Source organism: Brachybacterium avium, from assembly GCF_002216795.1.
Taxonomy (GTDB): Bacteria; Actinomycetota; Actinomycetes; order Actinomycetales; family Dermabacteraceae; genus Brachybacterium; species Brachybacterium avium.
In genome coordinates, this window is record NZ_CP022316.1 from 1,767,395 (window position 1) to 1,824,903 (window position 57,509).

46 protein-coding genes, 1 tRNA gene and 4 pseudogenes (1 of these 51 cut by a window edge) are annotated in these 57,509 nt (G+C 69.7%); 16 read left to right on the top strand and 35 right to left on the bottom strand.

The window, feature by feature from the left end; translation table 11 throughout:
- From CFK39_RS07980 to CFK39_RS17475, 4 genes and pseudogenes are all read right to left on the bottom strand, one after another.
- Nucleotides 1-36: the start of an alpha/beta hydrolase family protein gene (locus CFK39_RS07980; protein ID WP_089065027.1), read on the bottom strand. The gene continues 1,350 nt to the left of window position 1, outside the view; the window shows 36 of its 1,386 coding nt (coding positions 1-36); the start codon lies at nt 34-36; its stop codon lies off the left edge, out of view.
- The gene (locus CFK39_RS07985) at nt 36-821 is read right to left on the bottom strand and encodes a hypothetical protein (RefSeq protein WP_089065028.1); all 786 of its coding nucleotides are present in this window, start codon (nt 819-821) and stop codon (nt 36-38) included. The genes CFK39_RS07980 and CFK39_RS07985 overlap by 1 nt, the downstream gene beginning before the upstream one ends.
- A gap of 45 nt (nt 822-866) precedes the next feature.
- Nucleotides 867-1,565 (bottom strand): aminotransferase class IV, encoded by a 699-nt coding sequence (locus CFK39_RS17470; RefSeq protein ID WP_420836216.1) that lies wholly within the window; start codon nt 1,563-1,565, stop codon nt 867-869.
- A 66-nt stretch (nt 1,566-1,631) separates the two neighbouring features.
- Nucleotides 1,632-2,680, bottom strand: a pseudogene (locus CFK39_RS17475) (chorismate-binding protein); the annotation flags it as partial.
- 90 nt (nt 2,681-2,770) lie between these two features.
- Here CFK39_RS17475 and larC point away from each other — a divergent pair.
- Together larC and CFK39_RS08000 are read left to right on the top strand one after the other, a co-directional pair.
- Complete coding sequence (gene larC, locus CFK39_RS07995) at nt 2,771-4,180, top strand: nickel pincer cofactor biosynthesis protein LarC (RefSeq protein ID WP_089065029.1); 1,410 nt, start codon at nt 2,771-2,773, stop codon at nt 4,178-4,180.
- 43 nt (nt 4,181-4,223) lie between these two features.
- Nucleotides 4,224-4,610, top strand: coding sequence for a cupin domain-containing protein (locus tag CFK39_RS08000; protein WP_089065030.1), 387 nt, complete (start codon nt 4,224-4,226; stop codon nt 4,608-4,610).
- A 5-nt stretch (nt 4,611-4,615) separates the two neighbouring features.
- Here the strand turns inward: CFK39_RS08000 and ppsA are convergent.
- From ppsA to CFK39_RS08040, 8 genes and pseudogenes are all read right to left on the bottom strand, one after another.
- Nucleotides 4,616-7,004 (bottom strand): annotated as a pseudogene (ppsA, locus tag CFK39_RS08005) (phosphoenolpyruvate synthase).
- 25 nt (nt 7,005-7,029) lie between these two features.
- Nucleotides 7,030-7,959 (bottom strand): pyruvate, water dikinase regulatory protein, encoded by a 930-nt coding sequence (locus tag CFK39_RS08010; protein WP_089065031.1) that lies wholly within the window; start codon nt 7,957-7,959, stop codon nt 7,030-7,032.
- Between the two features lie 178 nt (nt 7,960-8,137).
- On the bottom strand, nt 8,138-9,520 hold the full coding sequence (locus tag CFK39_RS08015) for a hypothetical protein (protein ID WP_157697112.1): 1,383 nt from the start codon (nt 9,518-9,520) through the stop codon (nt 8,138-8,140).
- A 22-nt stretch (nt 9,521-9,542) separates the two neighbouring features.
- Nucleotides 9,543-10,148 (bottom strand): class I SAM-dependent methyltransferase, encoded by a 606-nt coding sequence (locus CFK39_RS08020; RefSeq protein WP_089065033.1) that lies wholly within the window; start codon nt 10,146-10,148, stop codon nt 9,543-9,545.
- Nucleotides 10,145-11,185 (bottom strand): hemolysin family protein, encoded by a 1,041-nt coding sequence (locus CFK39_RS08025; protein ID WP_089065034.1) that lies wholly within the window; start codon nt 11,183-11,185, stop codon nt 10,145-10,147. Before CFK39_RS08025 ends, CFK39_RS08020 begins: the two co-directional genes overlap by 4 nt.
- On the bottom strand, nt 11,182-12,549 hold the full coding sequence (locus CFK39_RS08030; RefSeq protein WP_089065035.1) for a hemolysin family protein: 1,368 nt from the start codon (nt 12,547-12,549) through the stop codon (nt 11,182-11,184). The genes CFK39_RS08025 and CFK39_RS08030 overlap by 4 nt, the downstream gene beginning before the upstream one ends.
- Nucleotides 12,550-12,731: 182 nt before the next feature.
- Nucleotides 12,732-14,612, bottom strand: a complete 1,881-nt coding sequence (locus CFK39_RS08035; RefSeq protein WP_089065036.1) for a hypothetical protein — start codon at nt 14,610-14,612, stop codon at nt 12,732-12,734.
- A 136-nt stretch (nt 14,613-14,748) separates the two neighbouring features.
- Nucleotides 14,749-15,417, bottom strand: coding sequence for an alpha/beta hydrolase (locus tag CFK39_RS08040; protein WP_089065037.1), 669 nt, complete (start codon nt 15,415-15,417; stop codon nt 14,749-14,751).
- Between the two features lie 424 nt (nt 15,418-15,841).
- Here CFK39_RS08040 and CFK39_RS08045 point away from each other — a divergent pair, with 424 nt between their 5' ends.
- On the top strand, nt 15,842-17,476 hold the full coding sequence (locus CFK39_RS08045; protein ID WP_089065038.1) for a glycoside hydrolase domain-containing protein: 1,635 nt from the start codon (nt 15,842-15,844) through the stop codon (nt 17,474-17,476).
- Between the two features lie 3 nt (nt 17,477-17,479).
- Here the strand turns inward: CFK39_RS08045 and CFK39_RS08050 are convergent, their stop codons facing one another.
- From CFK39_RS08050 to CFK39_RS08060, 3 genes are all read right to left on the bottom strand, one after another.
- Nucleotides 17,480-17,779 carry a hypothetical protein gene (locus tag CFK39_RS08050; RefSeq protein WP_157697113.1) on the bottom strand — a complete coding sequence of 100 codons (300 nt, stop codon included), beginning with the start codon at nt 17,777-17,779 and terminating at the stop codon, nt 17,480-17,482.
- 88 nt (nt 17,780-17,867) lie between these two features.
- Nucleotides 17,868-19,142: a mechanosensitive ion channel gene (locus CFK39_RS08055; protein ID WP_245822363.1), complete on the bottom strand. Its 1,275-nt coding sequence runs from the start codon at nt 19,140-19,142 to the stop codon at nt 17,868-17,870.
- Nucleotides 19,143-19,311: 169 nt separating this feature from the next.
- Nucleotides 19,312-20,736: a protein adenylyltransferase SelO gene (locus CFK39_RS08060; protein WP_089065039.1), complete on the bottom strand. Its 1,425-nt coding sequence runs from the start codon at nt 20,734-20,736 to the stop codon at nt 19,312-19,314.
- A gap of 128 nt (nt 20,737-20,864) precedes the next feature.
- On the opposite strand from CFK39_RS08060, the gene CFK39_RS08065 reads away from it, so the two are divergent.
- From CFK39_RS08065 to fdhA, 4 genes are all read left to right on the top strand, one after another.
- Nucleotides 20,865-21,989: an ROK family protein gene (locus CFK39_RS08065; RefSeq protein WP_089065040.1), complete on the top strand. Its 1,125-nt coding sequence runs from the start codon at nt 20,865-20,867 to the stop codon at nt 21,987-21,989.
- Nucleotides 21,990-22,419: 430 nt separating this feature from the next.
- On the top strand, nt 22,420-22,905 hold the full coding sequence (locus tag CFK39_RS16805; protein ID WP_338027658.1) for a sugar phosphate isomerase/epimerase family protein: 486 nt from the start codon (nt 22,420-22,422) through the stop codon (nt 22,903-22,905).
- Nucleotides 22,906-22,940: 35 nt separating this feature from the next.
- Nucleotides 22,941-24,002 carry a Gfo/Idh/MocA family protein gene (locus CFK39_RS08075; protein WP_089065041.1) on the top strand — a complete coding sequence of 354 codons (1,062 nt, stop codon included), beginning with the start codon at nt 22,941-22,943 and terminating at the stop codon, nt 24,000-24,002.
- A gap of 139 nt (nt 24,003-24,141) precedes the next feature.
- Entirely contained in the window at nt 24,142-25,368 is a 1,227-nt protein-coding gene (gene fdhA, locus CFK39_RS08080) for a formaldehyde dehydrogenase, glutathione-independent (RefSeq protein WP_089065042.1), read from the top strand.
- Between the two features lie 169 nt (nt 25,369-25,537).
- Here fdhA and CFK39_RS08085 read toward each other — a convergent pair whose 3' ends face one another.
- A complete protein-coding gene (locus CFK39_RS08085) occupies nt 25,538-27,232 on the bottom strand; it encodes an HNH endonuclease signature motif containing protein (protein ID WP_089066336.1) in 1,695 nt (564 codons plus the stop codon).
- 553 nt (nt 27,233-27,785) lie between these two features.
- Between CFK39_RS08085 and CFK39_RS16550 the strand changes: the two genes are divergently transcribed.
- Both CFK39_RS16550 and CFK39_RS08095 read left to right on the top strand, forming a co-directional pair.
- Nucleotides 27,786-28,154: a hypothetical protein gene (locus tag CFK39_RS16550; RefSeq protein ID WP_218192248.1), complete on the top strand. Its 369-nt coding sequence runs from the start codon at nt 27,786-27,788 to the stop codon at nt 28,152-28,154.
- Nucleotides 28,155-28,163: 9 nt separating this feature from the next.
- Complete coding sequence (locus CFK39_RS08095; protein ID WP_089065043.1) at nt 28,164-28,712, top strand: NYN domain-containing protein; 549 nt, start codon at nt 28,164-28,166, stop codon at nt 28,710-28,712.
- Between the two features lie 24 nt (nt 28,713-28,736).
- On the opposite strand, the gene CFK39_RS08100 is transcribed toward CFK39_RS08095, so the two are convergent.
- The 13 genes and pseudogenes from CFK39_RS08100 to CFK39_RS08160 all read right to left on the bottom strand — a co-directional run bounded on the left by CFK39_RS08100 (nt 28,737) and on the right by CFK39_RS08160 (nt 40,257).
- Complete coding sequence (locus CFK39_RS08100) at nt 28,737-29,852, bottom strand: magnesium and cobalt transport protein CorA (protein WP_245822364.1); 1,116 nt, start codon at nt 29,850-29,852, stop codon at nt 28,737-28,739.
- A gap of 63 nt (nt 29,853-29,915) precedes the next feature.
- A complete protein-coding gene (locus CFK39_RS08105; RefSeq protein ID WP_089065044.1) occupies nt 29,916-30,740 on the bottom strand; it encodes an alpha/beta hydrolase in 825 nt (274 codons plus the stop codon).
- Nucleotides 30,741-30,898: 158 nt separating this feature from the next.
- A tRNA-Leu gene (locus CFK39_RS08110) sits at nt 30,899-30,982 on the bottom strand.
- Nucleotides 30,983-31,103: 121 nt separating this feature from the next.
- On the bottom strand, nt 31,104-32,462 hold the full coding sequence (locus CFK39_RS08115) for an amino acid permease (protein ID WP_089066338.1): 1,359 nt from the start codon (nt 32,460-32,462) through the stop codon (nt 31,104-31,106).
- Nucleotides 32,463-32,602: 140 nt separating this feature from the next.
- On the bottom strand, nt 32,603-32,881 hold the full coding sequence (locus CFK39_RS08120; protein WP_089065045.1) for a ribosomal L7/L12 family protein: 279 nt from the start codon (nt 32,879-32,881) through the stop codon (nt 32,603-32,605).
- Nucleotides 32,882-32,962: 81 nt separating this feature from the next.
- A complete protein-coding gene (locus CFK39_RS08125; protein WP_089065046.1) occupies nt 32,963-33,484 on the bottom strand; it encodes a hypothetical protein in 522 nt (173 codons plus the stop codon).
- Nucleotides 33,485-33,906: 422 nt separating this feature from the next.
- Nucleotides 33,907-34,380 carry a 50S ribosomal protein L9 gene (gene rplI, locus CFK39_RS08130; RefSeq protein ID WP_089065047.1) on the bottom strand — a complete coding sequence of 158 codons (474 nt, stop codon included), beginning with the start codon at nt 34,378-34,380 and terminating at the stop codon, nt 33,907-33,909.
- A 17-nt stretch (nt 34,381-34,397) separates the two neighbouring features.
- Nucleotides 34,398-34,633: pseudogene (gene rpsR, locus CFK39_RS08135) on the bottom strand (30S ribosomal protein S18).
- 83 nt (nt 34,634-34,716) lie between these two features.
- Complete coding sequence (locus tag CFK39_RS08140; RefSeq protein ID WP_089065048.1) at nt 34,717-35,265, bottom strand: single-stranded DNA-binding protein; 549 nt, start codon at nt 35,263-35,265, stop codon at nt 34,717-34,719.
- 53 nt (nt 35,266-35,318) lie between these two features.
- The gene (gene rpsF / locus CFK39_RS08145; RefSeq protein WP_089065049.1) at nt 35,319-35,609 is read right to left on the bottom strand and encodes a 30S ribosomal protein S6; all 291 of its coding nucleotides are present in this window, start codon (nt 35,607-35,609) and stop codon (nt 35,319-35,321) included.
- 191 nt (nt 35,610-35,800) lie between these two features.
- Nucleotides 35,801-36,004: a hypothetical protein gene (locus CFK39_RS08150; protein WP_089065050.1), complete on the bottom strand. Its 204-nt coding sequence runs from the start codon at nt 36,002-36,004 to the stop codon at nt 35,801-35,803.
- Between the two features lie 42 nt (nt 36,005-36,046).
- Nucleotides 36,047-38,602: a transglycosylase domain-containing protein gene (locus CFK39_RS08155; RefSeq protein WP_089065051.1), complete on the bottom strand. Its 2,556-nt coding sequence runs from the start codon at nt 38,600-38,602 to the stop codon at nt 36,047-36,049.
- Nucleotides 38,603-38,842: 240 nt separating this feature from the next.
- A pseudogene (locus tag CFK39_RS08160) lies at nt 38,843-40,257 on the bottom strand (CCA tRNA nucleotidyltransferase).
- Between the two features lie 441 nt (nt 40,258-40,698).
- Between CFK39_RS08160 and CFK39_RS08165 the strand changes: the two are divergent.
- The 6 genes from CFK39_RS08165 (at nt 40,699) to CFK39_RS08190 (ending at nt 49,276) form a co-directional block, all read left to right on the top strand.
- Nucleotides 40,699-42,777, top strand: coding sequence for a DUF6049 family protein (locus tag CFK39_RS08165; RefSeq protein WP_177348993.1), 2,079 nt, complete (start codon nt 40,699-40,701; stop codon nt 42,775-42,777).
- Nucleotides 42,774-44,513, top strand: coding sequence for a murein biosynthesis integral membrane protein MurJ (murJ, locus tag CFK39_RS08170; protein WP_089065052.1), 1,740 nt, complete (start codon nt 42,774-42,776; stop codon nt 44,511-44,513). The genes CFK39_RS08165 and murJ overlap by 4 nt, the downstream gene beginning before the upstream one ends.
- A gap of 55 nt (nt 44,514-44,568) precedes the next feature.
- Nucleotides 44,569-47,112 (top strand): protein kinase family protein, encoded by a 2,544-nt coding sequence (locus CFK39_RS08175; protein ID WP_089065053.1) that lies wholly within the window; start codon nt 44,569-44,571, stop codon nt 47,110-47,112.
- Nucleotides 47,109-47,675, top strand: a complete 567-nt coding sequence (locus tag CFK39_RS08180) for a hypothetical protein (protein WP_089065054.1) — start codon at nt 47,109-47,111, stop codon at nt 47,673-47,675. Before CFK39_RS08175 ends, CFK39_RS08180 begins: the two co-directional genes overlap by 4 nt.
- 97 nt (nt 47,676-47,772) lie before the next feature.
- Nucleotides 47,773-48,834 carry a thioredoxin-disulfide reductase gene (gene trxB, locus CFK39_RS08185; protein WP_089065055.1) on the top strand — a complete coding sequence of 354 codons (1,062 nt, stop codon included), beginning with the start codon at nt 47,773-47,775 and terminating at the stop codon, nt 48,832-48,834.
- A gap of 85 nt (nt 48,835-48,919) precedes the next feature.
- A complete protein-coding gene (locus tag CFK39_RS08190; RefSeq protein WP_089065056.1) occupies nt 48,920-49,276 on the top strand; it encodes a hypothetical protein in 357 nt (118 codons plus the stop codon).
- A 2,647-nt stretch (nt 49,277-51,923) separates the two neighbouring features.
- Here the strand turns inward: CFK39_RS08190 and CFK39_RS16810 are convergent.
- The gene (locus CFK39_RS16810; RefSeq protein ID WP_245823007.1) at nt 51,924-52,937 is read right to left on the bottom strand and encodes a ParB/RepB/Spo0J family partition protein; all 1,014 of its coding nucleotides are present in this window, start codon (nt 52,935-52,937) and stop codon (nt 51,924-51,926) included.
- A 211-nt stretch (nt 52,938-53,148) separates the two neighbouring features.
- Here CFK39_RS16810 and CFK39_RS16815 point away from each other — a divergent pair, with 211 nt between their 5' ends.
- Nucleotides 53,149-53,652 carry a hypothetical protein gene (locus CFK39_RS16815; RefSeq protein ID WP_245823029.1) on the top strand — a complete coding sequence of 168 codons (504 nt, stop codon included), beginning with the start codon at nt 53,149-53,151 and terminating at the stop codon, nt 53,650-53,652.
- 279 nt (nt 53,653-53,931) lie between these two features.
- On the opposite strand, the gene CFK39_RS08200 is transcribed toward CFK39_RS16815, so the two are convergent.
- The 5 genes from CFK39_RS08200 to yidC all read right to left on the bottom strand — a co-directional run bounded on the left by CFK39_RS08200 (nt 53,932) and on the right by yidC (nt 57,462).
- Entirely contained in the window at nt 53,932-54,813 is an 882-nt protein-coding gene (locus CFK39_RS08200; RefSeq protein WP_089066340.1) for a ParA family protein, read from the bottom strand.
- 34 nt (nt 54,814-54,847) lie between these two features.
- A complete protein-coding gene (gene rsmG, locus CFK39_RS08205; protein ID WP_089065058.1) occupies nt 54,848-55,522 on the bottom strand; it encodes a 16S rRNA (guanine(527)-N(7))-methyltransferase RsmG in 675 nt (224 codons plus the stop codon).
- Between the two features lie 8 nt (nt 55,523-55,530).
- Nucleotides 55,531-56,292: a Jag family protein gene (locus tag CFK39_RS08210; RefSeq protein WP_089065059.1), complete on the bottom strand. Its 762-nt coding sequence runs from the start codon at nt 56,290-56,292 to the stop codon at nt 55,531-55,533.
- Nucleotides 56,293-56,359: 67 nt separating this feature from the next.
- Nucleotides 56,360-57,142 carry a YidC/Oxa1 family membrane protein insertase gene (locus tag CFK39_RS08215; protein WP_275094088.1) on the bottom strand — a complete coding sequence of 261 codons (783 nt, stop codon included), beginning with the start codon at nt 57,140-57,142 and terminating at the stop codon, nt 56,360-56,362.
- A complete protein-coding gene (gene yidC, locus CFK39_RS17170; protein ID WP_275094089.1) occupies nt 57,040-57,462 on the bottom strand; it encodes a membrane protein insertase YidC in 423 nt (140 codons plus the stop codon). Before yidC ends, CFK39_RS08215 begins: the two co-directional genes overlap by 103 nt.
- Nucleotides 57,463-57,509: the final 47 nt, after the last annotated feature.

Below are 57,509 nucleotides of genomic sequence, written 5' to 3' on the forward strand. Positions count from 1 at the left end.
CAGGACCTGCTCGGTGTCCATCCCATAGAAGGTCATCAGGCGGCGCTCCCGGCCGCGTGGGCGGTGGAATGGGCGGTGACATGGCCGATCGCCGCGATCACCTTCGCGCGCATCGCTGCGGTGAGGGAGCCGGGGTCGAGCTCGCGGGCCTCGGCGCCGTCCTCCCCGGGCACCAGCACCGCGAGCTGCTCGCCGTCCTGCCCATAGGCGTACCAGGAGCCGCCGCTGATGACGGTCTGCTCCGGGGTGGGGGAGGCGATGACGAGCATCTGCACCTCCGCGAGGGCGGGAGCGTCGGCCAGCCCGGCCGGGGCCGGGGCGGGATCGGCGGCGGTGAAGGCGGGGCGCTGCGGGACCAGCGCCTCGAAGGTCTCGCTGAGGTGCTCGATCGTGGTCAGGCCCAGGATCACGGCGTCCGCGCGGCGCCCGAGCTGCATCGTCTCCGCATCGGCGGTGACCTCGCGGGACTGGTCGATGATCGCCACCACGCGGCCGGCGATGCGGATCCGGGTGGTCCAGGCCCGGTCGCCGTCGACGCACACCAGCTCGATGCCGACGGGCGAGCTCAGCGCGGAGCGCAGGAAGTGCTGCCAGTGCGGGTCGATGACCAGACCGCCCTCCTTGCCCGGCGCATCGATCAGCAGGCCCACGAGCTCGAGCTCGACGATCTGCTCCTCGGTGATCTCAGCCGGCGGCTCCTGCTCGAGCGCGATGGCCCGCACCCAGGCCCAGGAAGGTTCAGAGATCCGCACCAGCCGCGCGTCCCCCGGCAACGAGGTGATCCGCGGGCGGTGCTCCATCGTCGTGTCATCGGCTGTCATGCGCGCCCTCCCCGTGTGCCCGTGGGCGCTGCGGTGCGGCCCTGGTCAGGAGCTTAGGTCGGGCGGTGGGTGAGAGGAATGGGGAGTAGTCCCCATGGTCGTGGCGGGCTCTGCCACCAGCACGGCGGGACGCCAGCCGCGGGCCGAGCTGAGCACCGCGAGCTCCTCAGCGCCTCGCACCTGCTGGGCCGTCAGCTGCTGCTCCACCAGCTCGTCCCGCTCGATCGCGAGCCGCCGCCCCACCCCGGCCAGGCAGCCGTCGGCCGACGGCGGCGTGCACCAGATGCCGTCGATCCGCGCCGCGAGGGTCGCGATGGTGGTCTCGACGGCCCGGCCGTGCTCGCCGAGCAGCACCACGTCGTCCGCGCCGGGATGGCGTTCGCGTGCCGCGGTGAAGTGCTCCCGCACGGTGGTCTTATGAGCGCTGAGCCCGCTCGGGAAGGACGTGCGCACGGTATCCAGCGCGAGCCGCACCGGCCCTTCCGCCGCCGCCAGCGGCCGCGAAGAGGCCTCGAGCGAGCCGTCCCCCCGCAGCGCCAGGCGCAGCAGCACAGCGTCGGCTCCGGCCTCTGCGACGGCGGCCAGCACAGCCGTCTCCACCTGCTCGCGGTCGACGGGGATCCCGAAGTGCGCCGCTGAGTCGAGCAGCCGCTGCAGATGCTCCTCGAGGTGCTGGGCGACGCCATCGAGGACTGCGAAGGTCTCCAGCAGGGCGAACGGCTCCCGCGCCCCCACCGGCAGCACCGCGGCCTTGACCAGCAGCTCCTCGTACTCCCCCGCAGCGGTGGAAGCCCAGGTGATCCCACCGCCCGCGCCGTAGACCGCGGAACCGTCGGCCCCGTCGATCACCACGGTGCGGATCCCGACACTGAAGTGCGCCCGCGGCTCCGGCCCGGGAGCGAGATACCCGATCGCGCCGCAGTAGACGCCGCGCGGGGAGTCCTCGAGCTCGGTGATCAGCTCCATGGTGGACAGCTTGGGGGCGCCGGTGATCGAGCCGCAGGGGAACAGCGCCTCGAACACGCCGGCGAGCTCGGCCCCGGAGCAGGCACGGCCTTCGATCCGGGAGGTCAACTGCCACAACGTCGGGTACTCCTCGGTGGACAGCAGCTCGGTGACCTGCACGCTTCCCGCCTCGCACACCCGCGCCAGGTCGTTGCGCAGCAGGTCCACGATCATCACGTTCTCGGCGCGGTCCTTCTCGCTCGCCCGCAGCGCCTCCCGGGCCGCGTGATCTTCCTCGGGGCTCCGGCCCGAGCGGCGGTGCCCTTCATCGGGGCGGTGCGCAGCCAGCCGTCCTCCCAGCCGAGGAAGGATTCCGGGCTCGCGCTGACCACGGTGTGCCGGCCCAGGTCCAGGAAGGCGTGATGCCCGCCGCGCTGGCGGTGGGCGAGCTCCCCATAGAGCCCGAAGGCATCGCCGCGGAAGGAGGCGCGCAAGCGCGTGGTGAGGTTGCACTGGTAGGTATCGCCCTCGGCGATCGCCGCCCGCACCGCCTCCACGCGCTGTGCGTGCTGCGCCGCAGACCAGTCCGGGATCCAGGGCGTGACCTCGAATCCCTCCCCCGTGGTCAGCGGCGGCGCCTGCTCGTCCGGGGCGTCGGCGATCCCGAACCACACCAGCGGCAGCCCCTCCTGCGGCGCCCGCACGCGAGCCGCCGGATCCAGCCCCACAGCGGCCTCATAGGCCACCATCCCGAAGGCCCAGGCACCGCCGGCGACCGCCTCCTGGACGGCGTCGAGCGCAGGCCGCACCTCCTCCGGGCGCCACGCGCTGATCACCCGCTCGGCCCGACCGAACTGCAGGCTGCGGCCCGCGACGATGTCGTCGAAGCGGGCGACGGGGGCGTGCGAGCTCATGAGGGCATGATGCCTGACGCAGGGCACCGCCCACGGCAACACCGGGCCAGGCCGCGACCGGCTGGCGCATCCCGCTCTACGATCGTGGGCATGGCTCCGACTTCCTCCGCCCCTGCCCGTCTCGCCTATATCGATGCGACCGCGGGCATCGCCGGTGACATGCTGCTGGCCGCTCTGATCGATGCCGGCGCCGATCTCGATGGGGTGCAGCGGGTGCTGGACGCCCTGGTCCCGGACTCGGTCCGCTTCACCCGTTCCTCCGTGGATCGCGGCGGGCAGCGGGCGGTGAAGATCGACGTGGACGTGCTGGTCGAGGACCCGCCGCACCGCACCTGGGCCTCGATCCGGCAGCTGCTGGAGTGTTCCCGCGGGAACGCCGAGGTCCCGGCCCGCACGATCGACCTCTCGCTCGCGGTGTTCGGCCGTCTCGCCGAGGCCGAGGGCGCGACCCACGGGGTCCCGGCCGACGAGGTCCACTTCCACGAGGTCGGCGCACTGGACTCCCTGGCCGACGTGATCGGGGCCTGCGAGGCCTGGCGCCAGCTCGGCATCACCGAAGGCGCCGGCAGCGTGATCGCCGTCGGCTCCGGTCGCATCCGCGCCGCCCACGGCGACATCCCGGTGCCGGTCCCGGCGGTGGCGCGCCTCGCGCTCGGCTGGCCGACGGTCGCCGGTGAGCTGCTGCCTCCCCGCGGCCACGCCCCCAGCCACGATCACGACCACGCCCACCCGCACCCGCACCCGCATCCCGTCGAAGCCCCGGACTCCGATGCGGCCCTTCCCGCCCACGCCCAGGGCGGGCCCCATGAGCACGGCGGCCGACGGGTCCCGGCGGGGGTCGCCCCCGGCATCGGGGAGCTCGCCACCCCCACCGGCGTCGCGCTGCTGCGCGGGCTGACGAGCACCTCCGGCCCGCAGCCCTCGCTGCTGACCGAGGCCCTGGGGGTCGGAGCCGGCACCAAGGACACCCCTGGCCGACCGAACGTGGTGCGCGTGCTGGTGGGCCGTTCCGGCGCAGCCTTCGCCGCCGATGCGCACGACACCCCGGCCGCGGCCCTCCAGCTCGAGGCGAACGTCGACGACCTCGATCCCCGGCTCTGGCCCGGCGTGGTCGATGCACTGCTCGAGCACGGGGCGCTCGACGCCTGGCTGACCCCGATCATCATGAAGCACGGCCGCCCGGCGGTGACGGTCCACGCCCTGGTCCGTGAGGGAGCGGAGACCGAGCTCTCCGCACTGCTGATGGACCGCACCGGCAGCCTCGGCGTGCGCCGGCATCGGGTGGAACGGGTGATCCGCACCCGCGAGTTCACCGAGATCGAGGTGCAGGGACAGCGGATCGCGGTGAAGATCGCCCGCGACGCCGGGGGCGCCGTGGTGCGGCGGGAGCCGGAGTTCCGGGACGTCGTCGCCGCCGCCCGGGTGCTCGGCGTCAGCGAGCGGGCGATGCTGGACCTCGCGAAGGAATCCGCGACGGGCCTGACGGAACCGGGCGACTGACGGATACTGGGCAGGGACGATCACCGCTCACCTGGAGGTTCCCATGGCTGCCCTGTTCGACGCGATCACCACGACCCTGGACCGGGCCCGCAAGTCGGAGCACGGTCGGCACGCCGAGCTGCTGGTCAACGACGGACCGCTGCGTCAGACCATCATCGCGCTGCTGCAGGGCATGCGGCTGTCCGAGCACAACTCCCCGCCCGCCGCGTCCATCCAGATGATCCGCGGCCGGGTGAAGGTCACCGGGCAGGAGACCGTGACCCTCGAGACCGGGACCATCGAGGAGCTGACCCATCACCGGCACTCGGTCGAGGCGCTCGACGACTCCGTGTTCCTGCTGACCACCGTCACCAACGTCCCCGGCGCCGAGAGCCACGACAGCCCCAGCACCCACACGAATGAGCTGCAGCGGGTGCACGAGGACGACTGACCCGCTCAGGAGACCTCTCCACCGCCCTGCGCGGCGAGCTTGAGCCAGGTGTCCACGACGGTGTCCGGGTTCAGGGACATCGAGGCGATGCCCTGGTCCAGCAGCCATTCGGCGAGGTCGGGGTGGTCGGAGGGGCCCTGCCCGCAGATGCCCACGTACTTCCCCGCCGCGCGGCAGGCCTCGATCGCGCGGGAGAGCATGAACTTCACCGCCGGGTCCCGCTCGTCGAAGGCGTCCGCGACCAGCGCCGAGTCACGGTCCAGGCCGAGGGTCAGCTGGGTCATGTCGTTCGAGCCGATCGAGAAGCCGTCGAAGTGCTCGAGGAACAGCTCCGGGGTGGCGGCGTTCGAGGGGATCTCGCACATCATGATGACCTGCAGGTCCTTCCCCCCCGGACCAGGCCGTGGGTGGCCATCAGCTCGATGACTCCCTTGCCCTCGGCGGGGGTGCGCACGAAGGGGATCATGAGCTTCACGTTGGTCAGGCCCATGTCCTCGCGCACGTAGCGCAGCGCCTCGCACTCCATCGCGAAGCACTCCGCGAAATCCTTCGAGAGGTAGCGGGAGGCGCCGCGGTACCCGATCATCGGGTTCTCCTCCTCGGGCTCGAACAGGGTCCCGGCCAGCAGGTTCGCGTACTCGTTGGACTTGAAGTCGCTCATCCGCACGATCACCGGCTCCGGCGCGAAAGCCGCCGCGATGGTGGCCACACCCTCGGCGACGCGCTGGACGAAGTACTCGCGCGGGGAGGCGTAGGCGGCGATCTTCTCGTGCACCTGCTGCGCGATCTCCGGCTGCTCATGCTCCAGCCGGTCCAGCTCCAGCAGGGCCCGGGGATGGATGCCGATCTGGCGGTTCACGATGAACTCGAGGCGCGCCAGGCCCACCCCGGCGTGCGGCAGCCGGGAGAAGCCGAAGGCCTGCTCGGGGTTGCCCACGTTCATCATGATCTTCGTGCGCAGCGGCGGCATCGAGTCGACCTCGGAGGAGGAGATGGTGAAGTCCAGCAGCCCCTCGTAGACGAAGCCGGTGTCGCCCTCTGCGGCGGAGACCGTGACCTCCTCGCCGTCGGCCAGCACCTCGGTGGCGGTGCCGGTGCCGACCACGGCCGGGATCCCCAGCTCACGGGCGATGATCGCCGCATGGCAGGTGCGACCACCCCGATTGGTGACGATCGCGCTCGCGCGCTTCATGATCGGCTCCCAGTCGGGGTCGGTCATGTCGGCGACCAGCACCTCTCCGGGCTGGAACTCGTGCATCCGCTCGATCGTGTCCAGCACCCGCACGGGCCCGGCACCGATCCGGGCGCCGATCGCCCGGCCCTCGGCGCGGACCGGCCCGCGGGAGGCCAGGATGTACTTCTCGACCGTGTTGCCGGAGCGGGACTGGACCGTCTCGGGGCGGGCCTGGAGGATGTACAGCCCGCCGTCGGCGCCGTCCAGGCCCCATTCGATGTCCATCGGCCGCCCGTAGTGCTCCTCGATGATCAGCGCCTGACGCGCGAGGTCCGTCACCTGCTGGTCGGTGAGGGAGAGGCGGGTGCGCTCGGCGGGGTCCACCTCGATGAACTCGGTGGTGCGGCCGACGGTCGCGTCGTCGGTGTAGACCATCTTGGTGGCCTTCTCGCCGACGGCTCGCTTGAGGATCGCGGGACGGTCCTCCCGCAGGCCCGGCTTGTAGACGTAGAACTCGTCGGGGTTGACCGCGCCCTGGACCACGCCCTCGCCCAGCCCGTAGGCGGAGGTGATGAACACGGCCTGGTCGAAGCCGGATTCGGTATCCATGGTGAACATGACCCCGGCCGAGCCGAGATCGGAGCGGACCATCTTCTGCACCCCGGCCGAGAGCGCCACCGCAGCATGCTCGAAGTCGTGGTGGACGCGGTAGGCGATCGCCCGGTCGTTGTACAGCGAGGCGAACACCTCGCGGATCGCGGTGAGCACCGCGTCGATGCCGCGCACGTTCAGGAAGGTCTCCTGCTGTCCGGCGAAGGAGGCGTCGGGCAGGTCCTCCGCAGTGGCCGAGGAGCGCACCGCGAAGGAGGCCGCCTCACCGCTGCCGGCGGCGAGCTGCTCGTAGGCGGTGCGGATGTCCGCCTCCAGCTGGGCGGGGAACGGCTGGGCGACGACCAGCTCGCGGATCTCGCGCCCGGCCTCGGCCAGCGCGATGGTGTCGTCGGTGTCCAGGCCCTGCAGCCGCTCCTCGATCCGCCGGGCGAGCCCGGTTCCGCCGAGGAACTCGCGATACGCCTCTGCGGTGGTGGCGAAGCCGTCGGGACATGGACCCCGAGCCGGGTCAGGTTCGAGACCATCTCGCCGAGGGAGGCGTTCTTGCCCCCCACCTGCTCAAGGTCCGACATGCCGAGCTCGGAGAACGGGCGGATGCTCTGCGTCATGGCGTGCTCCTTCAGTGGTGGGTGCTCAGAGCGGGGTGGTCCCGCGGCGGGCGAGCGATTGGAGGATCAGGGTGGACATCTCCTCGACGGACTTGCTCGAGGAGTCGACGAAGGGGACCCCGTGCACGTCATAGACGCGACGGGCCCGGGACAGCTCCCAGCGGGTCTGTTCGAGCGAGGCGTAGCGGGAATCGGGCATGCGCTCCCTGCGCACCGCCGTGAGCCGCTGCGGCGAGATGAGCAGCCCGAAGCAGCGGTCGGCGACGCCGGCGATCGAGGCGGGCAGCACCTCGCCGGCCAGGTCCTCGTCCACCAGCGGGTAGTTCGCCACGAAGATCCCGTGCATCAGCGCGAGATACATGCTGGTGGGGGTCTTGCCGCAGCGGGACGGCGCGATCAGCACGACATCGGCCTTCTCGATCGCCCGCACGGACTGGCCGTCGTCGTGCTCGATCGCGAATTCGACCGCCTGCATGCGGCGGTTGTAGCGGCGGGAGTCCCCCACCCCGTGCAGCCGAGCCGGGGCGTGGTCGCCGGTGACCCCGAGCCGGTCCTCGAGCTGGGCGAGGTGTCCGCTGACGAAGTCGATCACCGGCGCCTTGGTGGCCCGCAGCTCCTCGCGCACCGCCTCGTCCACCACGGTCAGGAACACCAGCGGGGCGACCTCGCCGTCCATCGCCGCATCCAGGTCCCGGCGCACCTCGCGCGCCTCCTCGACGGTGCGCACGAAGGGCATCAGCCGCCGCTCGAAGGGGATCGTGGGGAACTGCAGCAGCAGAGCATTGCCCATGGTCTCGGCGCTGATGCCGGTGGAATCGGAGATGAAGAAGACCGGGACGGCAGAGGAGGCGGCGGGCTCGGAGCGACCGGCCGGAGGCGTCGCGCCCCTCGCCCCCGGCGAGAGCTTCCCGGCGGCGGAGGGCAGCGGTGGCGGGATCGGGAGATCAGCGTTCACAGGGCGCCCCTTGCTCTGGGCCCGGTGACGTGCACCGGGGACACGTCGATGTGCTGGGCTCACCGTAACCGTGCCAGGGGGGCCAGGGCGAGGACACCCGCGAAGGTGGTGCGGCTCACCACCGCGGTGCGCGAGATCAGCGACGTGCGCGTTCACGTGAGCACGAACGCGCAGGAGGTCAGTGCACGCTCGCCCCAGGCCTGCCCGGTTCCTCCGCTGCGGAGTCCTCCGGGAGCGGTCGCACCGGCCAGCGCTGCACCAGCTCGTCCCGCAGGCTCTGGTCCCGAGCATCGAGCACGCTCGAGATCACGATCCCGAGGGCCAGCACGGTGAGGGAACCCAGCACGATCCACGGCCCGAGCGCGCCGGCGGCCCGCAGCTCCGGGCCGGCTGCGGCGTAGTGGTCCCAGTCCGGCAGCTCCGCCACCGCGTCCACGAACCACAGGGCGATGCCGAGCGCGGCACCGGCCCCGGAGAATGCGAAGAGCACCTTCAGGATCGCCAGTGAGGTGGGGGCCATGGCTCGGCGGAGCAGGGCATACGGCGGGGGGACGGCAGCGGTGTCGGCGAGCGCCCGGCGCAGCACCCGATGCTCCGACCGGCGGAGGATGATCGTGCAGACCACGATCCCGGCGAGGGCGAGCAGCGCCACGCCGCCGGCGGCCCCCATCCCCATGGCCAGCAGGTCCACGATGCGCTCGGCCTCGGGGCCGAGGTCCGCGCGCTCGCCCAGCTGCCGGCTGGCGGTGCGGGTGGCATCGGGATACGCGACAGCGACGACGATCTCGAACGCTGTCAACCCGGCCATGGCTGCGAAGGCGGCGACCGTGACCAGCACGGTGCTGAGCGTCCGGGTGCCGCGGCCGGGTAGGGCCCCGCCCAGCCCGGCCCGCGCCCGCGCCTCGCTGATGCCCTGCGCGGTCAGCTCCCGACCGGCGGCGAGGATCCGGTGCGGCTGGGTCCACCACTGCGCCAGCTCCTCGGAGTGCCGCACCTGCCACCGGCGGAAGACCCGCCCGGTCAGGGGGATTCCGGCCCAGATCATCGCGAGCAGCAGCGCTCCGCCTCCGAGGATCGCCAGCCCCACCGGGTCGACACCGCTCTCGAACGTTGCGAAGACCACGATGAGAAAGCAGAGGCCCACGATCGTGAGCAGCCAGATGACGATGAGCCGGTACGCCCGGGCGCTGCTGTCCCGCGCGGCCTCCCACTGCAACGGGATCGGCACCGACGTCTCCGGAGCTCCGCGGCGGATCGTCGCCACCAGGGCTCGCGCCATCAGCGGCCCCTCCAGGGCGCCGAGCAGCCCGTACGCGAGCAGTCCGCTCAGCCCCAGGGCGAGGTCGCCGACGACAGAGGCACGGGTGACCAGGTCCAGGGTGCTCGCCGCCTGGGACTCGGGCAGCACCTCCTCCGCGACGATCCCGCTGAGGAGGGCGATCGCGAACAGGGCCACCAGGCCCATCAGGCCCCAGAACATCGCGTCCGCAGCGGCCCTGCGGAGCGTCGCCGCCTTGCCGATCGGATGCACGCGCCAGCGGGAGTCGGCCAGGGAGCTCATCGCCATATATTGCCCGATGAGGTCACGCGCGGGTCAGGATCCCCACCAGGAAGTCATCGTGCGCGGGGAGGAGGTCCCAGGTCCCGAAGCGCTGGCTCAGCCGCAGTCCGCCGGCGGCGGCGTCGGCCATGAAGTCCCCGGCCGCGTAGCCGCGGTCCAAACCGAAGCCCACCACCAGGCGTCCTTCGGGTGCGAGGTGAGCGGCGAGCCGGGCGAGCGCGGGGCGGCGCTCCGCTGCGGACAAGAAGGTGAGCACGTTCCCTGCGCAGGCGATGAGATCGAACCGCTCGGGCAGGTCCAATGCTGCAAGGTTCCCGACCTCCCAGCGGGCCCCGGGGTGCTCCGCACGGGCGACCTCGATGAGGTGCGGGTCGAGGTCGACCCCCGTCACCGTGTGCCCGGCCCGGGCGAGGTACCCGCCCAGGCGTCCGCTGCCGCAGCCGGCGTCGAGCACCCGGGCGCCGCGCCCGGCCATGGCATCGAGCAGGCGGGCCTCGCCGTGGATGTCCTGGCCGGCGGCCTCCAGGCGCTGCCAGCGCTCGGCATGATGGTGGGCGTGCTGGGGGTCCCGGCGCACCGCCGCATCCCACAGATTCTCGGCGGGCCCCGGCAGGGAGGAGCCGCTCATGCGGCGATCCGTGAATCGTCGCGGATCTGGCCCACCAGCTCCTCGAGCATGTCCTCCAGGGTGACGATGCCGATCACGGTGCCCGCCTCATCGGTCGCGGCGCCGAGATGTGCTCCGGAGTCCTGCATCGAGGCGAGCGCCCGGCGCAGCGGCGCTGCGGCCCCGACCACCGGCAGCGCCCGGATGCGGGCGGCCGGGATCGGCTGCTCCCGGTGCTCCTGCACGGAGTCCAGCAGGTCCTTGATGTGGACGTAGCCGGTCAGGCGACCATCAGCGGCACGGACCGGGAAACGGGAATAGCCCTCGACCGCCGCCGCCTCGGCCTGTGCGGCGGTGACGCCCTCGGGCAGGGTGGAGATCTCCTCCAGCGGGATCACCAGGTTCGCGACGCTGCGGGCCTCGAAGCGCAGGGCACCCAGCAGCAGCGCCTCGTCGTTGTCCTCGAGCAGCCCGCCCTCGCGGGACTCGCTGACCATCGCCGCCACCTCGTTGCGGGTGAAGACGCTGGTGACCTCTGCCTTCGGGGTGACCCCGAGCATCCGCAGCACCAGGTTGCCGCAGGCGTTCAGCAGCCACAGCAGGGGCCGGAGCACGGTGACGATGCCCATCAGGGGCGGGCTGAGGAGCAGCGCCATCCGCTCCGGTCCGGCCAGGGCGATGTTCTTGGGCACCATCTCACCGAAGACGACATGCAGGTAGGTGACCAGGGCCAGAGCGATCACGAAGGCGATCGGGTGGGTGAGGGCGCCCGGGACGCCGAGCAGCTCCAGCGGCCCGTCGATCAGATGCGCGATGGCGGGTTCGCTGATCGCGCCGAGCGCGAGCGAGCAGACGGTGATGCCCATCTGCGCCCCGGCCATCATCAGCGAGACCTGCTCCATCGCGGAGATGGTGACCTTCGCGGCCCAGCGTCCCTCGAGGGCCCTCGGTTCGATGATCGAGCGGCGGGCGGAGATCAGGGCGAACTCCGCCCCGACGAAGAACGCGTTCAGCAGGAGCAGCAGGAGGGTGAGGGCGAGGCCGGTCGGGGTGCTCATCGGTTCTCCTCCGTCTCGTCCGCATCGTCGGCCTCGAGGAGCTCGACCTTCACGTGGACGGTCTCGATCCGCATGCCGTCGACCTCGGTGACCTCGATGCGCAGCCGGGCGGGCTCCTCGCCCGGGGCGGGGTCGGTGCCCACCAGCACCTCGTCGCCGACCTCCGCGAGGCGGCCCAGCTCCATCGTGATCAGCCCGCCGAGGGTGTCGTAGTCCTCGTGCTCGGGCACGGTCACGCCGAGCCGCTCGCTCGCCTCGTCGGGGCGCATCCTGCCGTCGAGGTCCCAGGAGCCGTCGGGCTCGGGGGTGTCGTCCATCTCCTCGTCGTGCTCGTCGCGGACCTCGCCGACGATCTCCTCGACGAGGTCCTCGAGGGTGATGAGCCCGGCATGGTCGCCGAACTCGTCCACCACCACGGCCATCTGCAGGCCGCCGGCGCGCAGGGTGTCCATCAGGTCATCGAGCGGGACCGTGTCCGGCACGAATGTGGCCGTGCCCATCACCGTCTCGACGAGGGTGGTGGGTCGCTGGTCGAAGGGGACCGCGAGGCCGTGACGGATGTGGGCGACGCCCGCGATCTCGTTCTCGTCGTCCAGCACCGGGAAGCGGGAGTGACCGGTGATCCGGGCGAGCTCGAGCAGCTCGGCCACGGAGTCGCCGACCTCGAGGGAGTCCATGCGCCCGCGCGGGACCATCGCGTCATGCGCACGTCGGTCGCCGAAGGCGAGGGTGCGCTGGACCAGCGAGGCGGTCTCCGCGGCGAGCGCACCCTCGTCGGCGGAGCGCTTGACCAGCACCGCGAGCTCGTCGGCGCTGCGGGCGGAGCTGAGCTCCTCCTGCGGTTCGACGCCGAGGGCGCGCACCACGGCGTTGGCGTTGCCGTTGAACAGGCGGATCGGCAGCCTGAAGAGCGTGGTGAACAGCCGCTGGAAGCCGACCACGAACTTCGCGGTCCGCAGCGGCTCCGCGATCGCCAGGTTCTTGGGGACCAGCTCGCCGAAGATCATGGTCATCCCGGTGGCGAGCACCAGGGCGATGGTCACGGAGATCGAGCGGGCGGCGACCTGGCCGAGGCCCGCGTCGAGCAGGCCGGGGCCGATCAGCGCCGCGATCGCGGGCTCTGCGAGGAAGCCGATCCCCAGGTTCGTGACGGTGATGCCGAGCTGGGCGCCGGAGAGCTGGGTGGAGAGGGTCTTCATCCCCTGCAGTACGCCGCCGGCTCGTCTGTCGCCGGCAGCGTCGGCCGCCTCCACCTCGTTGCGGTTGACGGTGATCAGGGAGAACTCGGCGGCGACGAAACCGCCGCAGACGGCGATCAGCACGAGGCCGACCGCCAGGGATATGAGGGGACCGATCAGGTCCATGGACGGATCCCCCCATGGGAAGTGATGAGATGCAGGCCCGAAGGCCTGGGACTGTCACTGGGGGCGTCGCTGGCGGCGCTCATGATCTCCTGGTGCTCCTCATGACGACTCCGACGATCGGGGCCGAATGACGGAATATTACAGCCCGCTCCCTGGATGCGGGGGCCGCTGTGGAGGACACCTCAGGGGCGATCGGTCTCCGGCGGGGGCTCATCCGCGGTCGTCCGGGCAGCGGAGGGCTGGTCCGGAGCGGGGCCGGGCTGCCCGGGGCCGTCCACCGCTGCCGGCTCCTGTGCGGCTCCGCCGAGCAGGGCCTTGATCCGCCCCCGGTTCAGGAATGCGACGATGCCGGCTGCGATCAGCAGACCGAACAGGGCCAGGACGATGAGGATCGCGGCGATCACGACCGCGCTGAGCCCGGTGCGCTCCGCGGAGAACACCAGGAGCACGCCGTGCTGGCCGTCCACGGTGATGGCCTCCTCGCCGAGGACGGCGGTACCGGCTTCGTCCTGGAGCATCGCGGTCGGGCGCAGGCCCTCCCCGCGGATCGTCCAGGTGGCATCGGTGCCCAGCTTCTCGTGCAGCGTGCCGTTCACTCCCAGTGCCAGGGAGACCTGGAAGTCGCCGTCGCCGCGCTTGACCACGGAGACCTCGGGCGGTCCCTCGGCGCCGTCGAAGCCGAGCTTCTGCAGCGCGCCCGGGAACTCCTCGGAATCTGCGGCCTCTGCCGTCCGGGTGTAGGTGACGACGCCATCGGCCTCGGAGCGCTCGGTGCCCTCACCCAGGAAGGCGATGATGTTCTCCGCAGTCACCACTTCGTCATCCGCTGTCGGGAGGGAGAGCGCCATGGTGAGCGACCCTCCGCCGTCCCGGTCGACGACGAGATCGTAGGACGCGGTGCGGAAGCCGATGGTCCGGGTGAAGACCTGCGGCTCGGTGCCGCCCTGGAGCGCGACCACCTCCGTGCCCGCCGCCGCCGGGTCCTCCGGCGCGTCGGCCGTGCTGCCGCTGAACCCGACCGGGACCTCGAGGCCCTGCTCGAGATGGCCCGTCTCCCCGCATGCCACCGTGCACTCGATGGTGTCGACGACGCGAGTGTCGATGGAGAAGGGGTCCTCGGGGTTCGGTGCGGCCTCGACGGAGAAGACGCTTCCCGTGGTGGCCAGCGCCGCATCGGTCCACCCCGCCACCTGCTCGGCGGTCCCGGCCGGGAAGACGATCGTCCAGGTGGTCCCGGTCTCCCCTGCGGGCGTCAGCTCGCCGCCCTCCGGGGTCGCCGCCTCGAAGAAGGCGTCGAAGTCGTCCTTCGCATCCAGGTACGTGGCCCGCTGCAGCTCATAGGTGAGGGTGCGGAGGTAGGAGTCCGCGGCAGGATCCTCGGCGCCGGCGGTCACCACCTCCACGCTGTCGAAGCTGACCGCCTCCGCATTGGTCCAGACGGCGGCGGAATCCGTGCTGGGGTACGTGGACCGCTCCAGGTCGGCGTCGTCGACCGTCACCGTGACCTCGCCCCGATCCAGCGCATCATCGATGCTGCTCTCGCTCGCGTCGGCGATCTTCTCCTCGTCCACCAGCGCCTTCACGGCCCAGCGGGTGAGGTCGCGGGCGGTGAAGTTCCGGGTGAGGGTATAGCCGGAGCTGAACGGCGGGGTCGGCGGCGTGAAGGTCGCCTCGGCGGTCTTCGTGAGATCACCGGCGGCCAGCACGGGCTGCGCCTTGGCTGCGTAGTCCTTCGCGTCGGTGAACTCGAGAGTCAGGGTGAAGACGGTGTCGGTGCCGTTCTTCGTCATCCCCTGGTAGGTCAGCCCCGGGTTGTGCTCCTCGATCGTGGACTCGACGGTCGCCGCGCCTCCGTCGATCTTGTCCATGTCGCTCTCGGAGACCGTGACGACGAGGGTCTGCACCCCGGAGCCGTCCGCAGAGATCTCGGTCGAACTGTCGACCTCGCCGCAGGCGGCGAGGGTGAGCAGCGCAGCGATCCCGGCGATCAGGAGGAGCAGCAGGCGTGAGCCGGACAGCCTCGAATCCCCTCGATCGGACAGCGCATGGGCAGACGCGTGCATGACCCCTCCTGAGCACAGCGGAGGGGACCCCCGTCCCCCGCCGGATGATTGTTCGCGCCAGCAGTCTATGCAGTGGCACCGACTCCCGGCGCCGATCACCAGGATTCGGGACCGACCGGTGCAGCCCTGCCCCTGCTCACGCCCGCGCGTCGGCCGCCCGCCGCTGCAGGAAGGAGGCGACGGCGCGCAGCTCGATCTCGTCGACCGCGTGCCCCAGCTGCGGGCGGCGCTCCTCCTCGAGCCGGGTGTGGACGCTCAGGAAGTCGCGCACCGCCTCCTCCCGCCCGTCGGCGAAGTGCGGGTCCATGCCGCCGTGCCCCCACAGAACGGGCGGGGACATCTCGGCGAGCGCGGAGTCCCCGGGCATCGGGGCGGGGAACGGGAATCCGGAGAGGTTCACGACGAAGTCGACGGCATGCGGATCACGTCGCAGCAGCTGCAGCGCGAGGGCCCCGCCCTGGGAGAAGCCGATGGCACCGACGACCGGGGCATCCTGCGCAGCGATCCAGCTCTCGACCGCAGCGGCCGAGGTCTGCAGCGCTTCCGGACGCGCCGGGTCCATCGGCATCTCGAACCAGGCGTAGCCCTGCACGTATCGATAGATGCCGCGCAGGGAGACGTAGGTGAAGTCCGCAGGCAGGAAGGGGACCAGCCCGGCGAGGTCGTCCTCGTTGCTGCCCAGGCCGTGGAGCAGGAGCACGACCGGCGCACTGCTGGTCCTGTCTGGATCAGAGCGCACCACGGCGTCCTCGTCGATCTCCGTCGCGATCAGCTCGACCGGTGCGTACTGGGAGGCGTTCGTCATGACGGCAGGATATCCGGCAGGGCCTCCGGGCAGGGGAGGACCCCCAGGTCGCGCGGTGCGCTGGTCGGAAGGACGAGATCCGACCCCTGGGGGTCCCGGCAGCTCGGTGGTATTCGCTGCGCGTCCGGATGAACGGTCGCCTCAGCGGCGAGCCACCTCACACGTCCGATGATTATTCACTTCTCGGACCACCTCCTTCCCTGTGTGCCTCCACCGTAGGACCGCCGCACCGGCAGCGCAACGGAATATCCACCGGACACGGTTTCGTGCTCGGCTGCGGCCGGACGTAGCGACGTGGCCGCCGCCGGGCCGAACCCCCGGCTCCACCGGAAGACGATCGCGATGCTCGCAGGCGGTGATCCAATGGCAGGATGTATGCCGGGCGCCAGCCCGAGACACCGCCGTCCCCTCGAGGAGACCCATCATGCAGTCCGTCCTGATCGATTCCCTGGAGAAGGTGCTGGGCGAGGCCGTACCGCGTCCGGCTGCGCTGATCGGCGGTGCCCACGCCTCCGGCTTCCTCGGCGAGGTGCTGTCCCTCCAGGTCGCGCTCCGCCTCGAGGCCGACGAGGGCCCGGATCTGCGCGTCGAGCTGGCCGGCGAGGTCGCCGGCAGCACCCGAATCCATGCGGTGCGCCGGGTGCCGGTCTCCTCCGCCGCCCCCGAGGATCCCGACGAGCACTACCTCGTCACCGAGCCGGGCGAGTACCCCGACCTGCTCGAGCCGGTCACCGACGGCGTCGTGCGGGTGGGCCAGGGGATCTGGGAGGCGCTGTGGATCGACGTCGTCGATGCCGCCCCCGGCGCGCATGACCTCACCATCACCCTCGTCGACGCCGCCGGTGGGCAGGTCCTCGCCGAGCACGTCCTGCAGCTGCGCGTGCACGAGCACCGCCTGCCGCCGCTGTCGATCACCAACACCCACTGGTTCCATGTCGACAGCCTCTCGACGTACTACGACGTCGAGGTGTTCTCCGAGGAGCACTGGGAGCTGATCGAGACCTATCTCCGCTCGGCCCGGCAGATGGACGTGAACAGCGTGCTCACGCCCACCTGGACCCCGCCGCTGGACACCGCCGAGGGCCACACCCGACCGTTCGTCCAGCTCGTCGGCATCCGCGAGGAGGGCGGCGAGTACTCCTTCGACCTCTCCCGCCTGGACCGCTGGCTGGAGATCTGCCGCAGGCTGGGCTTCACCGGGCTCGAGATCGCGCACCTGTTCACCCAGTGGGGCGCGCTGAAGACCCCGGCGATCCAGGTGCAGACGGCCTCCGGCCTCGAGCACCGCTTCGGCTGGCACGTCTCAGCGACCTCGCCCGACTACCGCCGCCTCATGGAGTCGCTGATCCCGACGCTGCGCGCTCATCTGGATGAGCACTGGGACGGACGCGTGCTCTGGCATATCTCGGACGAACCGCGTGAGCACCAGCTCGAGGACTACAGCGCGGCGAAGGCTCAGGTCGCGGACCTGCTCGAGGGTGCGGAGGTGGTCGATGCCCTGAGCCCCTTCGCCTTCGCCGAGCAGGGCGTGGTGGACACCCCGATCGTCGCGACCAATCACGTCGGACCCTTCCTCGAGGCCGGCTGGCACCCCTGGGTGTACTACTGCGTCTCCCAGAACCGCGATGTGGCCAATCGCTTCATCGCCCTGCCCTCCGTGCGCAACCGGGTGCTGGGTCGGCAGCTGTTCGCCTTCGAGGCCCCCGGCTTCCTGCACTGGGGCTTCAACTTCTGGTGGGCGCAGTACTCGCTGCGGCCGATCGACCCCTTCGAGGACACCTGCTCAGGCGGCGGCTTCTTCGGCGGCGACCCCTTCGTCGTCTATCCGGGGCCCGACGGCACCCCCTGGCTCTCGCTGCGCTACCGGGTGTTCGTGCAGGCCATGGCCGATCACCGGGCGCTGACCTGGCTCGCGGAGCTCACCGATCGTGCGAGCGCGACGGCGCTGATCGACGAGGGCGGCACACTGACCTACTCGTCGTTCTCCTACGACGTCGAGGAGCACCTGCGCGCACGGCACGCGGTCGACGAGAAGATCCTCGCCGCCCTGGAGGGCTGAACCTCAGAGCTCGGGCAGCTCCTCCTCCGCGGTCTCGGCCTCCATCCGGTCCTCCTCGCGGTTGCCCTGCTCGGCGGCCGTGGCGTCGTCCCCGCCGCGGTCGCGGTCGGTGTCGAAGCCGTAGCCGTCGGCGTTGCGGGACTCCGGCCCCTCGGCGGCGACGCGGTCGGTCTCCAGGGCATCGTCGATGCTGACCTCGTCGGCCTCCTCGTCGGCGCCGCGCTCGTACTCGTCCTCGCTGGTTGCGGCCATCCGATCGAGCTCGGGATCGTCGGTGGGATCGTTCGGCTGCATCTGGGTCATGGGGTTCTCCTCGGGTGGGTCAGCGGAAGGCGAGGAGGCCGCCACGGACGGATCCGTGGCGGCCTCGAGGGTCACTGCGAGAAGCGCATCAGCCCTCCGGGCGCGGCGGCACCGCTCCCGGTGCCGGCTCGGCCGGTGCGTGAGCCTGCTTCTTCTCCAGCTTGGCGAGCTGACGGGCCGCGGCCTCGCGACCACCGAGCCCGAAGGCCAGCATCGCGGCGGCGGCGGCGCCGATCACCAGTGCGCCGAAGGCCATCTCGATGATCGAGTCGGCCACGCCCATGGACTTCAGACCCATGGCGACGAACAGGATGATCACGGCCCACTTCACGACGGATCCGGCGGTGCCCTTGAGTACCTTGCCGACGATCATCGCCAGGAAGAAGCCGGCGGCGATGATCGCGCCGCCGAACAGCACGTTGCCGCCCAGCTCGAGGATCTGCGAGAGGATCGCGGTGATCTGCGGGAAGCCCAGCGCCTGGGCGCCCATCACGGCGAAGAACAGCACCACAGCGATCTCGACCACGCGCAGCACGGTCGGCGTGGCAGAGGAGCCCGCCGGGAGGATCTCCTGCTTGATCAGCCAGCCGTCGACGCCGGATCCCTCGAGGATCGGACGGAACAGGCCGGAGACGAAGCGGGCCACGAGCACACCGATCCCCACCAGCACGACGGCGGCGATGATGTTCGGGATCGCGGTGAACACCGAGGTGAGCATCGCGGAGGCGGGATCGGAGATCGAGGCGATCCCCAGGATCTGCAGCGAGGCGATGGACACCACGATCATGATCAGGGCGAAGACCACGGAGGCGAGGATCTCGGGGACCTTCGACGCCGGGGAGGCGGCCGGGGCCTGGTCAGGCTGGCCCTGCGGCGCTGCCGGATCGCTGTGGCGCCCGGCGGAGGTCACCCCGCCGGTGGCCTTGTCGAAACCGGACTGGGCGGTGCCCAGCAGCTTCCCGAAGTCCACGGCGTTCAGCGCGGTGGTGATCAGGGCCCGCACGATCTTCGCGATCGTCAGACCGATGATGAAGACGAAGACGGCACCGATGATGTTCGGGATGAAGCCGAGGCCCTGCTCGAGCATCGAGATCACGGGCGAGAGCACCTGTGAGAGCTGGAAGATCCCCAGGATGATGATCAGGCCCAGCAGCCAGATGACCATCGAGGCGATGGTGCCGATCGAGTTGCCGAGCGCCGCGCCGTCCACGCCGGGCCGGCGGAGGGCGGGAACCTTCTGCGTCAGGCCCGCCACGCCCTTCTTGACCAGCATGGCCAAGATCGCGGTGATGACGAGGATGACGACGGCGGCCAGGACTTTCAGCCCCAGCCCCGCCCAGTCGAAGTTCGATAGTGAATCCACGGGATCCTCCGGAGTTCGAGGGGAAGTCGGTCACCGATATCCACCGCCGGCCTGCGGACCACCGAGCGGTCATCGGCTGAGGAATCGTCATGGTTCCTCGAGGTCGAGCATGACTTATGGCCTGCGTCACGTCCAGACGCACAGGTCACAGGGGTCTCCCATCAAGCTCTCAGGTCCCGCAGAAGGTCAGGAAATGCTCGCCGCCGTCACCCGGTCCCTCGAGATGGTCGAGACCGACACGGCGGGTGAACGGGGCGGAGACCGCGCCGAGCAGCTCCTGCACGGGCTCCAGGTCACCCAGGTGCGCCGAGCGCAGCGCCGCCTCGAGGTGGACGTTGCGCGGGATGTACAGCGGGTTGACGCGCGCCATCTCCGCGGGCGTCGCGGACCGCAGCGTCTCCCAGCGCCGCATCCACTGCATGGAGGAGGCGCCGGTGACGAGCTCCGCGGCCCGGCCCTCCCCGAGCGCGCGGAAGAAGCCGGTGTGGTCGACCTGCTGCTCCTCGAGCAGCGTCAGCAGCTCCTGGCCGAGCGCGAACACCTCCTCAGGTGCCCCGTCGATGCCCAGCTTCCGCCCCATCAGCCGGCTCCAGGCCTGCTGGTACCAGCCCTCGTACTGCTCGAGCACCGTGGTGGCCTGCTCCACCGCGAAGTTCGGGTCAGTCTGCCCCAGCAGCGGCAGGAGGGTCTCGGCGAAGCGGGAGAGGTTCCACAGCGCGATGCCGGGCTGGCTGCCGTAGGCGTACCGCCCGCCGCGGTCGATCGAGCTGAACACGGCATCGCGACGGTGGACGTCGAGCACGGCGCAGGGCCCGTAGTCGATCCCCTGGCCAGAGAGCGCCATGTTGTCGGTGTTCATCACGCCGTGCACGAAGCCCAGCACCATCCACCTCGCCACCAGCTCCGCCTGGGCGCGGGTGACGGCCTCGAGCAGCCCCAGCGGTCCGTCGGCCGAGGGATGATGCCGCCGGATCGTGAACTCGACGAGCCGCCGGCGCACCTCCTCGTCCAGGTGCCAGGTGGCATATTCGAAGGTCCCCACCCGCAGGTGGCTCGCGGCGACCCGCACCAGCAGCCCTCCGGGCTCCGGGGTCACTCCCTGCCGCGGTCCGATCTGCTCGCCGGTGCTCAGCACGGCGAGCGCCCGGCTGGTGGGCACCTCCGTGGCGTGCAGCCATTCGCCGATCACCGCCTCGCGCAGCATCGGCCCCAGCGGCGCCTTCCCGTCGCCTCCGCGGGCGAAAGGAGTGCGGCCGGAGCCCTTGAGGTGCAGGTCGCAGTGGCGGCCGCGGGTGTCCACGAGATCGCCCAGCAGCACTGCCCGGCCGTCCCCGAGCTGTGGGTTGGGGCTGCCGAACTGGTGGCCGGCGTAGGCCTGCGCAGTGGTCCCGTCGATCTGCCCGGTCAGGAGGGCGAGCCCCTCCTCACCGCGCAGCCACGCCGGATCGAAGCCCAGCTCCGCGGCGAGCGGCTCGTTCAGCCAGACGATCTCGGGGCGCGGCGGCACGTCCGCGCGCCAGGGGACCGACAGCTCGGGGAATGCCTCGGCATAGCTCTGCTGGAGCACCGGGACGGACGGGTCGAGCTTCTCCATCTATCCAGTCTCCCACCTCCGGAGCCCCGACCGCTTGACGGCTCAAGCCGCGGGGAGCACACTGGTCACGCACATTGTGCAACCCCCTTACGTAATAGTGGTGGGGACCTGCGACTTGAGAAGGACCGATGGCCACGGCGCTCTCCCACCCCTCTGCGGTCCGGCTCGCCAACGCGCGTGACTGCGTGGTCGTGCTGCGGGAGGCCTCCACGGCGCTGAGCCTGGCCGAGCTCGCCGCGGCGACGGGGCTCTCCCGCCCCACCGTCGAGGCCGTGCTGGAGGACCTGCGCGCCACCGGGCTCGTCACGCCGGCCCCCGCCGCGACCCCGGGCGGCGCCGGGCGGCCCGCCCGCCGCTTCGGGTTCGATGCCTCCGCGGCCACGGTGGCCGCCTTCGACATCGGCACCAGCACCGTGCGCTGCCTGGTCTCCGACGCCGCTGGGCGGGTGCTGGTCCGCGCCACCACCCCCGCCACGGGGCCCGACCCCCTCGCCCCGCTCACACACGCGCTGGCGGAGACGGGGACGACACCCTCCGCGGTCGGTGTCGCCGTCCCCGGGATCCTGGGGCCCGACGGCCGCATCACCCGGAGTCTGGCCGTGCCGGGACTGGAAGGTGTCGATCTCGGCGAGATGCTCGCCGACCGCCTGGGCTGCCCGGTGGCGGTCGAGAACGACATCAAGCTCGCCGCCCTGGCGGAGCATCATCTGGCCCCGCCCGCCCACAGCATCGTGCTCCTCCAGCTGGGTCACCGCATCTCCGTCGCCGTCGTGGCCGGCGGGCAGATCCTGCAGGGAGCCCACCGCCTGGCCGGCGAGCTCGGCAGCCAGCGCGGGATGCGCTGGACCGACAGCTCGGTGCGCGGCCGGCTGACCTGGTCCACCGGCGATGACGGGCAGCAGCTCCTCGAGCGCGCCGCCGCCGGGGACACCGCCGCCCAGGCCGAGGTCGAGGAGTTCTGCGCACAGATCGCACCCCGGCTGGCCACCGTGCTGCTCACCGTCGACCCCGAACGGGTCGTCATCGGCGGCGGGCTCTCCCGCGCTGGCGAGACCCTGCTGGCGCCGCTGCGTGATGCCATCGGTCGGCTGCTGATGACCGAGCACACGCCCGAGCTGGTGCCCGCGCGGCTGACCACCGACGGGTCCCTCATCGGCGCGCTCGGCCTGGGCTTCACCCACGGCTCCTCGCAGCTCACCGGCATCCCCGACGTCCCCGCCCCCTGGCATCGCTTCCACGCCACCCTGTCCTGATCACCACACCACCTCCGACCTGCAAGGACGCCTCCATGACCGCCGACATCACCTTCGGCTTCAGCTCCTACAGCTTCCATTCGAAGCTCTCCACCGGGGAGATGACCCTGCCGCAGGTCATCGACTGGATCGCCGCGAGCGAGGGGGAGCATCTCGAGCTCGCCGTCCTCGGAGACGACGCTGATTCCCCGATCCCCAACCTCGCCTCCGACCCGGCTTATGTGGACCGCATCCGCGACCACGCCGCCAAGGCCGGGGTGCTGCTGACCAACCTCGCCATCGGCGCGGACCTCTCCACCGGCGACCCCGCGCAGACCGCGCGGGTGAAGAAGTACGTCGATCTCGCCGCACGCCTGGGGATCACCCGGCTGCGCCACGACGTCGTCCCCACGGCGGCCACGACGGGGACGACACCCCGCTGTTCGAGCAGGTGCTGCCCCAGATCGTCGCGGCGAGCAAGGAGATCGCGCAGTACGCCGCGACGAAGGGAATCACCACCAGCCTCGAGAACCACGGCTTCTTCGTGCAGGCCGCGGACAGGATCCGTCGCATCATCCACGCGGTCGACGAACCGAACTTCCTCACCACCCTCGACGTGGGCAACTTCGTGTGCGTCGACGAGGATCCCGCGGTGTCGGTCGCGCAGAACCTCCCGTACGCGATGGTCGTGCACTTCAAGGACTTCTACATCCGACCGGCCGACGCCGCACCGGGCGAGGGATGGTTCCGCAGCCGCGGCGGCAAGCCTCTGCGCGGTGCGGTCGTGGGCAGCGGCGACCTCGACCTGCGGGCCGTGGCACGGGCCATCCGCGACTCCGACTTCTCCGGCTACGCCGCGATCGAGTTCGAGGGCTGGGAGGACTGCCTCCTGGGCTGCGAGCGCGGGATCGCCTACGCCAAGAGCCTGTTCGCCTGATCACTGACCTCCACCTGACGAAGGAAGCATCACCCATGACGAATTTCAGAGTCGGCGTCATCGGCGCCGGCAGCATCGCCCAGTCCCATCTCACGGCGTACTCCCAGAACCCCGAGGTCGAGCTGATCGCGGTCGCCGACATGAATCTCGAGCGGGCGCAGACCGTGGCTGAGCAGTTCGGCGCGGCGCGCGCCTATGCCGACCCACACGAGCTGCTCGCCGATCCGGAGATCGACGGCGTCTCGATCTGCACCTGGAACAACTCCCACGCCTCCTGGGCGGTCGCCGCGATCGAGGCCGGCAAGCATGTGCTGGTCGAGAAGCCGCTGGCTCGCACTCTGGCCGAGGCCGAGGAGATCCAGCGTGTCGCCGCACAGAGCGACCGGGTGGTGCAGGTGGGCTTCGTGCGCCGCCACTCGCCCAACTGCCAGGTGCTGAAGTCCTTCATCGATGCGGAGGAGCTGGGCGAGATCTACTACGCCAAGGCCAGCTGCCTGCGCCGGGTCGGCAACCCCGGCGGCTGGTTCGCGGACAAGGAGCTCTCCGGCGGCGGGCCGCTGCTGGACATCGGTATCCACGTGCTGGACCTGTGCTGGTACCTGATGGGCTCTCCGGGCGTGGTCTCCGTCAGCGGGAACACCTACGACAAGCTCGGCAGCCGCGGGAACGTCACCACGATGCCCCGCTACAAGGCGGCGGACTACGACCCCGACAAGAACACCGTCGAGGATCTGGCCAATGCGGTGATCCGCTTCGAGAACGGTGCCTCCCTGCTGCTGGACTGCTCGTTCTCGCTGCATGCCACCAAGGACTCGATCGACGTCTCGGTCTACGGCGAGAAGGGCGGCGCCGAGCTCGAGCCGGCGCTCCAGATCGCCACGGAGATGCACGACTCGGTGGTGAACATCGAGCCGCAGATCGCCTCGCGCAGCTTCGAGTTCGGGGTCAGTTTCGCCAACGAGATCCAGAACTTCGTCGACGCCTCCCGGGGCCGGGCCGAGTCGATCGCACCGGCCTGGCACGGGGTCGAGATCGTGCGCATCCTCGAGGCGATCTACGAGTCGGCCCGGATCGGTCGCGAGGTCACGCTCAGCTGAACCGGGGTGCCCTTCGGGATGCCGCTCCCCCTGCTCGTTGACATCGTGACCCAGCTCACCCAGGCTGGGAGGTGGTGCGGCTCGTCAACGGGTGCGGTGAAGCATCGGGAGCCGTCCCGGAGGGCGAGGAGGCTCATCGATGTCCAGCAATCGCGCAGTCGCATACAAGGGGCCGGGCAAGGTCGAGGTCATCGACATCGACTACCCCACCTACGAGCTGCAGGACGGCCCGGGGGTGAACCCGGACAATGTCGGCCGGAAACTGCCCCACGCGGCGATTCTCAAGGTGGTCACGACCAACATCTGCGGCTCCGACCAGCACATGGTGCGTGGCCGCACCACGGCGCCGAAGGACCTGGTGCTGGGCCACGAGATCACCGGTGAGGTGATCGAGACCGGCCCCGGGGTCGAGTTCATCAACAAGGGCGACCTGGTCTCGGTGCCCTTCAACATCTCCTGCGGGCGCTGCGAGATGTGCAAGACGCGCCGCACCGAGATCTGCCTGAACGTGAATCCCGACCGTCCCGGCAGCGCCTACGGCTACGTGGACATGGGCGGCTGGGTCGGTGGTCAGGCCGAGTACGTGCTGGTGCCGTATGCGGACTGGAACCTGCTGAAGTTCCCGGACAAGGACCAGGCCATGGAGAAGATCCTTGATCTGACCATGCTCTCGGACATCTTCCCCACCGGCTTCCACGGCGCGGTCTCCGCCGGGGTCGGGCCCGGCTCCTCGGTGTACATCGCCGGCGCCGGTCCGGTGGGCACGGCGGCCGCCGTGGGTGCGCAACTGCTGGGCGCCTCGGTGGTGATCATGGCGGACATGAACGCGGAGCGTCTGGCGAACGCGGCGAAGTTCGGCTGCGAGACGATCGACGTGTCGACGGAAGATCCGCGCGAGGGCATCGCCCGGATCCTCGGCCGCGAGGAGGTCGACGCCGGAGTGGATGCGGTCGGCTTCGAGGCCCGCGGGCACGGCAAGGATGCGCAGGAGGCGCCGGCGACGGTGCTGAACACGCTGATGGACGTGACGCGTGCCGGTGGCGCGCTCGGCATCCCCGGTCTGTACGTGACCGGCGATCCGGGCGGTGTGGATGAGGCCGCGCAGCAGGGCTCACTCTCGCTGCGGCTCGGATTGGGCTGGGCGAAGGCGCTGGCGTTCACCACCGGTCAGTGCCCGGTGATGAAGTACCACCGGCAGCTGATGGAGGCGATCCTGCACGACAAGGTGCAGATCGCCGACGCCGTCAATGCCGCAGCGATCTCGCTGGATGATGCCCCGGCCGGATACGAGAAGTTCGACTCCGGGGTCGCGACGAAGTACGTCATCGACCCCCACGGCATGACCGGCAAGGTCCAGCCGGTCTGAGCCGGACCCCACCGCCCGCCTCGGAACCGACCTATCGGACGTCCGGGGCGGGCGCACTGCCTGCAGAGCTGACATCGGTGTCATGGGGGTCCTCCGGAGCGGGCGCGCAGGTCACGCCATGGCCTCACATGGATGTCATGGCACGGGGGCGGTTCCATCCCACCCCGGGTCAGAAGGGCGGGTGGGTCTCCTCGGGGGTCGGCCCCGGCGGGATGATCCGACGGGCTTTTCGGCCGGGATAGGCCTTCTTGTACGCAGCAGCGCGCTGCTGCGCGGCCCGTTCCGCGCGGGGGCGAGCCTTCTGCTCGGCGTGGAGACGTTCGGCGTCCGCGCGGGAGCGTCGGTGCACGCGCCAGGCACGCTCCATCGCCTGGACGGTGTGCCAGGTCAGGAGATCGGTGTTCGCCCGGGACGTCGTCCGCACCGCGTCGCCGATGGCCCATGTCGTCTCCACCGGGCCGGCGGTCGTGGACCCGTCGCCGCGACCGGGGTCGTCTCCCGGGTCGCGGCTGGGGTCGATCAGTCCGGCGGTCTTGTGCCTGTGGTGCTGCCAGCAGAGCCGGTGGAGGTTCCAGAGGCTGGTCTGGCCGCCTCCGCCGGGGTGGTCGTGGTCGTATTCGATGATGTGGTCGTCCTCTGCCGCGATCGCCGTGGCCCGGGTGCAGCCGGGTACGGCGCAGACGGGGTGGCGCAGCCGTAATTGGAGCCGCATCTGCGCGGTCGGGTGATAGGTCTGGGCGGCCACGGGGAGGTATGAGCCGGTGATGGGGTCTGTGAGGATCCGCTGCCAGGTCGACTCTCCCGCGGCGAGCTGTCTGGCCTGCTCCGCGGGCAGCGGTGTCATCCCCTCCAGCATCGCGGGTGCGTCGTCGATGCTCAGCAGAGTGGTCGCCGGGACGGTGACCAGGATCTTGAAGGGTCGGCGGGTCTCTTCGACGGGATCGAGGTCCAGGATCGAATGGGTGAGGATCGCGTACCGCAGCGTCGCTAGAGACAGCGCACGCCCCCGCTCGTGGAGGGTCTCGTCGATATCGAAGGGCAGGGGGCCCTCGACGCCGTCCTCGAGCCCGGCACGCTGCGCCTTCTGCACGGTGCGGGCGGCGACATCAAGCCGGTGCGCGAGGGACTGGATCTCGGGGATCGGCCCGGTCACCAGAAGCGACGCAGTCCCCGTCTCGGTATCGACACCTACGATTCCCACATCCCTCGACTCCGACGGCGGAGTCGGCAGCGTGCCGGCGGTCGCCAGCTCCACAGCGAGCACCACCTGCTTGTCGAACGTCGCCTTCGACACCGATGGCAGCTCGACGGTCGCCATGTGTGCATCGACCTGCCGGGCCTGCTCCTCGGTCAGGCGCCGCACGTGCCGGATCAGGGAGTGGTGCCAGGCCTCGGGCAGGTCCCCGGCTCGGAGATGCCCGAACGTCGCCGGCATCCACTCCACCGCCATATACGCGTCGCGGACCTGCCCCTGGGCCTGGAGGTAAGTGCAGCGCAGACCGGTCGCGACCTTCAACGCGGTCACCTCCGCGTCGTCCAGGAAGCCCTGCGCGGCAGGATCCTCACAGAAGAACGTGGAGAGCTGACGCAGGTGATGGGCGTAGATCCGGGCACGAGCCTTCATCGTGCGGTGCAGCGAAAGGACCCGCGCCGCCTCGATGCTGCCGGGCTCGACCTCTTCCAGGACGTACTCCTCGGACAGCTCCCGGCGCGCCCGCACCGCCCACTCGGGCGCCTCGCAGGGCGAGGGGGCGGCGGCGCTCTGGGGAGCGTCATTCGCCGCACGGCTCGAGCCGCCCGGCGCGCCCTGCGTCCCGTCGCCCGCGTCCTCGCGATCGAACGGCTCCTTCTCGAACTCGCCCATCACCGCCACCTCCTCCCCCGTCCAGAGCACTTCCGGAATCTCGCCTGCACTATTCCTCGATACTATTCCGGCAACAGGCGTCACGGAAGGCCGCCGAGAATATGGGGATGAGGCTGTGGATAACCCCTCTGTGTGGAGGAACGGTGACCCGCTCCAAGAACACGTCTGTCCCCTCGGATCGAGCCGTCGACGCCTCACGAAGCCACCCGCACCGCGCCGCACCGCCCGACCGGGCATCAGCTGCGGCACGACTCGAAGAGCGCATTCACCTGCGCCGCCGTCGCATCTCAGCGTCCTCAGCCGCGGCTCGCCGCTCCGCACATCGGACGGGGGGCACGTCGTTCGGACAGCGGAGACCGAGGCATTAGAAAACCAGTCCATCAGCCCGAGCACACCGTCAAGGCCCATGCACGGAATGAGGATATAGAAGCTGTGTGGAGGAATGATCGCGTCCTCCACCCGGTCTGTGCACAATTGTGGGGGAATCTTTCCCCGCACGCTTCACGGGCATAGAATAGGCCCGTCTCCCGGTCCTCGTACAGAAGGGGTCGCCATGAGCCGGCATCACTCTGCCCCCGCCCTCACGGTGCGTCGGTCCCGGCCGAGGCGCCGCGCCGCCCCGCAGCGAGCTGTCGCCTCGATCGACTCGATCGCCGCGGTGGGCTCGACCGGCTCTGTGCTCGCGGTCGGCTCCGGGCGCTCCGTCCTGTCCCTCGGATCATGGGGCTCGGTGCTCGGGATCGGTTCGCTCTGGTCGATCGGTGCGGTGGGCTCGGCGCTGTCCATCGGCTCCATCGGCTCGCTGCTGTCGATCGGCTCGGTCGGGTCGGTGCTGTCGATCGGGGCCGTCGGCGGCTACGGATGCGTCGGGACCCGCCAGGTCCTGCCCCGGAAGGAGGTCCCGCGGCCCGGAAGCGCGTAAGGTCGCCTCATGACGGAACGCACCACGTACCTCCTGGTGGACGGCGAGAACATCGACGCCACGCTCGGGGTCTCGGTCCTCGGCCGACGCCCCCAGTCCGAAGAGCGCCCTCGCTGGAACAAGCTCCTCCACCATGCCGAGATGACGTGGCACCAGCCCGTGACCGGGCTCTTCTTCCTCGCGGTCGACGACAGCCTGCCCTCGAGCTTCGTGCAGGCGCTGATCGCGATGGGCTACAAGCCCATCCCGCTGCGCGGCGAGGGCAAGATCGTGGACATCGCGATCCAGCGCACCGCGGAGGCGCTCGAGTCACGTCCGGCGGACGTCATGCTGGTCAGCCATGACAAGGACTTCGTCCCGCAGATGGAGGATCTGGCGTCCGACCTGGATCGCCGGACGGCGATCGTCGGCTTCCGCGAGTTCATGGCCGCGGACCTGCAGGACATCCCGGGCATCGAGTTCCACGACCTCGAATACGACGTCGCGGCGTTCACCAGCCGCCTGCCGCGCGTGCGGATCATCGACATCGACGAGTTCGATCCCCTGGAATTCATCTGATCGGCGGGTCGTCGGGCGTGCGGGTCACATCCACTTGCTGCGCTTGAAGATCACGTACAGCAGCACGCCGAGCGCGACCATCATCCCGATCGCCATGGGGTAGCCGAACGCCCAGTGCAGCTCCGGCATGTCATCGAAATTCATGCCGTAGATCGCGCCGATGAGCGTGGGAGCGAAGAGGATGGCCGCCCAGCCGGAGATCTTCTTCATGTCCTCGTTCTGGCGCTGTGCGACCAGGGTTCCGTTGACGTCGAGGATCTGGGAGAGGGCATCGCGCAGATCCCTGACCCGCGCCGCCGCCCGCACGAGGTGGTCGCCGACGTCATCGAGGTAGGCCTGCAGCTCGCTGTGGATCTCGTACTTCCCGAATCCTGCCCGCAGGTCGTCGATCACGTCACGCAGCGAGGTGATCACCTGCTGCATGTCGATGACCTCCTGGCTGAGCCGGTAGATCCGCTCGGCGACCGCGGCATCTCCGCTGAACACCTGCCGTTCGATCTGCTCCTGGTCGACCCGGAGTCCCTTCAGCACGGGGTCGTAGCCGTCGACGATCGTGTCGAGCACCCGGTAGAGCACGGCCTCCGGTCCGAGCTCGAGGAGGTTGACGTCCTCGAGCACCGAGCGCTCCCGAAGGGTGGAGGTCAGGGGGTGCTCCTCGTCGAGCTGGGGGCCCGAGGTGCCGTCGATCCAGCTCCCGTCCTGGCACAGCACGGCCACGGCGCCGGGTCGCAGCAGCAGGTGGAACTCCGCGAAGACGACCTCCTCCTGCTGATCGACGTAGCTGGCCGAGCGCACCACCAGGAACAGGACATCGCCGTACCGCTCGAGCTTCGGTCGCTGATGGGCGTTGAGCAGGTCCTCGAGCAGCAGCGGGTGCAGATCCCAGGCCTCGCCGAGCTCCATCACCTGTTCACGCTCGGGCTGCAGATAGAAGAACATCGCCATCCGGTCCGGGGCCGCGCGAGAGAACTCCAGCGCGTCGGCCACCGAGTCGCCGTCGGGCTGGCGGCCGGGGACGCCTCCCGAGACATAACGGATCATCGGGGCTGCACCGCCGCTGGTCCCGGTCCCGCCGTTCGCCTGCCCGTGGGCGCGATCGGCGTGCCGGTGCAGGGATGGGCCGTGTCGTCGCATGGGCATCTCGGGCTCCTCGTTCCTCGCCTGCGGGGTGCTGCGCCTGGGCGGCGGCTGTGGTCATGCCGGTCACTCGGGCAGTGCCAGCACCCCCTCCACGAAGCCGATCACGTCCCCGATCACCTCGTCGCGGTTGGTCTCGTTGAATATCTCATGCTGCGCACCGGGGTACGTCTTCACGAAGGTCCGCGGGCCGCGCAGCGTCTGCAGTCCCTCCCAGCTGGCGGGCAGCGGCACCAGGCGGTCCGCTTCGCCGTGCAGGTAGAGCAGCGGGTGCTCACCTACGCTGCCGGCCTCCTCGAGCGTGCGCATCGCCTGCTGCAGGCCCTCGAGGGTGGAGCGGACGAAGTCGCCGTGCCATACCAGCGGGTCCTCGGCGTAGTCCGCACCGACGGCAGGGTCGCGGGAGAGGGTTCCGGGGTCGATCGGGGTCGACGGGATCTCCTCGAGCGCGAGCAGCTCATCGACGGTCGCCCAGGAGCCCAGCACCGGACCCGACAGCACAGTCGCAGCGAGGGAGCCCGCGTGCCGCTGGGTGTAGCGGGCGGCGATCAAGCCGCCCATGGAGTGCCCGATCAGCACCACCGGCAGCCCCGGATGCTGGGAGGCGGCGTGCTGGACCACCAGGTCCAGATCCTCGACGACCGGCTCGAAGTCGCTGATCAGCACTCGCTGGCCGTCGCTGCGGCCATGGCCGAGGTGATCGGCCGCGTAGACCGCGGCTCCGGCGTCCTGCAGCCGGGCCGCGACCCATTCGTACCGGCCCACGTGCTCGCCGTAGCCGTGGGACAGCACGGCGATCCACCGTGGATCGGGGCGGGCCCACGCACGGCCTGCGAGGGTGCCGCCGTGGCCGGTGAGGGAGAATTCCGTGGAACGGGCGTCAGGATTCATGGGGCCATGATGCCTCGTCGGAGCGATGATCGTCTCCCCTGGAATCTGCAGTGCGGACGTGGGGGTCTCAGCATGCCCCGCGCCGCGGCTGCTCGCATCAGCCGGGACCGGAGACGAAAAACCCCGGTTCACCTGGGTGAACCGGGGAATTCCTGCGGTGCGCAAGGGGGGACTTGAACCCCCACGCCGTCTCCGGCACACGGACCTGAACCGTGCGCGTCTACCAATTCCGCCACTTGCGCATATCTTCGGCACCGGGCGTTGAACCACCGAGGCCGAAGGTTCCCTTAGATTACCCCCGCTGCACTGTCAGCCCAAACCGACACCGCCGACAGTAACGAACGCCACGTCGGCCCGGTCACATCAGCGCATCGCCTCCGCCTCCGCGAAGGCCTCCTCGATATCCGCGGGGTCCGTGCGACGCCGTGCGACAGCCATGTAGAGCACCACCGCGACCAGCACGGCGGGCACGCCCACCAGTGCTGCGACCTGCATGCTGGGTCGCACCGCGATCGTCGCGAACACCGCCACCAGACCGATCAGGCCGACGATCGCGGTCAGTATCCCGCCAGGCATGCGGAAGGTGGCCCCGCTGATCTTCCGACGCCGGAACGCGATGTAGGTGCACAGGATCAGCGCCCAGACCAGGATCACCGCGAACACCACCAGGCTCATCATGTAGCCGAACACGCCGCCCACTCCGCTGAAGGCCAGCAGCGCCGCTCCGATCAGGCCCACCGAGCTCAGGGCGATGCCGACCAGCGGCACCTTGCGGGCGGTGGTGTGGGCGGCGAAGCGCGGAGCGAGGCCGTCGGAGGCCAGGGAGTGCAGCATCCGGCTGCCGGCGTACAGGTTCGCGTTCGCGGCCGACAGCGCCGCGATGAGCACCAGCAGATTGGTGATGTGAGCGGCGCCGGGGATGCCCAGCTGGTCGAAGACCATCACGAACGGCGAGGTGGCGACATCCTCGCCGGAGCCGGCTGCGGTCCGCCACGGCACCAGGCACAGCACGAAGCCGATGCAGAACACGTAGAAGAAGGCCAGTCGCACGATCGTGGTGCGGGCGGCGGTCTTGATCGACCGGGCGGGGTCCTTCGCCTCGGCGGCGGTGATCGACAGCAGCTCGATGCCTCCGAAGGAGAACATCACCACCGACAGGGCGATCCACACCGCGGCCCATCCGTTCGGGGCGAAGCCCCCGTCGGCCGTGAGCTGGGTCAGGCCCGGCGCCGGGGCATCCGGCAGGCCGAAGAACACCAGCACCGCACCCACCAGGATGAACGCGAACACGGCGATCACCTTGATCGAGGACAGGAAGAACTCGACGATGCCGAAGGAGCCGACGCTCGAGAGGTTGATCGCGATGATGACCGCGGCGAAGATCAGGATCCCGGCCCAGATCGGGATCGCCGGCACCCAGTAGGCGAGATAGGCGGCGCAGGCCACCAGTTCGGCACCGGTCACGCAGACGGTGACGATCCAGTACAGCCACCGCGTGATGTACCCCCAGAACGGGGAGAGGTAGTGCGCGGCCAGCGTGCCGAAACCGCCGCGGACGGGGTGGCGGGAGGCCATCTCGCCCATCGACAGGGCGATCGTCGCGGCGATCAGGGAGCCGAGCGCGAAGGAGATGATCACGGCGGGGCCGGCGATGCCGATCGCCTCCCCGGAGCCGAGGAACAGGCCGGTCCCGAGGGCGGAGCCCATGGCGATCATGGCCATCTGGCCATGGCCGAGGGAGCGGGCGAGGCCGCCGTCGGCGCGGCGGACGGTGTCGGAGGTCGAGGTGGTCACCGTACGAGGGTAGCCATGCCGGGAGGGGCCGTCATACCGGTCCGTCGGCACGTGGGGTGAATACGGCCTCAGAGGGAGGCGCGGTACCGATCGATCGCCTCCTTGGCCTCCCTGAGGCCGGCACCCGTGCGCTCGCGATACACCTTGATCGCCTGGATGACCTTGTCCTCGGCGACGAGACGACGGCATTCCTCGGGGACCTGGGGACCGATCTCGCTGCGCAGCTGCAGCAGCTCGGCCTCACCGATCCAGGAGCGATGCGCGAGCTCCTGGACCAGGCTCTCGAGCGCGCGGTTCCTTTCCTCGAGGGTAGCGATCCGCGTCCACAGCTGACTGTTCCCGAACATGCTCCCGACGCTATCCCGGACACCCCGACCGGTGCCCCCGTCGAAGGTCGAGTTCTGCGATCTCGCAGCACGTCGATCGGGTCAGGCGTGGCGCAGCAGGCCCACCGTGAGGGGGCTCCCGCTCATGGAGATCGCCGGATACAGGGTGATCTGCACCGGAGCCTCGGTCCCCTCGGCAGCGGCGGTGCAGGTGACGATGGTGCCGTTCTCGGTCGTACAGTCCTGGACTCCCGTCGCCAGTCCCATGTCCGATAGCGCCATCTCGGCGCGGAGGCGGAGGGACTCCGGGTCGAGTCCCGCGGGATCCTCGGCGAACAGCCCTCCTCCTGCGGCGTACTGGACGCTGACCTCGGGATCCGTGACCTCGGTCAGGAGGTCTTCCGAGAGCGCAGCTGCAGTGAGCAGGACGGCGAGATCGGAGCCGCCGATGCCGCTGCGGACGAGATGCGCGGTGTACTCGGGGCCGCTATCACCCACCGTGCAGGTCGTCACCGGGGCTTTCAGGGCGAGGTCGGCCTCGCAGTGGACGCCCTCGACCTTCGCTGTCTCGGCGCCGGCCGTCAGGTCCTCGGGGAGGTCCGCGAGCGCGTCCGGACCCTCCACCGGTGCCAGGGCGAGTCGTGGGAACGCCCCGCGATCGGCGACGTCGTTCGTCGTCGGGGATTGCGACGGGACCGCCGTTGCCGTCGGCGCCGGGGTCACCGGGCGGCCGTCTCCCGCGGTGCAGCCGGCCAGGAGGAGGAGCCCGACTGCAGCTGCGACGGGCAGGCGGCCCCCGCTATCGATCCGTCCGCGGCTCACGGCATCACCCCGGCGTCGGGCCCGCCCGTGCGGAAGGGGGTGGTCGTCTGCTGATCGGCCTCGGACATCAGCCAAGAATAGACGAACGGTTCCTGGTCGAGACCGGAAGGAGCGCGCGGGCTCGGTGACGCGAGGCAGGTGGGCAGAACGGGAGCGACCCCCGGCACGCCTCCCGTGAGGGGAGGGATGCAGGGGGTCGCGCTCGTAGATCAGGCGCTGAGAAGTCAGGCCTTGGCAGCCGCGCCCTTGGCGGCGATGACCTGGACGACGAGGTTGGCGAAGATGTCCTCGTGCAGACGGACGGTCGCCTTGTGCTCGCCGAGCGAGCGGATGGGCGTCACGAACTCGACGGTGCGACGGTCGATGTCCTTGTCGAAGATCGCCTTCACGCCCTCGGCGATCTCCTTGGAGGAGACCGCACCGAAGAGACGGCCGTTCTGGCCGGCGCGCTCGGCGATGACGACGGGCTTGGACTCGAGCGAAGCCTTCAGCGACCGTGCGTCCTCGATGTTCGCGATCGCGCGCTTGCCACGGGCCGCGCGGATCTGGTCGAGCTGCCGCTGGCCGCCCTTGGTCCACGGGGTCGCGAGACCGCGGGGCATGAGGAAGTTCCGGGCGTAGCCGTCCTTGACGTCGACGACGTCGCCGGCGGCTCCGAGGCCGGTGACCTCGTTGGTGAGGATGAGCTTGGTGGTCATATGTTTCTCTTCCTCGCTCAGCGACCGGAGGTCGCGTACGGCAGCAGGGCGATCTCGCGGGCGTTCTTCACGGCCTTCGCGATCTTGCGCTGCTCCTGGACGGAGACGCCGGTGACCCGACGGGCGCGGATCTTTCCGCGGTCGGAGATGAACTTGCGCAGCAGCGCGGCATCCTTGTAGTCGACGGTCTCGACTCCCGCAGCCTTCAGCGGGTTCTGCTTCTTCTTCGGGGACGAAGAGAGGGCTTGGCCATCGTGGTGCTCCTTCTTTCTGAGGGAGCCCGGGAATTCACCCGGGATGGAATGGATCAGTGTGATGCTGTGATCGCCGGAGCGATCAGAAGGGCGGGTCGTCGTATCCGCCCTGGTTGCCGCCGCCGGCCCACGGATCGGCTGCCGGAGCGCCCTGCGGGGCGCTGTTGAAACCGCCCTGGCCGCCCTGGTTGCCGTACCCACCCGGAGCGCCGCCCTGGGGCGCGCCCTGCGGAGCGCCGCCGAAACCGCCACGGCCTCCGCCGCCGCGCTGGACCTTGTTGGCCTTTGCGGTGGCGTACTTGAGGGAGGGTCCGATCTCGTCGACGTCCAGCTCGATGCTGGTGCGGTTCTGACCTTCACGGTCGGTGAACGAGCGCTGCTTGAGACGGCCCTGCGCGACGACGCGGGTGCCCTTCTCGAGCGACTCGGCCACGTTCTCCGCGGCGTCGCGCCAGATGGAGCAGCGGAGGAACAGCGCCTCGCCGTCCTTCCACTCGTTCGCCTGACGGTCGAACATGCGGGGGGTCGACGCGATGGTGAACGACGCGACCGCGATGCCGGACTGCGTGAAACGCAGCTCGGGGTCGGCGGTGAGGTTGCCGATCACCGTGATGACGGTGTCATTCGCCATGGATGCTCCTCTGCTCCGGGATGGGGTGGGGTGATGGGGTCAGCGACCGCAGATCAGGCTGCGTCGAGACGCATGACCTTGGTGCGCATGACGGACTCGTTGAGCCCGAGCTGGCGGTCCAGCTCCTGTGCGGTGGAGGCCTTCGCGGTGAAGCTCAGGACGATGTAGATGCCCTCGGTCTTCTTATCGATCTCGTAGGCGAACTTCCGCTTGCCCCAGACGTCGACATTGTCGATGGTGCCGCCCTCGGTCGGAATGACCTGGACGAGCTTCTCGAAAGTTCCGGTGACGGTCCGCTCATCGACGGACGGGTCGAGGATCACGACCATTTCGTACTTGCGCATGTTCTGTTACCCACCTCCTGTGGTCTCTGCGGCCACGGTCTCTCCGTGGCAGGAGGGTTCATGCCATCCGCTGAGGACATCGGCGATGCCCCTCACGGACCGGCTCAGCCTACCTGCGGCATCCGACATCGGCCAGAGCACACCGGCGGGTGCGCGGTGCATCACAGCCATCGGCTCCGGCGCGACGTCCGTCAGCTCCGCGGCGGGCGGCCCATCGCCCTGCGGACGCGGGCGTACCAGCCTCCGGTGCTCCTGCCTCCGGCGATCCCGCCCCCGGCGACGATGCCGGCGGTGCGGCCCTGCAGCCGGGTCCCGCAGCGGTCGCACAGCTTCCGGCCGGTGATCGAGGTGTAGGCCCTGCCGCGGATCTTCCGGTTGCACTGTTCACATCGCATGATCCGATGGTGCCATCGGCGCCGATGGCGCGGCTCCTCGCACTACGGCGAGTCGCCGCCTCCCCGACCCTGGCGCTGGCCGCCGGCGCTGGTGTCGCCGTCTCCGCCGCCCTGCTCCTCGCTCGTCGGCTTCTCGGTGGGCTTGACGTTCTCGTCGTCCCCGTCGTCCGGCTCGGTGCTCGGCTTCTTCGACGGCTTCTCGCTCGGCTCCTCCGAGGGCTCCTCGCTGGGTTCGTCGCTGGGCTCCTCCGAGGGCTCCTCACTGGGCTCCTCCGAGGGCTCCTCACTCGGCTCCTCCGACGGCTCGTCACTGGGCTCCTCCGACGGCTCGGGCGCCCGAGTGGTCGGCGGTGGCGGAGGCGGCGGCACGTAGCTGCGCTCCCGAGTCTCGTTGTCCAGCCTGACCTCGTCGGGGAAGTCGAGCATCTCCTGCCCCTCGAGGGAGGTGGACATGATGTCGCCCCAGATGTCGGTGGGGAACTTGCCGCCGGTCATGTCCTGCACACCCCCGAAGGAGGTGAGAGGCTGCTCGGAGCCGTCGTCCCCGGGCTGGAACATGCCCACGGCGGTGACCAGCTGCGGGGTGAAACCCACGAACCACGCGGAGCGGAACTTCTCGGAGGTGCCGGTCTTGCCGGCGACCGGACGGCCGTCCATGACACCCTGCAGGCTCCGGGCCGAGCCCACCGTCGGCGGGCCCTGGAGGGCGACGGTCGCATTGGTCGCGACATCCTCGTCCAGCGCGCGCGTCTCCTCGTCCTCGTGCTCGTAGCGGGTGGACCCGTCGGGCCGGGTCACCGACTCGACGATGTAAGAGTCCCGATGGATGCCCCCGGAGGCGATGGTCGCGTAGACCTCGGCCATCTCGACGACCGTCGGAGAGGCCGAGCCCAGCACGTTGGACGGCACCGGCTCGAGACCGGGAGTGTCCTCCGGCAGCCCGAGCTTGGTCGCGGTCTCCATCGTGTTCTCCGGACCGACCTCGATGTTCACCTCGGCGTACGCGGTGTTGATCGAGCTGGCGGTCGCCTTCTCGAGCGACACCCGGCCGTAATCGGTGTTCCCGAAGTTGTTGACCGTCCAGCCGCCGGGGACCTCGGAGAAGCTCTTCGGGGAGTTCCCGTCCCAGCGCGAGTCCAGCGGGAATCCTTCTTCGAGGGCGGTGATCAGGGTGAAGGTCTTGAAGATCGACCCGGCCTGCATCCGGGACTGGGTGGCGTCGTTCTGCGACTGGGTGACGTAGTCCGGTCCGCCGTACATCGCGCGGATCGCGCCGTTGCCGGGATCGAGCGTCACGGTGCCGACCCGGTTGTTCTCCGGCCGGTCGTCCGGCAGGTTGTCGACGGCCTGGACAGTGTTCTTCTGGACCGCAGGATCGATCGTGGAGACGATCGAGAGACCGCCGGTGTTGATCTCGTCCTCGGTGAAGCCCTGCTCGATCAGCTCATTGCGCACCTGCGTCAGCAGATAGCCATCGGGGCCGCCGAGAGAGTTCTCGGAGCGCGGCTCGATGACCTCGGGGAACTCGAGGGCATCGGCCTCCGCCGGGGTCATCTGCTCCAGCCCGACCTGCCGGGTGATCACCCGGTCCCAGAGGCTCGTGGCCTTCTCGGGATTCTTCGCGGGGTCGTAGTTCGAGGGGCTGGGGATCACGGCGACCAGCAGTGCCGCCTCAGCCTCGGTGAGCTCGGAGGCGTCCTTGCCGAAGTACGCCTGCGAAGCCTCCTGGACACCGTACGCACCGCGTCCGAAATAGATGGTGTTGAGATATCGGGAGATGATCTCGTCCTTCGGCAGCTCCTGGTCGATCTTCAAGGCCATGATCGCTTCCTTGGCCTTGCCCACGTAGGAGGTCTCGGTGCCGGTGTAGTACCGCTCGACGTACTGCATGGTGATGGTCGAGCCACCCTGCCGGTCCCTGCCCAGCACGTTGTTGACCAATGAGCGCACGATGCCGCGCGGGGAGACGCCGCGGTTCTCGTAGAAGCTCGAGTCCTCGCTGGCGACCACCGCCTGTTTGATGTCGTCGGGGATCTCGTCGGCCGGCAGCTCGGTGCGGTTGATCTCGCTGAACTGCCCCATCTCGGTCTCGCCGTCGGCGTAGTAGACGCGGGAGGTCTGGGCGAGAGCGAAGTCGGAGGGCTCGGGCACCTCGGTGTCGTTGTACAGCCACACGGCGAAGCCGAGACCGGCCAGCACCATCAGCGCCATCGCGCCGACGATCAGCCGCAGCGAGGGGATCCAGCGCCAGGGGTTCTTCGCCCCGGCGCGCGGATAGTTCAGGAAATTGGTGGCGGCGGCCTTCTTCGCCCGGCCCTTCGACGCGGCGGCGGCCGACGCGGCACCGGCGTGGCGCGCCTTGACCGAGGTGCGGCCGCTGGGCGGCTTCGACGCACCGGCGGCCGCCGGGCGTCCGGTGCGACTGGTGCTCTTGGGCGCGGAGCTCTTCCCGGAGGGCTTCGGTGCGGAGGACGGGGAGGAGTGGGGCGTCGAGGCGCGACGCACTCCGGCGGCGCGACGGGCACCACCGGTCGTCGGCTTCTTCGATCGGCGCGATCGATCCGACGAGCCGCGGGACGAGCGTCGAGAGTCGCTCATGGCTGCTCCTGGTCCTTCGGGGGGCACGGACATGTGCGGGCGCGACTGTCGTTCCCTGGCGCACCCAGCCACTCAGTATGACCACGACAGCACGCCGGACGGAATGATCCGGCGCTGAAGCACACAGGGTGTGCACGTCCGGTGCGGCCCCGCTCACATCGATGCAGGAGGGTCCTCACCGGGCCTCCATACGCACGCGCACACCCCCGTGGCGCGCAGGGCCGGCCCGCCTCGGGCAGGTCAGGACTCCTCGCGGGCCGCCCACCAGGCGCGGAGCTCCTGGATCGCCCGCTCCTCACCGAGGGGGCCGTGCTCCATCCGCAGCTCGAGCAGGTGCTTGTACGCCTCGCCGACCACCCGACCGGGCGGCAGGTCGAGGACCTCCATGATCCGGTTGCCATCCAGGTCGGGGCGGATCTTCCCGATCTCCTCCTGCTCGGCGAGCCGGTCGATGCGCTCCTCGAGCTCGTCGTAGGCGCGGGCCAGGGTGCGGGCCTTGCGCCGGTTGCGGGTGGTGACATCGGCCCTGGTGAGTCGGTGCAGGTGCTGCAGCAGCTCCCCGGCGTCGGTGACGTAGCGGCGCACCGCGGAGTCGGACCACGGGGAGTCGACATAGCCGTGGAAGCGCAGATGCAGCTCCACCAGGCGGGCCACCTTCTTGGTGGTGTCCTTGTCGAAGGTCAGGGCCTTCATCCGCTTCGCGGCCATCTTCGCCCCACGGTCTCGTGGAAGCGGAAGGTGACCACCCCGCCCTCCTCGAAGCGGCGGGTGGCGGGCTTGCCGATGTCGTGCAGCAGCGCGGCCAGGCGCAGCACCAGGTCGGGGCTCTCGCACGGACCGTCCGAGCCGGCCGGGCTCTCCAGGTCGATCGCCTGGTCCAGCACGGTCAGGGTGTGCTGGTAGACGTCCTTGTGGTGGTGGTGCTCGTCGATCTCGAGCTGCAGCGCGGGCAGCTCGGGCAGCACGTGCGCGGCCAGGCCCAGCTCGGTGAGCAGCTCGAGGCCGCCGCGCGGGTGGGCGCCGAGCATCAGCTTGACCAGCTCCTCGCGCACCCGCTCCGCGGAGACGATGGTGATCCGCTCGGCGAGCTCCTCGATCGCATCCGCGGTGGCGTCCTCGATGCGGAAGCCGAGCTGGGCGACGAAGCGCACCGCCCGCATCATCCGCAGCGGGTCGTCGGTGAAGGACTGCTGGGGGCCGACCGGGGTGCGCAGCAGGGTGCGGGCGAGGTCGGCGAGACCGTCGAAGGGGTCCACCAGCTCGAGGGACGGCAGCCGCACCGCCATCGCATTGACGGTGAAGTCCCGTCGCGAGAGGTCGCCGGCCAGGGTGTCGCCGTATTCCACCTGCGGTTTGCGGCTGGTGGGGTCGTAGGACTCGGTGCGGTAGGTGGTGATCTCGACCTTCACGCCGTCCCGCACGCCACCCAGGGTCCCGAAATCACGGCCCATGTCCCAGATCGCCCCGTCATGCGTCCATTCCCGCAGGATCGTCTCGGTCTGCTCGGGCCGGGCAGAGGTGGTGAAATCCAGGTCGGCGCTCGAGCGGCCCAGCACCGCGTCCCGCACCGGCCCGCCGACGAGGGCGAGCTCGTGCCCGGCCGCCTCGAACATCCGGCCCAGGACGTGGATCTCCTCCGGTAGGGCCTGGAACATCGAGGCCGCGCGGCGGCGGGCGGTGTCGAGCCGCTGGGCGGTGTCGGCAGTGTCGTCGACGGGATCGGTCACGGGGGGTCCTGTCCTGGGGTCGGGGAGCTGAGAGCGGGGACCTGCGCTGCGCCACTGCCTTGTAGAGGTCTCGTGCACCTGCAGGCTCTCTACGGTAACGGCCGCTTACAGTGTCACCATGCCGTCGTCCCCGCCGTTCGTGCGCCCGGTGCTCGCGGCGCTGTTGACGGTCCTCCTCCTCACCTCATCAGCGCTGGTGAGCGGCCCGGTGACCCTTCTCCCGGCCGCGCACGCCGCGGTCGGGGCCCTCCCTCCTCACGCTCCGTCCGCTCCGCCGCCTGCAGCCGAGGACGCGCCGGTGAGCATGGATCTCGTCTCCTTGACCCCCACCTCGCTGGCCCCGGCGGCACCCTCGAGGCGCAGATCGACGTGACCAACACCTCCTCGGAGCCGGTGTCGGCGCTCGCCCTCGAGCTGCGCAGCCGCACCTCCCGGATCACCGATCGCCAGCTGTTGGCCGACTGGCAGGGGGACACCGACGCGCAGCCCTCGGGAGAGGCGATCGCCAGCTCCGGGGCCCACGATCAGCTCGCCCCGGGTGAGTCGGTCCTCCTCACGGTGCAGGTCGCCGCCGAGGAGCTCGGCTACTCCGAGGAGCCGTACTACTGGGGCACCCGCCGCCTCGCGCTCACCGTCACGGCCGAGGAGGAGCCGCTGGCCACCCTGCGCACTTTCGTGGTGTGGCGCCCCCTGGATGCCGATGACGCCATCTCCCAGTCCGTGCTGCTGCCGTTGGCCGCCACGGACGCCTCGGCCGTGGCGACCTCGCCGGAGGAATTCGACGCCTCCGTCGAATCGGGCCGGCTGGCATCGATGCACGAGCTCGCCGGGCATCCGGGTGTGGACTGGTGGCTGGACCCCGCTCTGCTGGATCCGCCGATGATGCCGGTGGAGACCGCCGGAGAGGATGGGACGACGCCCACCGAGGGCGAGGGGACGCCGCCGGCGACGGTCATCGAATACGCCCCCGAGCCGCGCGCCGCCGAGATCGCGGGCATTCTGGAGGACGCGGCCGACGGCCGCACCGTGCTGTCCATGCCCTACGCCCGGTCGGACACCGTCAGCCTGCGGGCCGCCGGCAGCGAGCAGCTCATCGACGCTGTCCGCGATCACGGCGACCAGGCATGGGATGCCGCAGGGATCGAGCCGCGCGCCCCGGCGATGCAGGTCGACGGCCCCACCGTCGATGCGGACACCCTCGAGGAGGTGCTCGCCGCGGGCGGCACAGCAGCGATCGTGCCTTCCAGCTCCCTGCGCCGTGATCCCGCCTCCACGGTCACCCCCAGCTCCGTGGGCGTGTACTCCTCCACCCGCCAGGAGGGCGCCGAGCTCGCGCTGCTGGCCCCGGATCCGGTGCTCTCCTCCGAGTTCTCCCTGCTCACCGGTGACTCCGACACGGAACAGGTCCAGCAGCGCCTGCTCGCGGAGACCGCGACGATCGCCTCCGAGTACGTCACCGCGCCGCGCCATCTGCTGATCTCCCCGTCGATCGATGCCGTGCTGGATCCGGCCGCGGCGGGATCCGCCCTCGACGCGCTGGAGGAGGCCCCGTGGATCGTCGGCGGCGACACCGGCTCCCTGCTGGATGCCGCCGACGAGCAGAGGTGGACGTCGGACCCGCGCAGCGACGGGGATGAGCTGTACGCCCTCGGATCCGTCAGCGCCGAGGAGATCCACCCCAGCGGGCCCTCCGAGGACGGGCGCTGGACGCAGCTGAGCAGTGCCGAGGATCCGCAGCTGCTGGCCCCCGAGTCGCTCGGCGAGCTCCAGGAGGCCTGGACCCAGGTGGACACGCTCGCCGCGGCGATGGAGGACGATGCGCCGCTGGACGCCTCGCGCCGCGAGATCCTCGCCGGCACCTCGATACGGTGGCGCGGCGAACCGGAGATCCCGGCCGCCCGCGCCCAGGACGCCTCCGAGCTCGCCTCCGAGCTGCGTGATCGCATCCAGGTGGTGCCCGCCTCCGGGTACAACGTCATCTCGGACGCCGTGAGCGTCCCGATCACGATCAGCAACGGTCTGGACACCCCGATCACGGTGCAGATCGAGGTCACCGCCGACAAGCCTCTGGTGCAGGTCGGCGAGCCGGCGATGGTGAAGGTTCCTGCACGTGGCCAGATCGACGCGGCGGTGGACGTCGAAGCGATCGCGAACGGTTCGGTCACCCTCACCACCGTGGTCACCACCACGGACGGGCAGCCCCTGACCGCTCCGGTGCACGTGCCGCTGACGGTCAACCCGTCATGGGAGAACTGGACCACCCTGGTGCTGGTCATCGCGATGGGACTGCTGGTCGTGGTCGGAGTGGCTCGAGCACGCCGCACCGGGGCCGCCACCCGAGCACCGGGCTTCGCCGGCCCCGAGGACCCCGAGGAGCTAGCCCGCTCCGGGCGATCCACTCCCGACCGCACCCCCGCTCCCGAACCACCCGAGGAGGACCGCTCATGAGCACTGCTCGCCGGGTCCATCACGTACCCCGTCACCGTCGTCACGGCATGCCCTCCAGCAGCTCCGCGCTGCTGCGGGCCAGCGTCGTGATGGCCTCGGGGTCGATGATCTCGCGCCTGCTGGGCTTCGTACGGAACTTCCTGTTCGGCGCGATCCTCGGTGGCTCGATGTCCGCCGCGGCCAACGCCTTCAGCGCGGCGAACACGCTGCCCAACACCATCTGGCTGCTGGTGGGCGGCGGCACCCTGAACGCGATCCTGGTGCCCGCGATCGTGCGGGCCGTGAAGCGGCCGGATCGGGGCAGCGACTACATCTCCCGGCTGATGACCCTGGTCGCCACCGCGTCCCTGGCGGTCACTGCCGTCTGCCTGGTCGCGGTGCCGCTGCTGCTGACCCTCACCAGCGGTCTGCTGCCCCCGGAGACCTATGCGCTCGCGGTGCAGCTGGGCTACTGGATGATGCCCCAGATCTTCTTCTCCGCCCTGTACGTCATGTGCGGGCAGCTGCTGAACGCCCATGACAACTTCGGGCCGTACCAGTGGGCCCCGGTGTTCAACAATCTCGTGGGCATCATCGGCGCCGCCCTGTTCCTGGGGCTGTGGGGCACCGTCGGCGATCCGAGCCAGTGGACCCTGCAGATGATCGTGGCGATGGCCGTGATCAACGTGGGCGGCTCCGCAGCCCAGGTGCTGTTCCTGTTCTGGTACGTCGAGAAGCTGGACCTGCGGCTGCGGCCGAAATGGGGGGTGCGCGGTCTCGGCCTGGGCAAGCTCAGCCGGATCGGACTGTGGTCGCTGGCGATGCTGGGGCTCGGTCAGCTCGGGATCTGGGCATCGCGCTGGGCGACCGGCGGGGCGGTGCGGATGACGGAGCAGTACCAGGGCCAGCCCGAGCTGGCCGCCCGTTACCCGGCCCTGCTCACCATGGAGTGGGCCTACCTGGCGTTCATGATCCCGCAGGGGATCATCGCGGTCACCCTGGTCACCGCCGCGTTCCCCTCGATCTCGCGCAGTGCGGCCGAGGCCGACCATGCCGGTGCGCTGGTGCGCTACAGCCAGACCAACCGGCTGCTGGCCGTGCCGATGATGCTGTGCACCGCGGTGTTCATCGCCCTGTCGGGCCCGATCATGTGGGTCATCGGCGGCGGCACCGGTGAGACCGCTGCCCGCGCCAACGGCACCGTGCTGGTCGCCTACATGCTCGGCCTGGTGCCCTTCGCCTCGCTGTATCTGATCAAACGGGTGTTCTACGCCTATGAGGACGCCCGCACCCCGTTCATGGCGCAGATCCCGATCGCAGCGCTCACGGTGCTGTCGGTCCCGCTGATCCTGACGCTGGTCGATCCGATGTACGCGGCGATGACCGCCGCCGGCGCCATGAGCCTGGGCAACGTGGTGGCGTGGCTGGTGGGCATGTGGCAGCTGCGCCGCCATGCCGCCCGCCACGGCACACAGCCGCCGAGCTCCCGCGCCGGGGCGTCGCTGTTCGGGCGGCTGGCCGCCTCCGCACTGGTCAGCTGGGCAGTGGGCACCGGTCTGGTGCTGCTGGCGGGGGATCTGCTGTGGAGCCACCGACTGGCCGCAGTGCTGCTCGGCGGAGTCATCGCCGGCGTGATGACCGCGGTGTTCACCGTGCTCGCCTACCTGCTGCGAGTGCCCGAGGTGCAGCGGCTGGTCGCGGTGGCGCGACGGAGGCTGGACCGCCTGACCCGCCGGACGAGGACGGTGACCTCGTAGCATGGGCGATGCACGCGACGGGCACACTCCCGCCGGACGACGAGAAGGACGGTCCGTGAACACGAACCCACAACCGGATGCACTGCGCTCCCGGTGGACGCTGGAAGGACAGGTCCCCCTGTCCGGCGTCGCCGACGGTGCCGTGTGGCACCGCGCGCGCTCGATCTCCACCGGTGAGGACGTCGTCCTGTTCGTCGTGCAGGGCGAGGCCGCCCTGGAGGCCGCCGACGCCGTCCGGCGCGCCTACCTCGTGGAGGATCCGCGCCTGCTCACGGTGAAGGACATCGTCGTGTTCGATGACCCGCGCGACACCTCGGCGGACCAGCCCACCGCGGGCTCCGCGGAAGGGCCGACGACCGTCGTGGAGTACGCGCTTCCTCCCGCCCCGCCGCTCGCCGCTCTGCTGGCGAAGGGGCCCCTGCACCCCGAGACCGCCCGCGCGATCATCGGCGAGGCGGCGACCGGGCTGGAGGCCGCGCGCCGACGGGGGGTGCGCCACCAGTTCCTCGATTCCAACCGGGTCTTCGTCGACACCGGGTCCGGCCAGGTGGTCCTCCTCGGCATCGGCGTGGAGGCGGCCGCGCATCCGGGGCTCGACCGCTCCCGGGAGGTGGCCTCCTTCCAGGACACCGCCGCCCTGGTCGCCCTGCTGTATCGGGCGCTGACCGGTCGCAGCCCGCGACATGACGCCACCGGCACCGTGCCCCGACCGTCCACGATCGTGGACACCGCGATCCCGGAGGACCTGGATCTGCTGTGTGACCTGGTGCTGAACGAATCGGCCGACGAGATCCCGGAGACCACGCGCGGGCTCATCGAGGCGCTGCAGCCGTGGCAGTCCATCCCGGTGACCGTCGAGGCATACGCGCACACCACGAGGCCCGCCTCCGCGGATGATGCCCCGGCAGGGGTCGCCGCCGGTGCCGCCATCCCGACTGCCGCCGAGGATGCGACCTCGGCGGACACCGAGTCCGAGGAGGACGACGGCGACGAGCTGGAGAGCACGGCCCTGATGGATGCTGTGCCCGATCAGGACGAGGCGGAGCTCCCGAGCTCCGCCGGGCAGGAGCATCCGGCCGAGGACACCGCCGCCGACACCTCGCAGCCGGAGTCACCCGATCCCGCGCCATCGGCCGCCCTCGCGACAGGAGCCGCGGCCGGAGCGGTGGCCGGGGCCGGGGCGGTGGCCGCGGACGCAGCAGCTCCCGCCGGTTCCCCCGTCGACCGCCCGGAGGACAGGGAGCCTCCCGCGCAGACGACCGAGGACGAGACGAGCGATCGGGACGAGGAGTCTCGGCACACCTCCTCGGAGGCCAGCGCGCTGGTCTCCGAGCTCCAGCTCGACCAGAAGCGGGGCACCAGCCCGTTCCCCGGCCACCTCGAGATCACCCTGCCCCCCGAACCGGAGCCGGTCCCGGAACCGGTCTCGGGCCCGGACCCGGAAGCTGCGGAGTCCGCCGGGAGCGCCGCCGGAGCGGCCGCTGCCGGGGCGACCTCCGACATCCCCTCACGCACCGCCGGCGCTCATTGGCCGCTCGCCCGCTCCGAGAGCCGGGCCGACGGGCAGGAGCCCTCCCTGGCCCCCTCAACCCCCTCCCCGGCAGCACCGGGATCGCAGCCACCGAGCACTGCGGGAGCGTCGGTCCCCTCGGCGGTGACGCCGGATCATTCCGCTCCCACGCCCTCGCAGCCGGTCACCCACAGCACCGATGCCGCTCCCTCCGCTCCGGTCCCCGTCTCCGGCCGTTCGTCCCCGGTGGCGCGGGGCCAGGACGCCGGCCCGATCGTGGTCCACGGCCGGGACCGCTCGGTCTCCGAGGAGCCGGAGGAGGACACCACGCCCTACGCGCGCAGTTCGCTGCTGCGCGACGTGGTCGGGGTCGCTGTGGACAACAACGCCCCCGGGACCTTCACGATGGGCCCCCGGGACCAGGAGAAGCGCTCCCTCCAATCGCAGTGGATCATCATCGGCGGCGCGATCGTCGTGATGATCGCGCTGGTCATCGCGTTGACCACGATCACCAGCGATGTGCGTGACATCCTCAAGGATCCGCTGGCCACCTCGCCGGCAGTGACGACTCCTGCCCCCACGGAGGCGGAGGAGACGGATGAGGCCCCGGTCGAACCCACCGCGGAGGAGACCGAGGAGGCGCTTCCCGCCCCGGAGGTGGAGGGCGTCGAACTGCTCGCGCTGCCGGCGGGCCAGGAACCGGATCACACCGATCAGCAGGAGCGTCTGACCGACGGTGACACGTCCACCTATTGGTCCACGCAGCATTACGCCAGCCCCGACTTCGGAGGCCTGAAGGAGGGGGTGGGGATCCGTGTGCACTTCAGCGAGGCCTCCACCTTCACGGCCCTCACGCTCACCACGGCGAAGAACAACGGCGGGGTCGTCGAGCTGCGCACCGTGAACGAGGACGGCTCGCCCGGAGAGGTGCTGTCCACCGGCGAGTTCGTGGCGGACGGCGAAGTCCGTCTCGAGGCTCCAGAGGAGATGGAGACCGACGCGGTCATGGTGTGGATCCCGGAGCTCCCGCCGGACAGCGTCCAGGACGGTCGGTTCCGTGCGCGGATCGCCGAGATCCAGGCCGAATGAGCACCCGGCCGCCGGGCCGCCTGTCCTCATCGACAGAGAATGCTCGTCGCCCCCGCTTCGGTACGGTCCTCGGCATTCCCGTACCGGTGGTGCTGATCGCCCTGATCGCCTCCGCGCTGATGGGGGTCCAGCTGGCCGGAGCCCTCGGGCAGACCACCGACACCCGCAACGGCGCCGGCACGACCGCAGTCGATGCCCAGGGCGGTGCCGGGAAGAAATCCATCGGCGTTCCCGTTGTCACTGAGACGACCCTCGGCACCGAGGTGCAGCGCCTGATCGATTCCGGCACAATCCAACCGATGACGAGCTTCGATGCGGCGAACTGCCTCCGGGAGCAGGGGATCCCGGATTCGATCCTGATCGTGGAGGAGGTCGCGTGGGGCGGCGAGCAGACGGCAGGCTGGCTGCTGGTGCACGGCCCGCTGGACCGCGAGACGCTGCGGGCCAACGGTGGCATCGTCTCGGCCACCGTGGTCCTGCCCGCCTGTGGGACCGCCGACGACGCCCAGTCCCCGCAGCAGGACAAGCTCTGGTCCGGGGACGTGATGATCGGCTCCCTCTGACCTCCTCCCACTCCCGGGCCGCCGACGGCGACCTGTTCCATACTTGAAGACGGTCCTCCCGCTGACCGCCCGACCACTCCACGGAAGGACATCCTCCATGTCGCAGCCCATCCAGGCACTCAACATCCTCGGCGCCCCCACGCCGGCCGCACAGCCCGCGGCAGTCGCAAATGCCGCGCAGGACGACACCGTCCATGAGGTCGTGATCGTCGGCTCCGGCCCCGCCGGGTACACCGCCGCGATCTACACCGCGCGTGCCGAGATGAAGCCGATCGTGGTCGCCGGCGCCCTCGACGCCGGAGGCGCCCTGATGACCACGACCGATGTGGAGAACTTCCCCGGATTCCCCGATGGCATCCAGGGACCGGAGCTGATGACGAACCTCCAGGAGCAGGCCGAGCGCTTCGGCGCCGAGGTCGTCTACGAGGATGCGGTGGAGCTCGAGCTGGAGGGCGAGATCAAGCGGGTCACCCTCGATGACGGCACCGTCTACCGGGCGAAGTCCCTGATCATCACCACCGGATCCGCCTACCGCAAGCTGGGGATCGACGGGGAGGAGTCGCTCTCCGGCAAGGGCGTGAGCTGGTGCGCGACCTGCGACGGCTTCTTCTTCAAGGACCAGGACATCGTGGTGGTCGGCGGCGGAGACAGCGCAGTCGAGGAGGCCACGTTCCTGACCCGGTTCGGCAAGTCCGTCACCCTCGTCCACCGCCGCGACGAGCTGCGCGCCTCGAAGATCATGGCCCGTCGCGCCGAAGCGGATCCCAAACTGAGCTTCGCCTGGAACAGCGAGCTCGTCAGCATCAACGGCACCGACAAGGTCGAGTCCGTCACGCTGCGTGACACGGTCACCGGTCAGGAGCGGGTCATGCCCACCAACGCAGTCTTCGAGGCGATCGGTCACCTCCCGCGCACCGACCTGCTGCGGGGCAAGCTCGAGCTGGATGACGAGGGGTACATCGTCTGCACCGGCCGTTCCACGCTCACCTCGGTGCCGGGAGTCTTCGCCGCCGGTGACGTGGTCGACCACACCTACCGCCAGGCCATCACCGCGGCCGGCACCGGATGCCAGGCCGCCCTGGATGCGGAGCGCTGGCTCGCGGATACTGCCGCCGGCATCGAGGTCGAGACCGCCATGGCCGATATCGTCACCCAGTGACCCCGCAGCTCCCCCGGGGAGCGGACCGGGACCAGGTACTGCCGATACCACCGCCGCGTCACAGCTTCCGACGAAGGAACTTCCGGTGCTGGTGCTGGTCAGTGCGCCCTGGGCCGGCCCCGCCCGCCCCGCACCGACGGTGCTGCGGGAGCTCGCGCGCCGCTGGGGATCTGCGATACAGGTCCTGCTGGTGGAGGATCCCACCGACGAGCTGCTGGAGCACTACTGCGTCGATGTCCTGCCCACCTGGCTGCAGTTCGTGCTCGGTGCCGGTGAGGCTGATACCGGCCACACCCAAGAGCGGCTGATCCTGCAGGAGCTTCACGGCACCGATCTCGCCGGCGAGGACGTGAGCGTGGCCGGGCCCTGGAAGCTCGTGCACCGTCGCACGGGCGCCCAGCCCAAGCATGTCATCGATGCGGAGTTCGGTCCCGCCCACTGACCCGCGAGGCGCGGTCGCTCCCTCGAGCCACTTCGGGCCGGCGTCGGCCAGGCTGTGTTCGTGTTCTGTCAACTCTCCCGATACTGCGGGCTTTGACGTGCGGATCCTTGAATATCCACATGTTCGTCCACATCGTTGTCCACAGCCCATATCACCTGCGTCCACATAGTTGTCCACAGTTGACTGTGGATAGAGGCGTCAGAACTATTCGTGCTGCCGTGGCGGGGATAGGGCTCTGACCTGCGATGATGCTGGTAGTGAGTGGAATGTCCGATCGCTACGCCCACCACGAGATGAGCGCCCGATTCCCACTACCACACTTTTCTTACGGTTGTACAGGGCTTTATCCACAAAGTTGCGCACACTGTGCATACCCCACTGCCGGCAATGCTCGGTGGCCCGATCGATGACTCTCCTCGTTGCTATCGTCGGCATTCGGACTGGACCATCGATGATCGCCGGCCGGTGCCGAGGAGCTGTTGCATGAGTGTGGGCACGGCCCGAGGCGCGCTCGTGCTGCGATGCACTTCTGGTGCTAGAGCATCGGCCCTCCCTACATGAGCGGCTGACCCCAGAGGGTTTCTCGTGAAACGCGCCTGTTAGCGTTGTTGGGCTTCTACGGGGAAGATCCTGGTTTCACGTGAATCGTCGACCTTGACGCCCACGGTATCGGTGCAGCTGACGCGCATTACGCACCCACCGGTCTGCCACGAGAAGCGAAGAGGGCTGTTCTTCCGAGTTTCACGTGAATCTCACCGTCTCCGCGTGTGCATGCAGCCCGCCACCTCTCGGGTAGAGAATCCTTCGTGCGGAGGTCGATGGGTGCCCACCGGATTCTGGAGGATGGTCACGGTAGACGAGGGTTGCACGTGAAACGGCGAGGGATGTGGGCTGTTCTCGCGGCGTACGGTCGGGAAGTCGGATGTCGCGTTTCCCGTGGAACACTTCCAAGCACTCCTACGATGCATCGGAGTGAGCTTCTTCTACGGGGACATTTGCTGGGACTTATAGCAGCTCTCTCCCCGTCTCAGACGTTCGAGTCGAAGCCGCCTCGACCGGTGAGGTTATGAGTGTGCAGACGAGCAACAATGTGACCGCAGGCCGACCAAACAGTTCGAACGCCACCCGGTGTCGCAGCGAGCATTCACAGGCTGGACTCGCACCGGATCCGATGGGGAGGCCTCATGCCTCGCTTTTCGTCCGAGCAGACCCCTATCTGCATCATCGATCCATTTTCATAAAGAACGCACACACCAGAGAGACATAGCGGGGACACCGGCGAAGAGCCCTACTCGTCAACCGTCAAGCATTGACCCGCTGCCTCTTCAGGTCACGTCTCATCACGTGGTGATGTTTCGCGTGAAACCTCCTCCGCAATTGGAGCGCTCCCCAGCGCCTACCCGAGGGGATAGGCCATAAAAGTGGTCCGCACGCAGTCGCTGACGCGGCGACCCATCGTCTTGCATGATCGTAAAGTTTCCCGTGGAACATCTCTATTCGTGCCGAGCATCAGTCAGCACAGCGCGACTGCTCCGCGGGCTTCTAGTGGAGGATTGGAGCTTCCCATCGCTCGCCGTCATGTCGATTCAACTCGTCAGGCTCGATCGAGGATTCACGGGAAACGTCCGCTTCACCTGGAAGCGACAAGGGTCATCTCCCGTGACCCAGCACCGTCGGCTACCGACCCTCTCCCCGTGCCTCACGCGCGGAGAGCGTTCCCATCCTCTGGGGGCCTGGACGATGCACATAGGGGTTTCACGTTGAACATTCGGTTCTTGCGGCGCGCTGCTCTTTCGTGGCGGAACACTCCCCACCACGCTCCGAGAGAGCGGAGCTGGTTGCCTCGGGGCTCGTTCCGTCGACGAAGCTGATCTGTCGGGCACGCGCGGCGCAGCTCTGGTGACTGCTCCATCGCAGGAGAGACCGAGGTTTCCCGTGGAACGCGTCATTGCATCGTCGGCGGCCGACTCTGGGGTTCACTGGAACGGCATGTGTGCGCCTGCAGTTCCGCTCCCAAGTCGACGTTCCACGGGAAACGTACGGAAGTAGTGGACTGGATGGCGGAGATCAACGTGTGGAATGGGAAGCGGACGCTTTGCCCCATCTACGTGCTCGTTTCACGGGGAACATCAGCGATCGTCTGCCAGTCGGCCGTGTCGAATGCGAACGGAAGTCCTTCATCAGCAATCGGTCGGACCAAGAAGGTCTCCGCCGACGCCTACAGTTTCCCGTGGAACCCGGACTCATCGTGCTGCCGCAGACAGCTAGCGGGACTCTGCGCGGGCATGCGGCCGGCTGGGATTCAGACCGGCAATTGAAGTCATATGCTCCGAACAGGGCCCGTGCGTGCTTTTGCCACGCACACAATTTGTCACTCCCCGTTGAGAAGACCGGATGTCCACAAGGTTGTGCACATCGGTGGACAACTTCGCGATCATGGTTCCCACCAGGCACTATCCTCGCGCGAGTGTCCCCGATCGTGAACTATCCGCACAGCAGGATCCGTTCGATCTGACGCTTGTTGACTTGATGTCAGTATCCCGGAACCGGCCGCAATATTTGCGGAACCTCTCGCCATCCCGCGCCCAGCGCACAGCAAGAAGGGGACCCGCCTGAACGGATCCCCTCCTGGTGGTGCACAGCGATGTCACTCCTCGGAACTGGAGTCTCCTGCGGCGAAGGGCAGGTCCAAGCCCATGTTCTCCACGAGCCGCTCAAGATCCTCGAGATTCGTGAATTCGAGGGTGACACGCCCCTTGCGCTTTCCGACGTCGATACGCACCGGTGCTTCCAGACGGTTGGACAGTCGGCTGGTCAGATCCACGACATGCGGATCGTAGGTGCTGCGTCGCACCGTGCGCGTGGCTGGCTGCTGGCCCCCACGGGCGACAAGACGTTCCACGGCACGCACGCTCAGGCCCTCCTGCACGATGCGCTGGGCGAGCTCCTCCATCAGCCGAGGATCATCGAGCGAGAGGAGCGCACGGGCATGACCCGCGCTGATCGCACCGCTGGCCAGCCTGCGCTGGACGAGGGCCGGCAGGCGCAGGAGGCGCAGGGTGTTCGTGATCTGCGGTCGCGAGCGCCCGATCCGGTCACCGAGCTCGTCCTGGGTGCAGCCGAAATCCTCGAGCAGCTGCTGGTAGGCGTTGGCCTCTTCGAGCGGATTCAGCTGGCTGCGGTGGAGGTTCTCCAGCAGGGCATCGCGCAGCAGATCATCATCGCTGGTCTCACGGATGATCGCCGGGATCGAGAGCAGACCGGCCCGGCGTGCGGCTCTCCATCGCCGTTCGCCCATGACCAGCTCGAAGGACTCCCCGTCCTCGGTGACCGGGATCGGGCGCACGACCACGGGCTGCAGGACTCCGACCTCGCGCAGCGAGTGGGCGAGCTCGTCGAGCTCGTCGTCGTCGAACATCGTGCGAGGGTTGCGGGGGTTTTCCCGCACCTCGTGGATGGGGATCTCCGCGAACTCGGCGCCCGGCACGCTCACCAGCCCGCGGTCGTGAGAGGAGTCCTGCACCGGTGCGTCGGCCTCGGCAGAAGTCTGCGGGGACGGCTGCGGCTCCGGTGCGCGTGGTGCGGTCTCCTCCGCCTCATCGGGGGCGGCGAGGGGCTCGGGGATCCGGGCGGCGGTCGGGGTCACCGGTTCGACGTCCACGACCGGGCTGTCCTCGTGCCGTTCGCCGCGGTCTGCCGCCGGGGCCTTCGTGGTAGCCGAAACGCTGTCCGCAGGCGGTGCTGTGGCCGACGGAGCCTCCACCTCGGCGTCTGCGGGCTCTGCTGCATGAGGCGCGGACGAGACGGGCTCCGGCGCGGCGGGCGTCGATTCCGGCGCCGGCTCCGCAGACGAGGAGCGGGGTGGTGCCGTCGTGGCGGTCGTCTGCTCGATCGACGGGGACGTCTCGGCAGCCGGTGCCTCGGTCTTCTCGGTCCCGGTGCTGCTGGATCCCGTCGTCGGCGGCTGCGGGGTCTTCGTGGCCGGAGCCTTCGGTGCGGAAGTCTTCTCCGCAGGGGTGGTCTTGGCGGGGGAGGTCTTCGCGGGGGTCTTCTTCGCAGGAGTCTTCTTCGCTGCGGTCTTGGTCGTTGACGCCTTGCTCTCCGACGTCGTCGTCGAGTCCTTCGCTGCCGACGCGGCGGATCGCTTGGACCCGCTCCTGGCGGCCGGGCTCTTCGAGGCGCGAGTACCAGTAGCGGGCGACGGGGCAGGATCCGCAGCGGGCGTCTTCTGCGTGCTCTGGCTCGCCGACCGGTCGGAGACGGCGCCGGTCCCGGAGGTGCGGCGTCCCGTTGTGCTGCCGGAGCGGCCTCGCCGCTCAGCAGCCGCACGGGCCATACCGGTGGCGAGATCGCGGGCACCTGCCCGCTCGCGCTGAGCATTCTCCTCGTCGCGCGTGGCCTTCTCCCCGGAGAAGAACATATCCACCGGCCGGGTGCTCCCGGGCTCGCCGCTCGGGCTCGACGCCGACTGCGTGCGCGTACGAAGCTCCTGCTCAGGCGCAGGGGTCGAGCCGGCGCCCGGGATCAGGGCACCCAGTCCTCGACCGAGTCCTCGCTTCTGCGTCATGGCCGTTGTCCTTCCGAGAAATGTCGTCGCCGTCGAGGGGTCCAGAGGTCCCGCATGCACCATCGCGTCAAGGATCCGTGGAACGGAGTCAGGGGGCGGAGCGGGAATTCAGTTCATGAGCTGCTGCACGATACGCGAGCGCGCCGCTCGAGCTCGGATCGTAGGTCAGCACCGTCTGGCCGTAGCTCGGTGCCTCCGAGATCCGCACCGAGCGCGGGATCGAGGTCTGCAGCGTCTGTTCGGGGAAGTGATCGCGGACGTCCTGGGCGACCTGCGCGGCCAGGCGGGTCCGGGCGTCGTACATCGTGAGCATGATCGTGGAGACCACCAGGTCAGGGTTCAGATGCTGGCGGATCAGGTCGATGTTGTTCAGCAGCAGCGAGAGGCCCTCGAGCGCGTAGTACTCGGCCTGGATCGGGATCAGCACCTCGCGGGCGGCGACCAGGGCGTTGACCGTCAGCAGCCCGAGGGAGGGCGGGCAGTCGATCAGCACGTAGTCCAGGGGTTCCATCCCCTGCTGAGCGCGGTCCTCGAGATGGTCGCGGATCGCATTGCGCAGCCGGTTCTCGCGGGCCACCAGCGAGACCAGCTCGATCTCGGCACCGGAGAGGTTGATGGTGGCCGGGGCGCAGAACAGGCCCTTCATCTCGGGGACCTGCTGCACCACCTCGGTCAGCGGCGCGGACTCCACCAGCACCTCGTACATGCTGGGGACCTCGGCGTGATGCTCGATGTTCAGCGCGGTGGAGGTGTTCCCCTGCGGATCCGCATCGATCACCAGCACGTTCAGACCGCCCATGGACAGCGCGGCGGCGACGTTCACGGTGGTGGAGGTCTTGCCGACCCCACCCTTCTGATTGGCCACGGTGATGATCCGGGTCTCGCCAGAGCGCGGGAACTCGAGGCCCTCGAGCTTCTTCCTGCGGGCGTGATCCCGGGTGAGCTCTCGCATCAGCGGGGTGTCTTCCATCGCGCCGCGCTCCGGGGAGGAATCATCGCGCTGTTCAGCCACGTGCGTCTCCCTTCCTGGTCGCCTTCGCACGGCGACGCACTTGGACCACTGTAGTGGGAACCTCGACCTCTCCCGTCCCGTACAGCGAGATGGTGGGATCCTCGCCTCCGAGCCGGGCCAGGGCCTTCTGTGCCTTCTCGACTTCGTCCGCCGCCGAGGAGCCCTTCATGGCCAGCAGCGAACCACCATCGGCCACCAGGGGCAGCGTCCAGCGGGCCAGCTTGTCCAGGGCCGCGACGGCGCGAGCGGTCACCACGTCGAAGCTGCGCCGGCCGTGCAGGTCCTCCGCCCGGGTCCGCAGCACCTCGAGGCCGAGACCCAGCTCGGCATCGACCTCCTCGAGCCAGCTGGTGCGACGCTGCATCGTCTCGATCAGGGTGACCTGCAGGTGCGGGCGCGCGATCGCGATCACCACACCGGGCAGGCCGGCCCCTGAGCCGACGTCGGCGAGGGTGGAGACGGAATGGTCAAGAGCATCGATCGCGTCGACCATCAGCGCGCAGTTGAGCAGGTGCCGTTCCCAGAGCCGATCGACCTCGCGCGGGCCGATCAGGCCGCGCTCGGGCCCCTGCTCGGCCAGCATCGCGACGTAGCGCTCGGCGAGCTCGAGGCGGTCTCCGAAGAGACGCTCGGCCGTCGGGCGCAGGGTGTCGGGCAGAGGGTGCATGGCGGGCCTCAGGATGCCGGGTAGATCACGACGTGGCGGTTCTTGCCGTCACCGTCGGACTCCGAACGCAGTCCCTCGCGCTTGGCGACGTCATGGACGACCTTGCGCTCGAAGGGGTTCATCGCCCGCATCGGCACCGGGGCTCCGGCCTCCTTCGCCTCGGCGATCGCCGTCTCGGCGAGCTCCTCGAGGTTGCTCTTGTGCTCGGCGCGGAAGCCGCCGATGTCCAGCATCAGTCGGGACCGCTGCCCGGTGCGGGTCTGCACGGCCAGTCGCGCGAGTTCCTGAAGGGCATCGAGGAGTTCGCCCTTGGGTCGGTTCAGACGGGCGAGCTTATCCGCCCCGCGGATCTCCACGGAGGCGCGGTCGCCGTCCACGTCGATGTCCATATCGCCGTCCAGATCGGTGATGTCCAGCAGCTCCTCGAGGTAGTCGGCAGCGATGTCGCCCTCCTCCTCGAGGCGTCGCACCCGCTCCTCGGCGGACTCCTCGGAGACCGGCTCATCGTCGCCCTCCGACGGTGCGTCCGACGCGGATGCGGCCGACGAGGTGGTGTCCTCAGCCGCCACGGCATCTTCGGGCGCTGCCTCGGCGGCCGCCTCGTCGGCCGGCTCGGCGGCCACCGCTGCCTCCGACTCCGCCGATGCCGATGCAGCCGTCTGCGCCGTCTCGGCCGGCTCGGGCGTCTGTGCCGTCTCGGTCTCGAAGTGCTGCTGCGAGCTGCTGTCCTCCGCCGCGGTGGGAGCAGGCGTGCCGTCGTTGACGTTCATTCGGTCCTCCGGGGAATCCTGGGATGAGGGGATGCGCCCGGGAGCGGCTGTGCTCCCGGGAGCCAGGTCACTTCTTGCGCTTCTTCTTCGCGCCCTTGTTCAGAGCGCTCGAACCTCGTGCCGGCGGCTTCGGCGCTTCACCGGCGGCCTCCTGGGCTCGGCGGCGCTCCTCGGCGGCCTTCGCACGCAGCTCCCGGGCCTGCTCGAGCTTCTCCTCGTCGGAGAGCTTCTTGCCGCCCTTGCTCTTGGAGGGCTGGACGCGGATCGGAGCCTCGGGCTCCGGCTCGGCGGAGACCGTCTTCGGCGGGGTGAAGTCGAGCGGCTCCAGGCCCTTCTTCTCGCGCTTGGCGTTGACACGCGCGTGGCGCTCCTTCTCCGCGGCGGAACCGGGGGTGGGAGCTGCGCTGATGACGATGTACTGCTGGACGAAGGTCCAGATGTTGGTGGTGAGCCAGTAGATGAGCACACCGATCGGCATGCCCGGCCCCGTGATCACGTAGATGAACGGGAGCATGTACAGCATCATCTTCTGCGTGCTGGCCATGGGGCCCTCGAGGGCCGTCTTGGGCATGTTCTTCATGGTCAGGGACTTCTGGGTGAAGAAGGTGACCCCGGACATGCAGGCGATGATGACCCCGGCGATGATCTTGGTGGTGATCCCACCGTCCCCGGAGTTGATGAAGCTGTTGGCGATGGTGACATCACCGAAGAACGTGGATTCCGAGGCGCTCCTGGCGAGCTGCTCGGTCAGCGGGCCGAAGTCCGTGCCCCGGCGGCCTCGGGCAGCTTGTAGAACAGCACCCGGAACAGGCCGAAGAAGATCGGCATCTGCAGCAGCATCGGCAGGCACGAGGAGAACGGGCTGGCACCCGCCTCCTTGTAGATGGCCATGGTCTCCTCGGCCATCTTCGCGCGGGAGTCCGAGTCGGTCTTCCCCTTGTACTTCTTCTGCACCGCCTGCAGCTCGGGCGAGACCATCTGCATCGCCCGCGAGGCGCGGATCTGGCGCACGAACAACGGGATGATCAGGGTACGGACCACGACGGTCAGACCCATGATGGACAGCACCCAGGTGAGACCGGAGTCCGGAGCCAAGAAGGCGGACAGCAGCGCATGGAACTTCACCATGAGCCATGCGACGGCCCACTCGATGGGATACAGGGGATTCATCGGCCTGGTCTTCCTGCCGCACGGATGCGCATGTCGTTCATGCGAGG

Excerpts from the sequence above, each read along its gene's own strand:
- rsmG (WP_089065058.1), bottom strand. The coding sequence starts at position 55,522 with ATGCACCCTCTGCCCGACACCCTGCGCCCGACGGCCGAGCGTCTCTTC.
- trxB (WP_089065055.1), top strand. The coding sequence starts at position 47,773 with ATGTCGCAGCCCATCCAGGCACTCAACATCCTCGGCGCCCCCACGCCG.
- CFK39_RS08060 (WP_089065039.1), bottom strand. The coding sequence starts at position 20,736 with ATGGAGAAGCTCGACCCGTCCGTCCCGGTGCTCCAGCAGAGCTATGCC.
- CFK39_RS08100 (WP_245822364.1), bottom strand. The coding sequence starts at position 29,852 with ATGCCCATGCGACGACACGGCCCATCCCTGCACCGGCACGCCGATCGC.
- CFK39_RS08025 (WP_089065034.1), bottom strand. The coding sequence starts at position 11,185 with ATGAGCACCCCGACCGGCCTCGCCCTCACCCTCCTGCTGCTCCTGCTG.
- murJ (WP_089065052.1), top strand. The coding sequence starts at position 42,774 with ATGAGCACTGCTCGCCGGGTCCATCACGTACCCCGTCACCGTCGTCAC.
- CFK39_RS08140 (WP_089065048.1), bottom strand. The coding sequence starts at position 35,265 with ATGGCGAATGACACCGTCATCACGGTGATCGGCAACCTCACCGCCGAC.
- CFK39_RS08000 (WP_089065030.1), top strand. The coding sequence starts at position 4,224 with ATGGCTGCCCTGTTCGACGCGATCACCACGACCCTGGACCGGGCCCGC.
- CFK39_RS08085 (WP_089066336.1), bottom strand. The coding sequence starts at position 27,232 with ATGGGCGAGTTCGAGAAGGAGCCGTTCGATCGCGAGGACGCGGGCGAC.
- CFK39_RS08120 (WP_089065045.1), bottom strand. The coding sequence starts at position 32,881 with ATGTTCGGGAACAGTCAGCTGTGGACGCGGATCGCTACCCTCGAGGAA.
- CFK39_RS16550 (WP_218192248.1), top strand. The coding sequence starts at position 27,786 with ATGAGCCGGCATCACTCTGCCCCCGCCCTCACGGTGCGTCGGTCCCGG.
- CFK39_RS08210 (WP_089065059.1), bottom strand. The coding sequence starts at position 56,292 with ATGAACGTCAACGACGGCACGCCTGCTCCCACCGCGGCGGAGGACAGC.
- CFK39_RS08065 (WP_089065040.1), top strand. The coding sequence starts at position 20,865 with ATGGCCACGGCGCTCTCCCACCCCTCTGCGGTCCGGCTCGCCAACGCG.
- yidC (WP_275094089.1), bottom strand. The coding sequence starts at position 57,462 with ATGAATCCCCTGTATCCCATCGAGTGGGCCGTCGCATGGCTCATGGTG.
- CFK39_RS08150 (WP_089065050.1), bottom strand. The coding sequence starts at position 36,004 with ATGCGATGTGAACAGTGCAACCGGAAGATCCGCGGCAGGGCCTACACC.
- CFK39_RS08030 (WP_089065035.1), bottom strand. The coding sequence starts at position 12,549 with ATGGACCTGATCGGTCCCCTCATATCCCTGGCGGTCGGCCTCGTGCTG.
- fdhA (WP_089065042.1), top strand. The coding sequence starts at position 24,142 with ATGTCCAGCAATCGCGCAGTCGCATACAAGGGGCCGGGCAAGGTCGAG.
- CFK39_RS08115 (WP_089066338.1), bottom strand. The coding sequence starts at position 32,462 with ATGGCCATGATCGCCATGGGCTCCGCCCTCGGGACCGGCCTGTTCCTC.
- CFK39_RS08105 (WP_089065044.1), bottom strand. The coding sequence starts at position 30,740 with ATGAATCCTGACGCCCGTTCCACGGAATTCTCCCTCACCGGCCACGGC.
- CFK39_RS08095 (WP_089065043.1), top strand. The coding sequence starts at position 28,164 with ATGACGGAACGCACCACGTACCTCCTGGTGGACGGCGAGAACATCGAC.
- CFK39_RS08155 (WP_089065051.1), bottom strand. The coding sequence starts at position 38,602 with ATGAGCGACTCTCGACGCTCGTCCCGCGGCTCGTCGGATCGATCGCGC.
- CFK39_RS08035 (WP_089065036.1), bottom strand. The coding sequence starts at position 14,612 with ATGCACGCGTCTGCCCATGCGCTGTCCGATCGAGGGGATTCGAGGCTG.
- CFK39_RS08015 (WP_157697112.1), bottom strand. The coding sequence starts at position 9,520 with ATGAGCTCCCTGGCCGACTCCCGCTGGCGCGTGCATCCGATCGGCAAG.
- CFK39_RS08040 (WP_089065037.1), bottom strand. The coding sequence starts at position 15,417 with ATGACGAACGCCTCCCAGTACGCACCGGTCGAGCTGATCGCGACGGAG.
- CFK39_RS08020 (WP_089065033.1), bottom strand. The coding sequence starts at position 10,148 with ATGAGCGGCTCCTCCCTGCCGGGGCCCGCCGAGAATCTGTGGGATGCG.
- CFK39_RS08045 (WP_089065038.1), top strand. The coding sequence starts at position 15,842 with ATGCAGTCCGTCCTGATCGATTCCCTGGAGAAGGTGCTGGGCGAGGCC.
- larC (WP_089065029.1), top strand. The coding sequence starts at position 2,771 with ATGGCTCCGACTTCCTCCGCCCCTGCCCGTCTCGCCTATATCGATGCG.
- CFK39_RS08180 (WP_089065054.1), top strand. The coding sequence starts at position 47,109 with ATGAGCACCCGGCCGCCGGGCCGCCTGTCCTCATCGACAGAGAATGCT.
- CFK39_RS07985 (WP_089065028.1), bottom strand. The coding sequence starts at position 821 with ATGACAGCCGATGACACGACGATGGAGCACCGCCCGCGGATCACCTCG.
- CFK39_RS08050 (WP_157697113.1), bottom strand. The coding sequence starts at position 17,779 with ATGACCCAGATGCAGCCGAACGATCCCACCGACGATCCCGAGCTCGAT.
- rplI (WP_089065047.1), bottom strand. The coding sequence starts at position 34,380 with ATGACCACCAAGCTCATCCTCACCAACGAGGTCACCGGCCTCGGAGCC.
- CFK39_RS08075 (WP_089065041.1), top strand. The coding sequence starts at position 22,941 with ATGACGAATTTCAGAGTCGGCGTCATCGGCGCCGGCAGCATCGCCCAG.
- CFK39_RS08200 (WP_089066340.1), bottom strand. The coding sequence starts at position 54,813 with ATGGAAGACACCCCGCTGATGCGAGAGCTCACCCGGGATCACGCCCGC.
- rpsF (WP_089065049.1), bottom strand. The coding sequence starts at position 35,609 with ATGCGCAAGTACGAAATGGTCGTGATCCTCGACCCGTCCGTCGATGAG.